Genomic DNA, 49,049 nt, shown 5'->3' on the forward strand with positions numbered 1-49,049 from the left:
GCGGCGGCGAATTCGGGATCGTTGCCCAGCCCTAGCCGCGTCACCACGGCGCGGGCGATGTCGAGCGAGTTCAGCACGGTGACCTCGGTCTCGACATATTCCGAATCGATGTTCGACGGATTCGAGTTCTGCGCGCGCGCCATGGGATCGCGGTCCGGATCAAGCTGGATCCGGGCCACCGACTGGTAGTGCGGCGTCATCAGCATGATGAAGGTTGCCGCCACGCCGAAAACGACCAGGGTGACCAGGCCCAGCGTCAGCCAGCGCCGGCGCAACACATCCATCAGCGCCTTGACGTTGTCCGCGAGGCGGATCTCGTCGCCATCGCCTTCGTTCGAGCCGCTCATGGGATTGATCACCTGATTGTTGCGCTGCAGCATATGCGTGGCCCGATGGACTTGCAATCAGAGTCGGAAGGAAAGGCGTGTCTCGACACGGAACTGTTTCGGATTGCCGTTCACGACGAAGTCGTTGCCGTTTCGCGCAGAATAGGAGGCCAGGATGTCCGCGGAGAGCCACCGTGAGATCAGGTACCGAGCCTGGCCGCTGACCCGATAGATGTAGAAGCCCTCCTTCGAGTCGATGTAATCCTGATAGGCGACGTCTCCCGCCGCGCTCAGGATCAGGTTGCGGAGGAGCTCATGGTCCACGCCCATCGACAGGCGATTGTCGAAATAGGCCGCGGTGACGCCGATCTGGGAGTCCTGGATGATCCGGCGGACGCGGATGTTGAACGTGGTCAGTTCCGAATAGAAATAGTCAACGCGCGCATCGGCGGAGAAGCCGCTCACGTCGCGAAACTGCGGCGAGTTGAACTTGCGCCAGGAATAGCCGAGCGCCACCGTGCCGCGCAGAAAGGCAGGCAGGTCCATGCTCACGCCGCCGACGACGCGATACCCATCCGAATCGCGGTTGGCGATGCCCGGGGCGAGCAGGGTATCATATGCGGTGTCGGCGTAGCTCGCCTGGACGTAGACCGAGGTCACCGGGGTCAGCGCCCGTTCCGCCTGGGCGACCACGCCGTTGATCGTCCGGTTGCGGTTGGATTGATCAATCACCGTGCCTTCGCCGAAATCGACGTCGTTGAAGTCGAACCGGTTGCGGTTGTAGGCGAGCGCGAAGCGATTGCGGGCCCTGCGGAACTCGGCGCGGGCCGAGAGCAGGCTGTAGTCGTAGCTCGACAGGGCCGACACGCTGGCGTCGACGTTGCCCGAGAACGGGCTTTCGAACACCCGACCCGCCTGTGCCTCGCCGGTGATGGAAAGGTCGCCGGTCGCATCGAGGCGGCCGAGCAGGCCGGTGCTCCAATTGTCCTCGTTGCGGACCGAATAGTCGAAGAACCGGCGGAAGCGGCCATTGGCGGTCGCGGTCAGCGAATGGCGCACCCAGTCCGACTGGACCCGGACGCCCGGCTCGACCACCGCATAGCCTGCCGAGGTCGGGTTTTCCTCCGACAGGAAGATGTTGTCGTCCGCACCCAAGCCGATGTCGAGCCGCGGGAAGACCAGGAAGCCGCCGGCTCGGATACCCAGCGCATCATAGTCGGGCCGCGCGCGCTCCCGGACGCTGACGTTGCGGTCCCGGCTGAACTCCGGCGGGGTGGTCGGCTGGATCAGGATGTCGCTGTCCTGCGCCGCGCAGACAGCCGGGGCGGTTGTTGCGAGCGCGGCGCCGGCGATCACCAGTGCCGCGCGTGTGTGGCGCATGCCTCGTGCCCCTGCCCGATGCTGCATCGGTTGCCGTCCTGCTGCCATAGAACGCCCGCTCCGATCCCCGATCCGATCCATGGTCACGCTAGCGCGGCGTGTAGTTCGACGATCCGCCGCCGATCCCGACCAGCGGGCCGGAGAAGCCGCCGCCGAACAGGTCGCCCTCGCCGCCGCCGCGGTTCACCGTCGCCCCCGTTCCGATACCGTAGGAAAGTCGCACGTTGCTGATCGCTGCGGCCAGGTTGCGGTGACTCGCCGAACCGCCGGCGCAGTTCAGCGCCAGCGAGACGATGCGGCCGATCTGCCGCTTGTCGCGGCTGCCCTGCAGCGTCGGCGCCTGGCTAATCGCGAACACGACCGCGCTTTCCAGGTCGATCGTGCTGGCGCCGCGCGGCAGCGTCGCGATCGAGCGGATGATGGTCTGGCACAGGTCGCGCGCCGCATAAGCGTCGCCGGTCAGGTGCACCGCGGGGCGCTGCGGGCCGGCGACCGCCGGTGCGGTGCCGAGCGTTGCGCCGATCGCGGCCAGCAGCCCCATGCTTGTCCCGAAACGATGCCCTGTCATGTCTCCGCTCCCTGTCTTTTCTTGTTCTCGATCAGAAATAGCGCTCGCCAAGCCGGATCGTGTCACCCGGATAGACGCGCAGGTCCGGCGTCAGCTTGTAGGCGACCTCCTGGTCCTCGCCGCGGCGGCGGATGAAGATGCGGCCCTGGTTGGCGCGCGGGGTGAAGCCCTGCGCGCTGGCGACCGCGTTCATCACCGTCAGCCCGTTGACATAGGGGTAGGTGCCGGGGGCCTTGACCTCGCCGAGGATGTAGTACGGGCGGTAGGCAGTCACCTCCATGCTCACCTTCGGATCGCGGAGGTAGCCGTCGCCGAGCTTCGCCTGGACCTCGTTCGAGACCTGGTCCACAGTCTTGCCGGTCGCGGCGAGATCGCCGATCAGCGGCAGAGACAATGCGCCGTTGGCTCCGACGGAGAATTCGCCCGACAGCCCGGGCTCGTTGAACACCAACACGCGGACCTTGTCGCCGACGCCGAGCCGGTACGCTTCCTCGATATTGGCCGCGGCGCCGACCCGGTCGCCCGGTGGCGACACCGCGCCGTCACTGGCGCAGGCGGCCGCGAGCAGGCCGAGGGCGCAGATCACCATCCACCGGAACTGCGCATGAACGCGGGCAAATCGGGTCATCGTGCGATCATTCCCCTTTTGGCACCGGCCACGCCCGGCAAGGGACCTGCCGGGTCTAGCGGGCCCTCTTCCTTCAAACCCCAGTGTCCCTGAAGCCCCGGTTCGATCCGACTCGGCTGCTGACGCACCGGCGCGACCGTCCAGCCGCCGATTTCCCCAACAAACCCGGTAAACGCAAGATGAATCTTGGAATTGGCCGTCCCGGGGCAGGATGGCGTATGCTCAGCCCTCCGGCTGGAAGCCGGGGGGCAGGCATTGCGCCTTGTTGCGACGCTCGAAGGTCGCGCAGTTCCAATAGACCAGCTCGCGCGCGCGCGACCGATCGGAGAAATAGTAGAAGTCGGGCGAACCGCCTTCCCAGCGGACCCGGCCGAACGCGCCGCCGTCTACCCGGCGCGCGGCGCCCTTGAAGCCCACCACCGTGCATGCGCCGGTGCGCGCGCGGCAAAGGTCCAGTGCGGTCAGCGCCAGGCTGCCGGCGAAGGTATCGGGCGCAATCGTTACCACGAACACGCCGGAGGCGGGGTTCACCGCCGCCAGTGAGGCCCCCCGCAGCTCGGTCGGCGTGCCGGCGGGGGGCGAGGCTGCGGCGGCGCTTGAGGCCGGAACGGTGGTGATCTCGTTCTCCGGGCCGGACAGCGCGCCCTCCGGCAGCGTCAGCCCGCGGTGCGCCAGCGAGAGCGGGCGCATCAGCGCGATTTCGGGTTCGGTGCCGGCGTGGGGCTGGCGGAACGCGCCCGGGCGGCCGCTGCCGCCGGGCCACCGGTAGAACAGGTGCGTGCGGATCTGCGCGGCCTTCACCACGCTCCGGTTCCAGTTCGGCACCACCCAGTCGGTGTGGTAATGCGTCGACCAGCCGACCGGTGCGAACACCGTGCCGCCCAGCAGCGCTGCCGCCATCGCCTGCGCCCGGCCCCAGGCGGCCGGCGCGGGCGTGCGGCGCGCCATCGATCCGTCGCAGGTGAAGGTGAACTGGCAGCCGGTCGCGCGCGCCGAACCCTGGAACACCACGCCGCACACGCTGGCCGGGAAGGAGGGGTGGCGCAGGCGGTTGATCACCACCTGGCCGACCGACTCCTGCCCCAGCGCGTCGTCGCCCGCCTCGTACCACAAGGCCGCGGCGAGGCAGTCGAGCGCGCGCGACCGGTCAAGCGCGGAGAGCGTCAGGCGCAACGGCGCCGCCGCCGGGTTCGGTTCGGTCGAGAAGGGGATCGCGGCGTTGATCTGCCGTGCGGTCTCGCGCGGCACGTCGAGGAAGGTGACCTCCGCCACCGGCGGCGCGGCGGCAAGGCTGGCCGATGCCCGGTCGGGAACGGGCCGGAGCGGCCCGCCGCCGCGACCCGGCTCCGGCGCCCGTCCGAGCAGCACCAGCGCCGCCACCGCCGCGGCGACCGCGAGGCCGAGCACCAGCACCAGCAATGCGGCGAGCGTGCGCGGCGAGGCCAGGTTGGCGCGCGCCGGTGGCATGTAGAAGACCGCCTCGCCCTCGGCCCCCGGCGGCGGCCGGTCATCCCAGATCGCCGCGGCCGGCACGTCGTCACGAGAGGGGAGAACGGCCCGATGCACCGCGCGCGCCTATCACGCCGGCGGTGCGGGGGCGAGATGCGGCGGGATCAGCCCTGTGCGAGGGCGGGACGGGTCCAGATCAGCGGATTGCCTGGCACCTGAAGCCGCAGCCAGCTGTAGCCGCTGCGCGCCCAGGGCCGCACCCGCCCGGTCAGGCTGTCGAGGACGACGTCGCCGGTGGCGGTGCGCGCGACCAGCACGGTGTGCAGCCCGACGCTGCGGCGATACACCACCGCCAGGAACAGGCCCGCCTCGTCGAGGCCCGCGGCGATCAGCTGTGCGCGCTTCTCCAGCGCGATGTCCTCGCAGTCGCCGGTCGCGCCGGGGCCGCTGCCGGTCGGGCGCCAGAGTTCGTCGACGCCGAAGTTGACGCTGTCGGGCCGCTGGCGGACCGCGCGGTTCACCCGCCGGTTGATTGCGCGGATCAGCGGCAGCGGGTCGGGCGTGGCGGCGGGCAGTGCTTCGGACGTGGCGGGCGCGAGGGTCCCGTCCGGCACGTCGCGGATCGCGGCGGTGCTGATGCGCGCGCCGCTGCCGGCGTCCGCCAGCGGCGCGGCCGGGCCGCCGCAGGCGTCGCGGTCGCGCCCGCACATCTCCAGGAAGCCGACCGGCGCATCCGCGGCATCGCCGAAGGTGAGGAAGGGCGGCTGCCATGACCGCGCGGCCGCGGGCGTGCCGCCGGCCGCGAACAGCCCGATCAGGATTGCCACCGAACGTATGACCATCGCGACGCTCCCGGTATGCTCCGGGAGGCGTGTCGCAGATCAGGCTTTCGGTTCGGTAAATGCCGGCTGGGCCTCGCCGGCGAGAAAGGCGTGGAGCCGATCGGTGAAGGCGCGCGGCGCGACCGGGGAGATGCGGTCCGATCCGGCCAGCGGCGCGCGGATCAGCCGGGTCATCTCCTGCTGCAGCGCGGCTTCCGTGTCCGCGATCTGGAGCCCGGCGGTGCCGCGGAACCGCGCCGCGGTGTGCAGCTGGTGATCGGTGGTATGCTCGCGCTGCGCCGCCTGTCGCGGCAGCAGCACCATCTGCTTGCCGATCTCCAGCGCCTGGAGGATCGATCCCATGCCGACATGCGCGACGAACAGCGTGCACGCGCCCAGCCGCCGCTGATAGTCGCCCGGCGGCACCATGCGCGCCCATTCGCCGTGTTGCGGCTCGTATGTGCCCTCGCCGATCTGCTGGAAGACGGGAATGTCCGGGTTCGCGCCCGCCCATTCGTCCACCGCGCGGGTCAGCCGGTCGAACGGCAGCATGGATCCGACGGATGCGAAGATCATACCACGCGCCCCCAGCATTCAACGCCTTCCGCCTCCGCGACATCCGGCCATTGCGAGAGCACCTTGGTCGCGACCTTGCGGGCGAGGCGGCCCGAGGTCGACAGGCGCTCGCCGTTCGCGATGCTGTCGACCCACAGGGTGCGGCAGCCCATCAGCCGGCCGAGCAGCAGGAAGGGCAGCGCCGGTGCCGAGCCGGTGGTGATCACCGCCTGCGGCCGGGCCCGGCGCAGGATGCGCCACGCGGTGATCATGGTCGGCACCAGCGGGCGGAGGTCGAAGCGGGAGGAATCGGACACGACATGGACCGTCGCGCCGTCCACCATATGCTCATACCCGGCGAGGGTGGAGACATAGGTCACGTCGAAGCCGTCGAAGGCGGGCCGCATCCGCATCAGCTGGATCCAGTGGCCGCCTCCGGAAGCGACGGCAAGCAGGCGCGGGCGATCCCGCGCAAGATCACGCACGTTGTGCATCGGTCCCCCAGCCTGTGGCCGGCGATCCCGCTGTGCAGGTCCGCCACGCCCGCTGAATGCAACAGCGCGCCGGAGATGTCCACGCGGCACAATGGGACAGTCCGGCCCCGGCGCGCACCAAAGGCCGCTTTGCAAGCCGGGCGACGCGGCTTAACGATCGATGCCGTTGAGCGGGCGGGGTTTCCAGGCCGGCGCGGCTTGGTTCAGGGGGTGATCGGGGGCCATGGCGACGCAGGGGCACAAGCCCAGGGGCATTCTGCCGGGGATCCAACTGCTGCGCGGCTGGGCCGCCATCTTGGTCGTGATCTTCCACGCTAACGGCATGATGGGGCACGCGCCTTATTTCGGCACGCATCCGTTCGTGCTGGGGGACGTGGGTGGCTTCGGCGTCGCGGTGTTCTTCGTGATCAGCGGCTTCATTATCGCGATCGTCGCGCTTGACCCCGCAGGCGCGCCCACCATGTCGCTGCGCGACTACGCCATCCGCCGGTTCATGCGGATCGTGCCGTTCATGTGGCTGTGCGTGATCGGCTACAATCTCCTCAGCTTCGCCGGCACCCGCGAGATGGAATGGGCGCCGTTCCTGCGCGCGATGGTGGTCTGGCCGGTGGGCGAGCTGAAGCCGAACGTGCTCTGGTCCCTGCGCCACGAGTTCCTGTTCTATCTCCTGTTCGCGTTGACGATGCTGCTGCCGGTGCGGCGCCCGTGGGTACTGGCCGCGTGGTTCGCGGCGCCGCTGGTGCTCTGGCTCGCGCTGCTCCCGTTCCCACTCGAAACGACGCCTTGGCATCCGTATCGGCTCGAGATCGTGCGGGTCGTCCTGTTCGGCAGCGAATCGGGCGCCAATCTGCAGATCGGGGCGGGCTTCCTGCTCGGCTTGGCCTGGCTGGCGGGAAAGCCGGCGCTGCGCGAGCGCGTACCCTATGGACTCGGCGTCGCCACTGCCGCGGTAACTGCGGGCGCACTGATCATCATCGCCGAGGGATCGCCGCCGGGCCTAGCGCGAACGGTGCTCTGGACCGGGCTGAGCGCGGGAATCGTCTACCTCGGCATCGTCGGGCGCGCGCCAGACGGGCCACTCCGACGGATGGGGATGCTGCTCGGCAACGCGTCCTTCGCCATCTATCTCGTCCACAATCCGGCGCTGCTGGTGCTGCTGGAGGCGAGCAAGCGGGTCCGTGGGCTCCTGCCGCTGCCGGCGTTTCTGGTCGTCTTCGTCGTCGCCGCCACCCTGGCCGGGGTTTTCGTTCACCTGCTGGTCGAGAAGCCGCTGATCAGCTGGCTCGCCCATGGCCGGCGGGTGGCGCCGTGGATGCGTCGTCGCCCAGCTGATCGGCAGTGAGCGGGCGGCGGCGGCGCATCAGCTGGTTCAACGGGCGCTCGACCAAGCGATAGCCGAGCAGCCCGGCGACCAGCCCCGCGACCATCGCGACGCCGATCATGGGGATGGTCAGCGCATCGGGCAGGCGCAGCGCGATCGAGGTGACCGCGCCGATCGCGAACATGTGGAACAGGTAGATCGAATAGCTGGCGTCGCCGATGTGGAGCCACGCCGGCGATACGCGCCGGTGTCGCTGGTCCACGATCGCCAGCAGCAGCGCCACGTGCGCCGCGCAGGCGACGACCAGCAGCACCTGTGTCGACACCAGCGGCCGGATCAGATGGTAGAAGCCGATAATGTAGAGCAGTATCGCGGTGGACAGCGCCAACAGCGCGGCAATGGCGCCATTGCCCAGCAGCAGGCGCCCGCGCAGGTTCAGGACGCCCAGCCACACGCCCGCCACGAACCCCAAGGTGTCGATCTGCGTGTAGAAGCGCGGCACGGCGCCCTCGAACGACACCGCCATGCCCAGCAGGATGCATGCGACGAAGAACAGCGTCAGCGTCACCGCCCTTGCCATCAACCCGAGCGCGAAGGTGAAGGCGAAGATCAGGTAGAAGAACATCTCGAAGTTGAGCGTCCACCCCAGGCGGAAGATCGGCACGATGCCGGCCTTGCCCGCGGGATCGTACATCGGGATGAACAGCAGCGAGTGGATGAGGTGCTTGAGATCGAACAGCGTGCGATGGAAGATCTGCGGCACAAGCAGGGTCAGCGCGGTCACCAGCAGCGTCACGAACCAGTAGATCGGCGCGACCCTGCGCACCCGGCGGCTCAGAAAGCGGCGCGGGTCGAAGCTGCCGGTGCCCGTGGTCTGCACCATGATGAAGCCGCTGATGATGAAGAACAGCGTCACACCATAGCGCGCGCCCAGCTGCCATGCCTCGCTGGTGGCGCCGCCCAGCCGGTGGTCGACCGAATGGCCGACGATCACGGTGGCGGCGGCGATTGCGCGACCGAGCTGCAAACCGTCCAGGCGGCCCGGCACGTCAACGGGGGCGGTTCCGTTCGCCACGATCGATCTTTCCTCTGCTGAGACCCCAGGCCGCGCGTGAACCGCGCGATCCATAAACGCAGACTGGCCGGGCCGGTGCAAGGCCCGGGACCGCCGATCCGCGCCCTTGCGGGCCGCGTGACGGCCGCTGTCCGGAAATGGTCCACTCCCCGTCCTCTTCGCGCCTGCAACACGACAGTCATCGCATTGGCAGGATTGAGAAGCTTGTATATCGTGGCGTTAACGGTTCGGATCGTGACGCACTGCGGGGGGCTCTCGTGACGGCCAGGTTGGCGGCGATGGAAGATTGGGATCGTGCGGCCCGCGCCCCGGCGCGTGCTGCGGCGCACCCGGCCTACCGCCCCGAGATTGACGGTCTGCGTGCGCTGGCGGTGGTGCCGGTCGTGCTGGGACATGCCGGAGTGCGCGGCTTCGGCGGCGGCTTCATCGGTGTCGACATCTTCTTCGTCATCTCTGGCTTTTTGATCACCGGCATCCTGGTTCGTGATCTACGCGCCGGCCGTTATTCGATTGCGGGATTCTACCGCCGGCGCATCCTGCGCATCTTCCCTGCGCTGTTCGCCTTGCTGGCGGCGGTGACCGTCGTCGCGGTCGTGGCGATGCTGCCGACCGAACTCGTCCGCTTCGCCCGCTCGCTCGGGGCCACGGCGCTGTTCTGGTCCAACATGCAATTCTATTCGGAGAGCGGCTATTTCGACGCTGCCTCCACTACCAAGCCGCTGCTGCACACCTGGTCGCTCGCGGTGGAGGAGCAGTTCTACATCTTCTGGCCGCTGCTGCTGGCAGCGGTGGGCGCGGCGCGGCTGCGCCGGCTCGGGCTTGTCGTCGCCTTGGTGAGCGCGGTGTCGCTCGCCGCGTCGGCGGTGCTGATCTTTTACGACATATCGGCCACGTTCTATTCGCTGCCGACCCGGACGTGGGAGCTTGGCCTGGGCGCGATCCTGGCGATCGCCGGCAGCCGCTACCGTCGGCGCTGGGCGGCGGAGATCGGTACGGCGATCGGGCTGGTGCTGATTCTCGCCTGCGTATGGCGCTACCATGAGTTCATGCTTTTCCCTGGTCCGGCCGCGCTGGTGCCGTGCCTGGGCGCCTGCCTGCTGGTGTTGCCGGGAACCGCGATGTCGACGGTCGGCCGGGTCTTCGCACTTGCGCCGGTTGCCTTCGTCGGGCGGATTTCTTACTCGCTCTACCTGTGGCACTGGCCGGTGATCGTGTTCACCGACACGGCGCTGCTCACCTCCAACGACGACCCGCTCATCAAGGCGGCCGAGGTCGCGGTCTCCTTCCTGCTCGCCGCCGTGTCGTGGCGCTTCGTCGAGCAGCCGTTCCGCACCGGCGCGGCGGCCTGGCCCACCCGGTCGGTGCTGCTCGGCGCCGCCGGCGCGGTCGCCATTGCGGTGAGCGTCTCGGGCGGCCTTCTCGCGCTGCACGGACTGCCGTGGCGCTATTCGCCGCAGGAACAGGCGATCGGCGCCTATCTCGATCTCGATGTCGAACGGGCCTACCGCCGCGGCACCTGCTTCGTCGTGTCGCAGAATGCCAGGATAGCGCCGGACTGCTATGTCACGCGCACCCGCAAGCCGGTGGTCCTGCTCCTCGGTGACAGCCACGCCGCCCACCTCTGGCCCGGCTTCGCCGCGAACCGGACCGACTTCGAGGTGCTGCAGCTGACGGTCGCCGGCTGCCGGCCGCTGGTCCACCCGTCGCCATCGACGATCTGCCGGCAGACGTTCAATCGCATCCTGCTGGACTGGGCGCCCCGGCACCGGCCGGCGGCCGTCCTGCTGTCCGCTAACTGGCGGGCCGACGATCTGGAATATCTCCGCCGAACGCTGACGCTGCCGCCGGTCCGCGCGCTGAACCCGATCGTCATCGGCCCGATCCCTCAGTACGATGTCGCGCTCCCACGCCTCCTCGCCCTTTCCGCCAACCGCCAGGATCCGGAGCTCGTCAGGCGTTCGCAGCGTGATGCGCCGTTCGCGATGGACGCACGCCTCCGGGCGCTAACGGTGAGAAGCCGGGTGTCCTATGTCTCCTTGGTGGATGCGTTGTGCCACGGGAGGACGTGTCGGACGCTTGCGGCGCCGCTGATCCCCATGCAGTTCGACTACGGACATCTGACGACGGAGGGATCGCGCACGGTGGTGCGGGGCATCCTGCCGCAGATCGAAGACATACTCGGGACAGACGGCAGCAAGGCCGGCGGTCCCGGGACGGAACGGGAGCGAAGTCCGGCGATCGAGCGATCGTGATTGCCTATGCGGGGTGACCCGAATAGGCACCCGCACGAGAGCTTCGAACGACGGCCTTTGGGGGTACGCAGCGGTTGGCTGCGCAACAGTGGGCGGGAAGGTGCATGGCGCGTTCGATCATTTTCCTCGTGTCCCATTCCTCCGCCGGCGGCGCGCAGGAGATCTGGGCGAACCTGGCGGAGGCGTTCCGGGTCCGCGGCGATGCCGTCCGGCTGATGGCGCTCTATCCGCTGCGCGAGACGGTGCGGGAGACCTCGGCCGACCTGCCCTGGCGCTATGTCGTCGACGCCCGCCCCGGCAATCCGCTCGCCATGGCGCGGATGCTGCGCCGACTGGTCGCGATCTTTCGCCGCGACCGGCCCGATCTGGTGGTGACGGCGATGCCCGCGGCCAACGTGCTCGCCGCCATCGCCGCGCGCCTCGCCGGGCTGAAGGGGCGGGTGGTCACCTCCCACCACTCGCCTGCTGAGACCCACAATCCCGTCCTCAACCGGATCGATGCCGTTGCCGGATCGCTTGCCAGCGTGCGCTCCATCGTCAGCGTCTCTGACAGCGTGGCGGGGACGCTGGAGAACAAGCCGGCGCGCTATCGCGCCAAGCGCCGCACCATCCCCAACGCGCTGCCACCCGCGATCGAGGACCGGCTCGCGATCCTGGCGGAGGAGCGCGCCGGCAAGTCGCGGGGCCGCACGGTGGTGGCGACCGGCCGGCTGGCCCATCAAAAGAATTACCCGCTGCTGATCCGCGCCGCGGCGCACATGCCCGACGTCACCATCGACATTGTCGGCAATGGGCCGGACGAGGAGGCGCTGCGCGCGCTGGCGGCGGACCTCGGCGTGGGGGATCGGGTCCGCTTCCTGGGCCATCGGCCACGCACCGAGGCGATCGGCATCCTCGCCGGCGGCGACGTGTTCGCCCAGGTCAGCCATTTCGAGGGGCACAGCCTGGGCCTGATCGAGGCGGCCAAGCTGGGCCTGCCGCTGGTCGTGTCCGACGTGCCGGTCCAGTTGGAGGGGATCACCCGGTCCGACGGCGAGCGGTGCGGGCTGGTCGTTCCGGTGGACGAGCCGGCCGAACTCGCCCGCACGATCCTGACGCTCGTCGACGATGCCGACACGCTGGCGCACTGGGGCGCACGCGCGCGGTCGCTGGCGGACGAGGCGACGTTCGGCGCGATGGTGGATGCCTATCGGGAGCTGGTGCCATGACCGCGCCGGTGGCGGCGCCCGCGCGCAAGACCGTCTATATCGTCCAGGTCCTCCGCGGCATCGCCGCCGCGGCAGTCGCCGTTTACCATACGCACCTGATCCTCGCGAAACCGGAATATGGCGGGGTCGCGGTGTTCGGATCGGTTGCGGGCTATGGCTGGCTGGGCGTCAACTTCTTCTTCGTGCTGAGCGGCTTCATCATCCTGCTCGCGCATTTCCGCGACATCGGCCAGCCCGCTCGTGCAGGCCCCTATGCCTGGCGCCGCTTCGTGCGCGTCTATCCGATCTACTGGATCTTCACGCTGGCCTATATGGCGGCCGCCACCGTCGGCCTGGGCTCGCCGAGCTTCGGCTGGGATTTCCCGAACCTGCTCTCGACATTCACCCTGATCGTTTTCGACCCCGAGCCCCAGCCGCCGCTGCAGGTGGCGTGGACCTTGTTCTTCGAGATCATCTTTTACATCGCCTTCCTGGCGCTGATCGTGAACCGGCGGTTCGGGCTGGTGGTGTTCGCTGCCTGGCCGGTGGCGATCCTGGTCAATGCACTGGTGCTCGGCCGGACGAACTTCGGCCCGTTCAACATGTGGAACATCTACTTTCTGTTCGGCATGGGCGCCTATCTCGCCTACCGGCATGCGGCCGGCCGCTGGATGATGCCCATGCTCGCGGTCGGCGGCGTCCTGCTGGTGGCGCTCTTCGCGCTCGGGCTGGTGCCGACGCGGATGGTCGAGGCGCAGCACGATCCCGTCCTGCTCCTGTATCTTGCCGGCGTGTTCGCGCTGCTGCTGGCCAGCGCCACATTGTTCGAACGGGACCGGGCGCTGCGCTTTCCAGCGCCGCTGCTGCTGCTCGGCGATGCCTCCTATTCGGTGTATCTCATCCATTCGCCGGTCCTCTCGGCCTTCGCCACCCTCAAGCAGAAGCTCGCCGCGGACCTGCTGCCCGCCTGGGCCACGTTCGCGGTGGCGCTGATCGCCTGCCTGACCGCGGGCGTGCTGGCCCACCTGCTGATCGAGAAGCCGGTGCTGAGGCTCGTTCACCTCCGCGTCGGCCGCCTCAACCCTCCCGCCAGCGCCGCTTCGCGGCGCGGCGCCTGACCATGCACTCCACCGTCGGGGGCCTGTCCCGCGCCGGCGGGGAGGCGCGCCCGGTTCATCGGTTCACCGGACTGCCCCCCGTGCGGGCGGACGCCGCACCGCGCGGCAACCTGCTGCACGGTATCGTGGTGGTTGCGGTGCTGCTGTTGTCGCTGTTCGGGCCCGTGATGAGCATGAAGGGCGACGGCGGGCACGCCAGCGGGGAGGGTAACTCCACCCGCCAGCTTCTTTACGTGGCCAGCATGCTGCTGGCGGTGGCGGGAGCGCGGCCGTGGCAACGACCGGCCCGGCTGCTGGTGCTGCCGGCGTCGATGGTGGTGGCGCTGGCCTGGTGCTGGGCATCGCTCGGATGGTCGATCGATCCGGGCAGCTCGCTGCGCCGCCTAGTGCTGACGACCATGCTGATCTGGACCATCTTCCTGTCGGTCGACGGGCTGGGCTATGCGCGAACGGTGGTGCTGATGCGGTCGGTGCTGCTGGCGGTGCTGATCGTTAACCTGCTGGCGGTGGTGCTGATGCCCGGCATCGGCATCCACCAGTCGCAGGACGTGCACGATCCCGGCCTGATCGGTGCCTGGCGCGGCGTGCTGGGGCACAAGAACTTCGCCGGTGCCGCCGCGGCGGTCACCATCCTGCTCCTCGTCTTCGCCGGATCCGGCATGCGGCGGTGGACGCGCTGGGGGGCGCTGGCACTGTCGATGATCTTCCTGATCGGCAGCCTGTCCAAGACCTCGCTGGGGATCACAATGGTCGCCATCGGAGTGGGCATGGCCGTGAAGCGCTACAACCCCAAGCTCCTGCCTTTCGCCCTGCCGACGCTGATCGCGATCGCGGGCGTCGCCCTGCTGGGCATCGATATGGGCTTCGCGCGAATGGCGGGACAGCTGTTGTGGGACCCCAACGCCTTCACCGGCCGTACGGAGATCTGGCTGCCGCTGCTCCTATACGTCCGTGACCATCCGCTGACCGGCGCCGGCTTTGGCGCCGTGTGGAACATCGGCGACGCCCGCGAGCCGATCTTCCATTATGCCAGGGGATGGGTGACGCTGCAGACCAGTGCGCACAACGGTTTCCTCGACCTGGTGGCGCAAGTGGGCATTCCGGGTTTGGTCCTGGGCCTCACGTCGCTGTTCCTGATCCCGTTAGCCCGTCTGTTCGCCACTCGTACCTTTGCACCCAGCCGTGCGGCATTGTTGGCCGCGATGCTGGTGTTCGCGTTCGGCCACAACTTCACAGAATCGAGCCTATTCGAGCGCGACATCATCGTCCACGTCTTCCTGATCTTCACGATCGCCCTGATCAGGGACGTGGTGCGCAGTCCGCCATTGCGCCTGGCGCGCGCCCGACGATGATCGCGTAGAAACAGCGGCGGGGAGGACGGCAAGCCCGTGCCGACCACGACGAAGACCCACGACAACAACAGGGAGACTGGACATGGCCGCGTCCTCGCTGCTGCTGGTGACACACGTGCCGATCCGATCGGCGGCGTCCGGTCCGCAGATCGACGACCAGACCGCCGCCGGCATCGCGCAATGGTGCCGGCATTTCGACAGCGTCACCTTCTACGGCACGGCGGCGGACGCGAGTGCGGCGGGAGGTTCGACGAATTGGGTCGACACGGGAACGGGCGCGCTGGCCGGGAAGGCGCGGCTGATCGCCCTGCCGCGCGCCTATGGCGTGACCAAGATGGCGCGCCATCACCGCGCCGTCCGGACCGAGCTGCGCCGGGCGATCGCTGCACACCGGCACCTATGCTTCACCATCGGCGGCATCATCGGCGACTGGCCCGCGGTCGGCGCGCTGGAGGCGATCCGGCAGAAGCGCGACTATGCGGCGTGGCTCGACCGCGTCGAACCGCTGATCATCAGGAACAAGCTGGCGAGCGCGCCGCTCAAGACCCGTATCGCGGGCACGCTGGCGCTGCCGGTGCTGGAGCGGGTGGCGCGGCACATCCTGCGCCGCAGCAGCGTCGCGCTGCTTCAGGGCGGCGATACCTTCGACTATTACGCGAACTCGGCGCCCAACCCGCACGTCACCTACGACACGCACACCCATGTCGAGGACCAGATCAGCGCCGAGGCGCTTGCGGGCAAGCAGGCGCGGTGCCGATCGGGCGCGCCGCTGCGCATCCTCTATGTCGGCCGCGCGGCGGCGATGAAGGGGCCGTTCGACTGGATCGAGGTGCTGGCGACCCTCGCGAAGCGGCAGGTGCCGTTCGAGGCGACCTGGATCGGCGACGGCCCGGACCTGCCGGAGATGCGGAGCCGGGCCAGCACGCTCGGCCTGGGCGATCGCGTCCGCTTTCCAGGGTTCGAGAACCGCCGCGATGCCCTGCTGGAGCAGATGCGCGCGAACGACCTGCTGCTGTTCTGCCACAAGACCCCCGAATCGGCGCGCTGCCTGATCGAGTCGCTGGTCTCTGGATGCCCGATCGTGGGCTATGGCTCGGCCTATCCGCGCGGGCTGGTGGCGGATCGGGGCGGCGGGGTGTTTGTGTCGCAGAATGATGTCACCGGTCTGGCAGACAGGCTGGCGGCTCTCCATGCCGATCGCGAAGCGCTAGCGCGGCTGATCGCCGAGGCGGCCGCGAGCGGCGGGCGGTATAATGAGGATGCGGTCTACGCGCACCGCGCCGCGCTGATGCGGCAGGGCTGACGCAGCGGAGGCAGGGACGGTTGCGGCGTGACCGGCTCGGTCTATCCCAGGGCTGCCCAGGGCACGCCAAGGCCGAGCGACAGGCGCAGCGCGATCCAGGCGCCGAACAGGCCGAGGAGCGCGAGGCTCATCAGGCCGTCCTGCCGGAGGAAGGTGGTGCCGAGCTGCCGCTGCGCCTGCATCAGCATCAGGTAGCGCGTGAACTCCGCGGCGGGCAGCGCCAGCAGCGCGCCCGGCAGGCCGAGCAGCGCAAAACCGGTGGGGAGCACCGTGGCCATGACGATGAAGCGCGTGGAGTTGGCTAGCCCGACGTTCTTGGGCTTGCCGCTGCCGAACACCGTCGCCTCGTTGAGCGAGGACATCACCGCGATCCAGCCGCCGACGAGCAGCAGGCACAGCATCCATCCCGCCGCGGCATAGCGCCGGCCGTAGAGCAGGATCACGGCATGGTCCGACCAGGCCATCACCGTCGCGATCCCGACCAGCACGAGCAGCAGGAAGTTGCGCCGCGCCTGGCCGAGCTCACGCCGGGCGGCGCTGCCGGCGGCCAGCCCTTCGCGGCTGCTGGCGACGAACGGGAAGACGACCTGGAAGGCGAGCCGCCCGGCCACGGTGTTCGGCAGGTCCGCCACCGCCTTCGCCAGCCCGTACACGCCCAGCACGGCGAGCGGCACGACCCGGCCGAGGAACAGCCGGTCGACATAGACCGCGGCGTAGAAGGCGAGCGAAGAGAGCATGATCCACTTGCTGAAATGGAAGATGCTGGGTGCGTGGATGCGATCGAGCAGCAGCCGGTGACGCGGGTGGGGCAGGAGATAGGTCAGCGACGAGCGCACCGCGATGGACAGCAGAATGCCCAGGATCGGCGCCCACACGTTCTGCAGGGTGAAGGCCAATGTGATGTTGATCACCAGCCCGATGGTTTCGGACACCAGCTCGAACAGGTTGCGGGTGCGCACGTCCAGCCGCTTGGCGACGCTGAACAGCGAGGTGGACATCAGCGAGTTGAGCAGCGGCACGACGCTCATCGCCAGCAGGATATTCGAATCGATCCCGTAGAAGCGGGCGAGCAGCGGCGTCGCCGCGGCACAGGCGAGCGACATCAGCAGTCCGCGCAGGATCTGCATCGTCCAGACGGTGTTGAGGAAGCGCTCCTCGTCGCCATGCTCGCTGTGGACGACGTTCTGCTCCATGCCGAGGTCGGTCAGCAGCTCGGTGCCGACGCGGATCGCTTGGGCGATGACGACCACGCCGAGGATCTCGGGCCCCAGCAGCCGCGACAGCACGATATTGCTGCCGAAGCGGATGCCGGCAGAGGCGGCATAGGTGCCCATCGTCCACAGGGACTTGCTGGCGATGGAGGATTTCATCGGAGAACCTGTGCGAGCCAAATCACTCGGCGGCGGGGGATGGCGTGGTCAGCTCGCGCGCGGCGAGGGCGCGGGCAGGCGGCGTGCGCTTGCGGAAGAAGCCGCTGACCAGGCCGAGCGCGCTGACGTTCCACGCCGCGAGCGAGTACAGGCCCAGCCGCAGCGAGCGGCGGCGGACCGAAAGGAACGCGACCGGCAGCACGATGAGGGCGAGCAGCAGCCAGCCCTGCAGCGTGACCAGCGCGGCGAGCAGCGCGAGCCACCACAGGACAACGATCGCGCCGGCGCGAACGTGCCCCATGCGCAGCACGATCGGCAGGTGCGGCTTGCCCAGTGCGCCGCGCAGGATCTCCCCGGTCGCCCCCGAATAGCCCGAGCGGATGCGGCGCAGCAGCAGTCGGTAACCGCCGGCCTGGTGGCCGAAATGGTCCACGGCGGCGTGGTCGATACGCGCCAGCTTCCACCCGCGCGCGCGCAGCCGGGCGGCGAGGTCGAACTCCTCGAAGGCGTGGAGATTGCGGTCGGCGAACCACCCCGCTTCGCGCACCGCGGCGGTGCGGTAAAGGCCGCCGCAGTCGAGCCGGTCGACGATCCCGGGCAGCCAGTTGCGATCGCGCGCCACGGTCTGGGCGCGGATCTGGAAGCCCTCGCCTTCGGTATTCACCTCGCGCACCAGGCCGCCGACCCCGGCGACGTCGGGATGCTGCTCCAGATGGCGGATGCCCGCTTCGAGGAAGCCGGGCTGGAGCACCATGTCCCCGTCGAGCAGATAGAAGAACTCCCCGCGGGCGGATTGGAAGGCGAGCTGCGCGCCGGCGCCGCAGCAGCGCTCATCCAGGTTGGCGAGCTGGACGATGCGCACGGGCAGGGTGCGCGCGATCTCCAGCGTGCGGTCGGTCGAGCCGCTGTCCGCCAGCACCACCTCTCCGCCGAAGGGAGCGACCGCCGCCAGCGCGCTGGTCAGCGCGTCGCGGATGTGCGCCTCCTCGTTGAGCGCCTTGACCCCGACCGTGATCTTCACGCGGGCGTTCCCCTCGACCGGTGGCGGAGCGGCGCTCATCGCGAGCGCCAGGTGAAGACCGAGGTTGCCGCGTAGTTCCACACAACGCCGACGGCGATGCCGGCGAGGCCGGCGGAGAACCAGCCGTAGTGGAAGTCCGAGAACAGATAGTCGGCGATGCCGACGTTCGCGATCGCCCCGACCGAGCAGACCAGGATGAAGGTGAACAGCCCCCTGGTCACCGCCAGGAAGCCCTTCAGCCGGCGGTCGCGATAGGTGAGCGTGTTGTTGACGAAGAAGTTGAAGATCATCGCCAGCAGGGTGGCGGTTGCCTGCGCCCACAGGAAGCGCGGCTGCCCCAGCGCGACCATTACGCTGAGCGCGCCCATGTGGACGAAGACGCCGAGCCCGCCGATGAACATGAAGGAGATGAACCGCGCGGGCACGATGTGGCCGACCAATTTGTCGACCAGCAGCAGCAGATACTCCCAGATGATCAGCGCATCGAGCTTGCTGGTGCCGGCCTGGCGCGAGCGGAACTCGTAGGGCACTTCCCGCACGCGCAGCGGCTGCTCGGCCGAGGCGGCGATGTCGAGCAGGATCTTGTAGCCCTGGCCCGAGAGGTCGCGCACCGCGCTGTAGAAGGCGGGGCGGGTGATGGCGAAGAAGCCGCTCATCGGATCGGTAATGTCGGCCGAGGTGATCAGCTTGGCGAGGCGGGTGGCGGTGGAGCTGACGCGGGCGCGCTTCGCGTCCCAGTCGCCGATCCCGCCGCCGGCGGTGTAGCGCGAGCCGACGACGAGGTCCGCCTGGTCGGTGCGCAGCAGGTCCAGCATGTCCGGCAGGACGCGCTCGTCATGCTGCAGGTCGGCGTCGATCACCGCGATGTAGGGGGCGGTGGTGCTGAGCATGCCCTCCGTGACCGCGGTGGCGAGGCCGCGGCGGCCGATGCGGTGGATCATGCGGACATGATCGCGCTCGGCGGCGAGCGCGGTGAGCGCGTCGCGGGTGCCGTCGGTCGAATCGTCGTCGACGAACACGATTTCGAAGCGATGGCCGGCGAGCGCGACCTCGATCGCGTCGGTCAACGCGCGGACGTTCTCCCGCTCGTTGAAGGTGGGGACGATCACCGACAGCTCGGGCGCGCCGCCTGCAAGGCGCGGCGCGGCGTGCGCCGGCGCCGGTCTCGAAACATCCGTCATGATTGTCCCCCTTGCGTCCCCTCGCGCGTGGCGGGGGCGCCCCTTCGCCCCGCCTTCGCGACCTCGCCTACGACCCGGTAGCGCCGAACCGCGACGCCGGGCCAGTCATGCCGGCCGAGCAGCTGCCCGTGTCGGTCGAGCTGTGCGCGCAGGTAGCGCTGTGGATCGGTTTCCCACGACCGGTATTCGATCAGCCAGACCTCCCGGCCCGACGCGGGCAGATCGCGGGCCAGCGCCTGCCAGACCTGCGGCGGCCGCGGCCGATCCGTCAGGTACGACGCCTGCATCGGCACCGGCAGCCCCGGCGTGCCATAGAAGGCGAGCATCTTCGATACTAGGTCATTGTCGGCGACCAGGATCGGGTGGCCCGGCGGGTGCTTCAGGAAGCGCGCCAGCGCCCGCATGTCGGCGCGCGCATAGGCCGGGTTGGCGTAGATGTTGACGGTGGCGACCAGCATGCACGCGAGCAGCGCCGCGCCCGCCGCCATGCCGACCCGGACATGACCGTCCCGCGCGGGCGCCGCGTCCCGCGCGCCGCGGAGGAGTGCCGGCAACCGCGCCCAGGGCAGGTCCGCCAGCGCCAACCCCAGCAGGATCATCAGCGCGGGGAAGGAGGTGACCACGTAGCGGACGTTGAACGAGATGTTGGTCACCAGCGTCGACAGCACCGCCAGCATAATCGGGCCGACCAGCCAGATCGCCAGCCACAAAGCCGCCTCCCGGTTCGACCGCCGCAGCCGGCGCAGCGCGCGCAGGCCGAGGATGGCGGTGGGCACCGCGACCAGCAGGATCGCCGGCGCCTGCGCCAGCGCCACCCGCGCCGCATTGCTGCCCGCCATCGCCAGGTCCGCGGTGGTCGGCCCGAAGCTGAAGCCGACCACGAAGGTATAGACGGTATAGGGCACCCAGAGCAGGAACCCCGGCTTCTCGTTGCCCGCAGCGCCGCCCACCTTCTCGGCGGTGAGCAGCATCCAGTAGGAGAAGACCAGCGCCGCGGCGATCTGGCTCGCCGCCCAGGCCAGCGAGGCGCGCCGGATGCCGCGGTCCTTGACCAGCAGGAACAGCCCGAACGAGGCGGACAGCAGCGCCATGTAATGGTGCATGCCCAGACCCAGCAGCGTGATCGCGGCCAGCGCCGCCAGCTCGCCCAGCCGCAGCGGCCGCGCGACGATCGGCCACGCCACGCAGACATAGGCGCAGGTGGCGAGCATCAGCAGCGCGTACATCCGGCCTTCCTGCGAATACCAGATGCCGAACGGCGAGATCGCGGTGAGCAGCGCGGCGAACAGCGCCGCCTGCCGCGACCCGAACATGCGCAGCGCGGCGAGGTGGACCAGCGGGATCGTGGCGATGCCGGCGAGCACCGAGGGCATGCGCGCGGCCACCGCGCCGGTGCCGCCCAGGCTGGTGGACAGCCAGAGCGCGACCGAATGGAGCGGCGCGATCTGGTCCACCGCGGCGAGCGCGTCCAGCCCGCCCTGCCCGAACGCCCGCGCGTTGCGCAGCGACGAGACCTCGTCCAGCCAAAGCGACTGATGGTCGAGGAAGAAGAGGCGCAGCACCGCGCCCAGCAGCGTGACCAGCAGCAGTGCCGTCCCCGGCCCGTTCGGCGCGGCGCGATCGTGATCGATCAATCGATTCGCCTCCACACCCGGCCCCGGTTCCTGGAAATGGTTACCGCCCTTACACCGGCAACAGCACCGATGCCACCCAAGTGTTGCGGTGCAGCATCGGCAGGAGCGTCCCTATATCGAACGGGGCAGCGGCCGGCGCTGCACCACGGCATTCTCGATCCGGCGGCCGAAACCGATCGACGGCTTCTCTACGAAGCGGTGGACGACAACGGCGATGCCGATGGTGACGGCGATGTACAGCGGCGTGAAGACCATCGCCGCGACACGCGTGTCGGGAAACATGCTCCAGAATGGATCGAGCATTGCGACCACTGCCATGTGGAACAGGTACATCGAGTAGCTGATCAGGCCGAGGAACGGCAGCGGCCCGCCCCGAAACCATTGCCGGTGAATGCATCCGAGGAACAGGATCACGCCAACCACATAGCCTAGATTGGCGGCCTTCCAGCCCACCACTTCGTTGGCCGCATAAAGATAGGCCAGCGTGTTCGCCGCGAGCACGCCGCCGATCAGCAACACCAGCGACCACGCATAGACGCTCGCCGAAACGGAGGTGGCGTCGCGCATGCGGAGGCGCGCAATCGTGCCGAAGTGCATGGCGGCGAGATAGGTCGGGATGCCGACCGGAAGATCGCTTTCGACGTTGAACCACCGGTAGGTGCCCGCGGCAACGGCCATGGCGAGGAAAACCAACATCGCCACGAAGTTCGCGCGAACGCTGTGCAGCAGATGCCCCCAGAACATTGCATAGCAGATGCCGTAGAAGACCAGCTCGATCGTCAGCGTCCAATAGACGCTCAGGACCGAGGGAACGCCGAAGACCTTATGGAGCATGGTCAGATTGGGGAGGATCACCTCCAGCGGCACGACCCCGCGTCCGACGAGCGGAAAAAGGATCGCGGCGGCGAGGATCGAAATCCAATAGGCGGGATACAGACGGAAGAAGCGGCTGATCGGAAAGCTCAGCATCGGGCGCTCGCCACGGAAGCTGAACGGCACCACAAAGCCGCTGATGCAGAAGAAGGCCACGATGCCGACCCGGCCGAAGCTCCAATCGTCGAGGAAGAAGGTCTGGATCGTCTGCTTCCATTCCACCGGTACGTTCTGCCGTTGAACGATCTCGCCCCAATGGCCGAACATCACCGTGAGCGCAGCGATGCCGCGCAGGCCGTCGACCTCGCTCAGTCTTTGCTTGCTCACCTAATTCCCCCCGATGCACTGTTGGCGGCGCCATATGACGGCCGCAAGGTGAGAGAGGCCGCGGCCATGCGATCGCCAACGCGCCTGGCGGTAACTCTCATTTCCGAAGCCTTTAGGTTCTTCGACAGTGCGACCGCAAACAGCAGAACCACGGTGATCAAGGACTTCTCGTGCAACAACGATGACTCCGTGAAGTTCTGCCCGGCAACGAGAACGAGCCAAGACGAGATCAGGGCGATTTGGCCTGGGGTGGCGCCTGCGCGCAGGAGAAGTCTGGCGATCGGCAGTACCAAAAAGGTAAGGATGGCGAGCAGCAGTCCGGGCAAGCCGATTGTTACCCAAAGGTCGAGGTAACCATTGTGACCGATCCGAACCTTGTCACGCACCCAAGCCACATCCGCAATTTGTAGCGCCGGGCTGTCGGCGACTCCCCAAAAGGATCCGAATCCGGCGCCGAGTAGCCAATGCTGCTCAAGGTAGCGAAGCAGCGTAGCCCAGATTGGCCCACGTCCCGTGAAGGCGTTGGGATCGTAGAGAGCCGCGCGGAACGGCTCAATGAATGCGCTCCAGCCCAGAACGACTGCAACGACGGCGAGGAGCAGCAGTGGGATCAGAATCGGTCGGTAACGCAGGCGGTAGCGGGTAAGGACGAGCCCAACCGCTAACGCGATCACTTCGACCCCAAACGCAGTTTTCGACGCGGTACCCACAAGGAAAATGCTCGCCATCAGAATCACGCCAAGGCGGCTCTTCCACGGGAGTTGCCTCGCATCAAACACGAAGAGCGAAATGGTTGCGGCGGCAAACGCGCCGGCGACGTTCTTGTCGATAAAGATACCGCGCCATGTGTTTGCGGCGCCCGCATCCACCTCTCCCCCGGCTTCCTGCACGCCAATCGACGGCACTATTAATATGGTGAGCAACGACGCTGCAATCGCTAATGCGAAGGACCATCGTAATAGGCTAAGCGTTCTTGCGTAACCAAGCTGACGCACTATCAGGAATATTATGTAAGCAGATAACGTTACTTGAACAATTCGCCGCAAAGATGTTGCTGGCGATATCGACCAGGACACGCTTACCCAACACCAGAGGAGAGTGGCGGCGACACTGATCGGTAAGATCATTAGCCGCCTAATATTGTTCCAGGGACGTGCTGCCGCCAATACTATAAAGCAGCTAAACAACAAACTTACTTGATACGCTTGGCTTCCCTGGCCGCCCTCCATATGGAAGGGCTCCTGCGTGAAGATGATCTTCTCGCCAATACGCAGCCCGATGAAGAGCGCGGACGCGACAAAGAACTGGCGCTGTTCCCTTCCTGAGGGGGTTGCGACCTTTCCTTTGGAAAAGGCAAGCTGTGACCTGCGCAGGGAGCCTGTCGGGATTGAAGCTGCGTGCTGCGTCGCGCTCTCAGGATGGATCATGCGTTCAGCCAAGTGACATTCCCCGGGGACGGTCATGGTAATGGACTCGATGCCGGGTAGCATTCCTCATCCACGAACGCGCGCTTTTTGCCTGCCACACATCCCGCCGGCTCGCCATAGGTCCAGCCCGATCCCATCCAGCCGATGTAGACGCGGCCGAACACGTTCGGGTCGGCGCCCAGCACCACTACCCGGTCCAGCCGGCCGAGCGGCAGGCCGGCGATCCGCGTCCAGCTGCGCGCGTCGTCGGTCGAGCGCCATATGCCGTAGCGGCCGCGCACATAGCCGGAGAGGAAGATCGTCGCCACCTTCGTGCCCGCCGCGGGCTTGCCGAAGGCGAGGTCGTCCACGCGGTCCACCCCGTCCACCACCGTCCAGGTCGCGCCGCCGTCCGTGCTGCGTCGCAGCCGCGAATCGTGCGCGCCGGTCACCGCGGAAGTGAAGAACAGGTCGCCCGCGCGGCCGGGCATCGCGCGCAGCTTGGCCGCCATGTCGCTCTTGGGCGCGACCTCGCCGGCGAACACCTTCGTCCAGCCGGCGCCGCCGTCTTGGGTCCGCCACACGCCGGCGAGCTGCGGATTGTGCGGGTTGCCGCTGTGCACGAGGTAGAAGGTGCCCGGACGCACCGGATCGGCGACCAGCACCTTGCGCTGCAGGTGCTTGGCCGGGTGCGTGCCGGTGAAGGGCAGGCGCTCGCCGGGGAAGACGACCCGCTGCCACGTCCGCCCGCGATCGCGCGTGAAGAAGGGCGCGCGGTTCGACGAGGGCACCCAGACGATCGAATCGGGATCCCCCGACGACACCGCGATCATGCCGAACGCCATGCGCCACGGATCGTCGGCCTGCGTGCCGGGCGGGTGCGGCAGCGTGGCGAAGCGCTGCCACGTCCGGCCGGCATCCTCGCTGAAGCCGGCGAGCACCGCCTGCCCGTCCTCCGCGCAGCAGGGGCGCGTGTCGGAGGCGTTGGTGGCGACGAAGGCCGGGTCGGCGGGGGTGAGCGCCAGCTGCTGCGCCGCGATCAGCACGCGCTCGCGCGGGCCATAGCCGATCGAGAAACGGTCGAGATCGGCGCGGACGTGGATGCCGAAGTCCCAGGCGGCGAAGAGCGGCGCGTGGCCGGGAGCCTGCACCACGTCGTTGGTGACCAGCTCTTCGATGCCGCGGGTCTGGCTGATCCACCGGATCCGCTCCGCGTCGGGCGGCACATCTGCGTGGAAGACGCCGGTGCCCGCCGCGATCCACAGCCGGTTGGGCACCACCGGATCGAACTGCACCTGCGAGGTGGCGAAGAAGGAATGGTCGGCGACGCGCAGCCACGGCGGATCGCCCGGGCCGACCTGCGCGCGGCCGCGCAGCGTCGACCAGGTCTCGCCGTCCCGGCTGTGCGCGGCGCGGCCGTTGTGCCCGAAGACAATCACGCCCTGACTGCGCGGGTTCACCGCCACCGCCGAATATTGCGCCTTGGCCAGCGCCCCGGTGGCGACCAGATCGGTCCAGTGGCCCGCGTGGAAGCGCCACACCGTCTGGCCCTCCAGGTCGGCGCCGTAGAAGGTGCCCGCCGCGGTGAAGACGCCGGCCTTGAGCGTGCGCGGCCCCCCCGGCGCGAGCGGCGCGAAACGGGCGCCGCCATCGGCCGAGGCGAACATGCCCGCGCCCTGCACCAGCGCCCACGCCCGGTCGCGCGCCTTGCCGGGCACGTACCACACCAGCGCCGGCTCGGCCGGCTTGCCCTCGCGGGTCCGCTCCGTCCGCATCGGCGGCAGCCCTGCCGCCTTCGCCCAGCTGCGGCCGCCGTCGGCTGAGCGCAGCACGCCATCGATGCTGGTGCCGACCAGCACCCGGTCCGGATCCGCCGGCGCGACCGCCATCTGCGGGTCATATTTGATGTCGTTCGAGATGTAGGAGAAGCGGACGGGAAAGGGACCCGATGCGGGCTCCTGCCAGCTGCGCCCGCGATCCGACGAGCGTAGCACGGTGCCGCGCACCGCCATGTAGAGCCGCCGCCCGTCCGAAGGGGCGACGACGATCCCCGAGACGCCGCCGTCCATCCCCGCGGGGCCGTGGAAGCGCGCGGGCATCGCCGCCTGGGTCACCAGCTGCGCCCAGCGGTCCTGATCGGGCTGCCAGATATAGGCGCCATAGACGTCGGCGCGGGCGACGAAGGTCTTGCCGGCGCGGTCGGACGACAGGCCGACGATGAAGCCGCCGCCACCGATCGCGACCGGCCGCCAGCGGTAGCGTTCGTCCGCGACCGGGCCGGCGGCACCCGAGGCAGGGCGCGGCACGGTCGTTTCCGGCAGCGGTGCAGCCTGCGCGAGCCACAGCACCGCCGCTCCGCCGACCACGACCGCGAGGAGGCACAACGCAGCGAGCAGGACGACGCCATGGCGCGGGCCGGAATGCCGGACGCCCGCGCCACTGCGCGCAGGCAGCGGTCGGCAGGTCATCGCGATGCTGGCCACGATCTCACCTCCGAATCGGCGCCCCACCCGAACCTTGGCGGCATTTGTGCAGTGCATCAAGCAGGGTCAGCACGCCACAACGAGGCAATTGGCTCGTTGCAATGTTGGAAATGTACCAACATGGTCTCTGACGCGGGCATGTCGCCCCTGAGGACACCAGATGGAAGACCGGTTCGACGATCAGACGCTAGGCAGCAGCGCGCCGGCGACGAGGGCGCGATCGGTGACGCCCAGCGACGTGGTGGAGCTGCCGTTCCTGCCCCGCGCAATCTATGTCGGCGGCAACGGCGACGTGGCGTTGCGCGGCGAGGACGGCGCCGACGCGGTGTGGCGCAACGTGCCCGCGGGCACGATCCTGCCCTTCCGCGCGACCATGGTGCGCGCCAGCGGCACCACCGCCACAGCGCTGCTGGCGCTCGACTGATGCTGGCGATCGGCATGTCCCTGTGGCCGTGCGCCTCGCCGGCCCCGTCCGCAGGGCCGGTGCGTGTGGTGCCCGTGAGTGCCAACGAGGCGTTCCTGGTCGCGCCACACGCAAGCCTGGGCGCGGTGGCGCTGCACCTGATCCATGGCAATGGCGGCGATCCCGCGACACCGGCGGACAGCGTGGGCGCACCGTTCGGCGGCTGGCGCATCCGCGGCTTCCGGGTGCTGCCCACCGTCGCGAGCGACCCGCGCGGCGTTGACGCCGAAATCGTCTCCGACGGCATCGGCGCGCAGCAGATCGCCATTCGACGCGGCACCGGCGGCGGCTGGGCGGGGCATTACCACGGCTTCGGCCCTGCTGCCGTGATCGCGCAGGACGGGCCCGACCTGCTTCAGCCGGGCATGCTGGCGGCGGCGCAGCTCTCCGCGGCGGGCCGCGCGACCTGGCATGACGGCGCACATTTCGACTTTGCCGAGACGATCGCGCTCACCCCGGACGGGGCGATCGCCACCATCGCGGACGTGGCGATGCCGTCCGATCCGAACATCGCCTATCTCGACATGACCATCGTTGGACAGGCCTTCATTCGCGCCTCGCTGGATGGTGGCACTAGCTGGATCGACCTGCTCGATCTCGATCCCGCTTTCGGCACCGTTCAGGCGAACGTCGCGACGGTGCTGCTGCGCAACCCGGTCACCGGCACGACAGTGACGGTTACCGATGATGCGCTGGACGGCACGCCGGGGCGGAGCAAGATGATCATGCGCCGGCCGGGCGACTTCAAAATCTACGCCGACTTCAATCCGTTGCCCGCGGAAACGCCGCTCGGCAGCGTCGCCGTCCATCGCACCATCACTCTGGGCCGGACCGTGCCGGACCCGATGGTGACGCTGACCGGTGTGGCCGTGAGTGGGATGGAAGGTGATTCGGCGTCCGTCGACTTCGTGTTCACCGTCGCGCGATCGTCGGCGAGCGGAGCCACCAGTGTCGCCTGGAGCTTCGCGCCGGGCGATACCAGTCCAGGTGATTTTGCGGACGATGCCTATCCGGCAGGTGGCGCGGTCACGCTGGCCGACGGTGAGGCGAGCGGGACCTTCGCGCTGCGCGTGCGTGGCGACGGGGTGGCCGAAGTGGACGAGACCTTCACCGTAAGCATCCGCGCCCCGCTGGGCTATGCACCAGGCGCAGCGATGAGTGCGACGGGAACGGTGCTCAACGACGATGGCGCTCCCGTGGCGCTGTGGGACGGCGCGGTGCAGGGCAATGCCGGCTATGTCGCGACCGGCTGGAACCCGCAGATGCGCAGCTGGGACGACGCCACGAAGCAGTTGGTGTTCAGCCGCGGCGCCAACCCCGCCGGCGGCAATCATCGCACATTGTTCGCGCTCACGGGCCTTGTCGTCGGGCAGGCCTATACGCTCGTGATATCGGGGCAGATCGCTGGCGCCTCGCCATCGGCGGGTGTCATGCTCGGCGTATCGACCGACTTGTCGAACGGCGCCAGCCAGACGAGCTCGGTTACGCTGAACGCCGCAATCGCGGCAGGAACGCAGCCGGTGGCGTTCACCGCGGGTGCGGCAACAATGGTGCTGGTGGTGAACCAGGGTCCCGCAGCGGGGTCGGACAATGTCTTCCGCTTATCTTCGATCGGGCGCCCGGTACCGGTCTGACTCGCCTCGGCTCCGCCTTTTCGCAGCAAGCGTGCTTAATCGGGAATTAGCCGACCTCCTACACCGATCATTTTGCGGCGCAGCATTAGCGCGATGGCGACGATGGTAGGAGGCAACCACCGTGTACCTTTCGGCGCTCGACGAAATTCTGAACGCATCCGCACGAGCCACGAACTTCGTGAACAATGAGGGAATAGGGCTGTATCGGCTCGGTACCTATTGGAACGATCAGTTCAACAGCAAGTCCGGCGATACGCTCGCCGGTGGATTAGGCGATGACACCTACTCGCTCTGGCAGGCCAATGTCGGGGTGATCGAAAAGGCCGGTGAGGGCGTCGATACCGTCATCGCGCAATATTACGGAAAGATCACGCTGGCCGAGAACATCGAGAACCTGGTCCTGGCCGGCAAGGGCATGACCGCGGCGACCGGCAATACGCTGAACAACATCATCTGGGCCGGTGGGATCGGGGCGATGCTGGACGGGGGCGCGGGCAACGACGTGCTTTTCGGTGGCGTCGGCGCGGATGTGTTCCTGGCGGGGGCGGGCAACGGATCGGACGCAATCGTCAGCTTCAAAAGCGGCGCCGACGCGATCAAGCTGACCGGCTATGGCATCAACTCCTTCGAGGAGCTGATGGCGCTGGGCAAGCAGCAGGGCGCCGACACGCGCTTCACCTTTGCCAACGACGAGCAGCTGGTGCTGCGCGACGTGCAGCTGACGGACCTCCACAGCTATGACTTCGGCTACGCGATGGAGAAGGCGCCGCTGCTGCCCAACCAGACGCTGATGGCCGGCGCCGGCCGCTGCCAGAACTGGAACGGCTGGTACATCATCAACAACACCTATAATACATGGGACCTGAAGTACGGCTCCGACTTCACCGTCGATTCAACCTTCGACCGCACCGATGCGACCGGAGGCGTCACCTTCACCTGGACGATGCCGTATACCACGCAGATCGGCGCACCGATCCGCGGCTATCCCGAGGTCGCCTTCGGCGTGCCGCCGATGGGTGCCTATGCCCACAACCCGGGCGACACGGCAGCGGTCTTCCCAGTCAAGGTCGGGGACCTCGTCTCGCTGACCGCCGATTATGACGTCGATTTCTCCGGCAACGTCGCCGGCTTCAACGTCGCCTATGACATCTGGTTCACCAACGTCCCCAACGGCGATCGTTCCAGCGTCACCAACGAGCTGATGATCTGGGTGCACAAGGGCGAGGTGGGCGTCTGGGCGCCGGTGGTGGGAACCTATGAGATCGAGGGCGTCACCTTCACGATCTACCACCAGGGCACCTACACCGCGATGGTCGCCGACCGCGACCTGCCCTCGGCGACGCTGGATCTCACGGAAATCTTCGACCACCTCCAGTCGATCGGGATCATGAGCGACAGCGAGTATCTCGCCTCGATCGAGCTTGGCGCGGAGGTGGTGTCCGGTGTCGGCTCGCTGACGATCAACAACCTCGACTTCACCGTGAAGACAGCGGCGGAGGACGGCGGGCTGATCGTCAAGGAAGTGAGCGGTGCAGGCCAGACCGTCACCCACCTGCCGCCCGAGCCCGTGCTGCCCGAGCTGCCGGACCTGTTCGACCTGTTCCAGGACGGGATCACCCTGGCGACGACCGAAGTGGGCGTCGTTTATGGCCGAATCGAAACCGAGGTCGAGTCGGACGTGGTGCACCAGCGGGTCTATTCGCACCGTGGTCTGCTCCTCTCGACCAACGAGATCGTGCTCGACGAGGACCGGCTGGTCACCGAACGCTTTTCCAAAAAGGGGACGCTGATCGGCATCGACGTGTCGTGGACCGAGGAGGATGGCTCCGTCACCACCCGGCATCTCGATTCGGCCGGCAAGCTGCTGGGCGCGGAGAACCGGCTGGTGACCGACACGGGCGAGATCCAGATTCGTCGCTACGATGCGCACCTGGCGTTCGTGGGTGCAGAAGTGACTCAGCAGGACGCGGCCGGTGCGGTGACCGCCCGGCACTACAACCAGGCATGGGCGCTCTCCGCTGTGGAGGTGACCGCGGCAGCTCCCAACTCGACGATCGTGAAGCGGTATGACACGAACCTGGCGTTCGCCGGCCAGGATGAAACCGTGGACAACGGCGACGGTTCGGTTTCGGTTTATCACTATGATGCCGATCTGAACCTGATGGGGCGCGACCTGGTCTCCGCCTGGGCGAACGGCATCGTCAAGACGGTGATCTTCAACGAGCACGGCCGCCGTGACGCGCTGGCGCTGGACGGCACGGACGGGCGCGACGTGCTGCGCGCCAAGTCGTATGACACCATTCTCCAGGGGGGCTTCGGCTCCGACACTATCCATGCCGGTGAGGGCCCGAGCGCGATCCTCTTCGACACCGCGATCGGGCAGGGCGACATCGACCGGATCGTCGGCTTCCAGTCGCAGGAGGACCGGCTGATCCTCGACCAGTCGATTTTCGCCGAACTCGCCGCGGGCGGGCTGGACCCGGACTCCTTCCATCTTGGCCGCGTCGCCCGCGATGCGAACGATCACATCCTGTACGATGCGGCGACCGGTCGGCTGTCCTACGATGCCGATGGCGTGGGCGGTGAGGCTGCGGTGCGCTTCGCCCAACTCGATCCGGGAACGCTGCTGACCGCGGCGGACATCGAAGTGCTGCCGGCAGGCCTCCTGGCGGGCGCGGAAGGCGCGGACCTCATGTCGATGATCTGGCCGGGCTGACGGCGCGCGGCGGCTACGGTCATTCCGCCGCTACCGGCTCGCCATCGTCCGCCTCGTCGGCGACCAGCGCGAGCACCGGCCCGGCCGCCGCCTCGGGCAGCGCCTCGACGTCGCGCAGCTTGCGATCGACCGCGCGGCGCCGGACCCCGGCATCCTCCACCACCTTCTGCGCCTCGTTCAGCTTCTTGCCGACCTTGTCGAGCACGCCGCCGAACTTGCCGAACTCGGTCTTCACCGCGCCCAGCACCTGCCACACCTCGCTGGAGCGCTGCTGGATTGCGAGGGTGCGGAAGCCCGAGCGGAGCGCGACCAGGGTCGCCATCAGCGTGGTCGGCCCCGCCACCGTCACCCGCGCCTCGCGCTGGAGCGCATCGACCAGGCCGGGGCGGCGCACCACCTCGGCGAACAGGCCTTCGGTGGGCAGGAACATGATGCCGAAGTCGGTGGAATAGGGCGGCTCGACATATTTGGTGCCGATGTCCTGCCCGCATTTGCGGATCGCGCGTTCCAGTGCCTTGGCTGCATCCTCCACCGCGGCGGCGTCGCCCTGCTCGGCGGCGAGCACCAGCCGCTCGTAATCCTCGGTGGGCAGTTTGGCGTCGATCGGCAGCCAGACCGGGTCATCGCCGCCGCCGGGCATCTTGATCGCGAACTCGACGCGGCAGCCCGAGCCCGGCTTCACCTCGACGTTCTGGGCGTACTGCTCGGGCGTCATCACCTGTTCGAGCAGCATGCCCAGCGAGGTCTCGCCCCAAGTGCCGCGCGACTTGACGTTGGAGAGCACGCGCTTGAGGTCGCCGACGCCGGTGGCGATCTGCTGCATCTCGCCAACAGACTTGTGGACGCGCTCCAGGTTCTCGTTGACCAGCGAGAAGCTGGCGCCGAGCCGCTCGTTAAGCGTGCCCTGGAGCTTCTCGTCGACGGTGACGCGCATCTCTTCCAGCTTCTGGCCGTTCTCGGTGCGGATCGAGTCGAGACGCTTCTCCACCGTCTCGCGCAGCCCTTCGCCGCGGCGCTCGTGCTCGACGCCCATCTGCTTCACGGTGTCGGCGACGGTCTTGAGCCCCTCGCCCTGGCGGGTGGCGGCGGCGGTGAGCGCGTCGTCGAGTCGCTGGCCGAGCTTGGTGAGCGTATCGCCCACCTCCTGGCGCAGGCGCTTCGCATCTTCGGCGGTGGTGTCGCGATGCTGCGCGAGATTGCTGGCGAAGCCGTCGAGCCGCTCGGCCTGCCCCTTGGCCTGCTCGCCCATCCGCTCGGCGACATTGCCGGTGAGCTGGTTGAAGCGGGCGAGCAGGTCCGCGCGCAAGGCCGCCGCCTCGTTCTGGTTCTCGATCCGCGCATTGCTGATCGACTTGGCGAGTTCCTCGCGGCCGGCGCGCGCCTGCGCCGCGGTCTCCTCGCGCAGGCCGGCGAGCCCGCCCGCCAGCCCCGCCTGCACCTCGCCCAGTCGGGTCGCCAGCGCCTCGATCTGGCCACGTAGCGCGCCGTCGTCACCACGGCCTATGCGCAGCAGCACGAGCACGCACAGCACGGCCACCAGCAGCAGGCCAGCCAGCAGGATCATCTCGAACACAGTCATCGTTCACCTCTCGGGCGTCTCTCGGGCGTCATGTTCACGAGCCCTGCGTCATATCCGGTCCTGCTCTCGCATGTTCCCGGTGCGTTCGCCAAGCGCGCTCGTCGCCAATCGAGCGAATTCCGTTTGCAAGGGACCGGATCGGGCGTAGCCTCCCGGCATGAGCATCGTGCTCGCCATCCTCGCCGCCGCCCAGCCGGTCGGCGCCCCCGCGGGCGAAGCCACCGCCACCCCGCCGACGATCGTCGCCTTCGGCGATGAGGGCACGCGGATGACCGTCCCGGTCAGCATCGCCGCCGCCGGGCCGTTCCGCTTCGTGGTGGATACCGGCGCCGAGCGCACCGTGGTGTCGCGCGAACTGGCCTCCACCCTCGGGCTCGCCGCCGGGCGGACGATCCGGGTCACCGCGATGGCCGATACGGCGGAGGTCGGCACCGTGCTGATCCCCTCCATCCGTGTGGGGCGGATCGGCGGTGCGCGGATCGAGGCACCGGCCTTTCAGGAACAGCATCTTGGCGCGCCCGGAATGCTGGGCATCGACACGCTCCAGGGTCATGCGCTGACGATCGATTTCGACAAGGCCGAGATGTCGGTGGTGCCCAGCGACCGGCGCCGGCGGCGTGCGCCGGCCGGATCACCGGACGAGATCGTGGTGCGCGCGAGGAGCCTGTACGGGCAGCTCGTCGTCACCGACGCCTATTATGCCGGCACGCGCGTCAAGGTGATCCTCGACACGGGTTCGGCGGTGACCCTGGGCAATCCCGCACTGCGGGCTCGCGTAGCGCGCAACCGCAAGCCGATGAAGCCGATTTCGCTGCTCAGCGTCACGGGCACCTATCTGAATGCCGACTACACCCAGGTCCGTCGCATGAAGCTGGGCGACATCGAGCTTGCCGACGTGCCGGTCGCCTTTGCGGACGCCTTGCCCTTCCGCCGCTTCGGCCTGACCGATCAGCCGGCGCTGCTGCTGGGCATGGATACGCTGAAGCTGTTCCGGCGGGTGAAGATCGATTTCGCCAAGCGCGAGATCCGCTTCCTGCTGCCCCGCACCGCGCTGCGCGACATGCGCAATCCCTGGTCGATCGCACGCTGAGTTGCGCCGTGCGACTATTGCTGCAAGTCTCTCCACCACATTGGGGGAGGGACGACGATGCGCCTGGCAGGGATGATCGGTCTGGCGCTGGGGCTCGCGCCCATGCTGGCAACGGCACAGGCGCGGCCGGACGAGAAGGCGTTCTTCGCGCTCTACAAGGAACTGATCGAGACCAACACGGTGGTGGGCGAGGGCAGTTGCACCCGTGCCGCGGCTCAGATCGGTGCGCGTCTGAAGGCTGCCGGATTCCCTGACAGCGATATCACTTTGTTCTCGGTACCCGAGCATGCGGAGGATGGCGGGATCGTCGCGGTGCTGCCGGGCAGCGACCCCGCCGCAAAGCCGATCCTGCTGCTCGGTCACCTCGACGTGGTCGCCGCCAAGCGCGAAGACTGGAAGCGCGATCCGTTCAAGCTGGTTGAGGAGAACGGCTTCTACTTCGCGCGCGGTGCGGTGGACGACAAAGCGATGTCGGCGATCTGGGCCGATGCGATGGTCCGCTTCCGCCAGCAGGGCTATCGCCCCAAGCGCACGATCAAGCTGGCGCTGACCTGCGGCGAGGAGACCACTTTTGCCTTCAACGGCGCCGAATGGCTGGCCAGGAACAAGCCCGACCTGATCGCCGCCGAGTTCGTCCTCAACGAGGGCGGTGGCGGCCGCTACACCCCCGATGGCAAGCGCCAGGTGCTGGCGGTGCAGGTGGGCGAGAAGGCGGCGCAGAACTTCACCTTCACCGCCACCAATCCCGGCGGGCACAGCTCCGCCCCAACCCCCGAGAATGCGATCTACGAACTGGCTGATGCGGTGAAGGCGGTGCAGGGCCATGAGTTCCCGGTCCGCTTCACCGACACGACGCGCGCCTTTTTCGCGGCCACCGCCGCCGCGCCGGCCACGCCGGCGCCGCTCGCCCAGGCGATCAAGGCGCTGCTCGCCGACCCGAAGTATGCGGCGGCTGATGCGCTGGTCAGCAGCGACAAGACGTTGCATTCGACGTTGCGCACCACCTGCGTCGCCACCCTGCTGTCCGCCGGCCATGCCGAGAACGCGCTGCCCCAGCGCGCCACCGCCAACATCAACTGCCGCATCTTCCCCGGCGAGAGCGTGGAGGGCACGCTGGCGACGCTGAAGACGCTCGCCGGCCCTAAGGTGACGGTGACCGCCAACCAGCCGGTCCGCCCGATCGCGGTGCCGCCGAAGCTGGAGGCGGCGATCCTTGGCCCCATGACAGCGGTAGCAGCGAAGCACTTCCCCGGCACGCCGCTGGTGCCGCTGATGTCCACCGGCGCGACCGACGCGGTGTTCTTCGGCACGCTGAACATGCCGGTCTATGGCGTGCCGGGCGTGCTGGTGGAGCCCGACCTCAACGGCATCCACGGCTTGGACGAGCGCATCCGGGTGAAGGCGCTGTATGAGGGGCGCGATTATCTGTTCGATCTGGTGAAGGCCTATGCGGGGTAAGCGCGCGCTTCACGTGAGCGACCAACTCCGTTCGGCCTGAGCGAAGTCGAAGGCTATGCGCGAACGCCAGCGCATGTGCTTCGACTTCGCTCAGCACGAACGGAGGCTGCACGATCGGGCTAGCGCTTGACCCGGCAGACTCCCCCGGCGCATGGCCGCGTCATGGTTCCCTTTTCGTTCGGTGGACATCAGCTGGTCGCGCTGCCGCAGGGGGCGGTGTTCTGGCCTGCGCGCGGCGCGCTGCTCGTCGCCGACCTCCACCTCGAAAAGGCGAGCTGGTACGCCCGGCTGGGCCAGATGCTGCCGCCCTATGACAGCCTCGCCACGCTCGCTGACCTGTCCGCGCTGGTCGCCGCCACCGGTGCGCGCGAAATCTGGTGCCTGGGCGACAGCTTCCACGATGTCGACGGCTGCGACCGGCTGCCCCCGCAGGCGCAGGAGACCTTGCGCGACCTGATCGCACGGACCGCCTGGACCTGGATCACCGGCAACCACGATCCGCGCATCGACCGCTGCGGCGGCACGGTGCTGGACGAGGCGGTGGTGGAGGGGCTGGTGCTCCGCCACGAGGCCGATCCGGCCGAGCCGCGCCCGGAGCTGTCGGGCCACTTCCACCCCAAGCTGCGCGTGCGGGTGCGCGGCAAGCTGGTCGCGCGCCGGTGCTTCATCGCCAGCGAGACCAAGCTGATCCTCCCCGCCTTCGGCGCGCTCACCGGCGGGCTGGACGTTGACCACCCCGAGATCGCCCGCGCGGTCGGCCGGCCGGCGCAGGCGCTGGTGCCGGTGGAGGACCGCCTGCTCCGCTTCCCGATCGCGGCATAGCGCTGCAACGGGGAGCGTCCTGCGCTTGACCCTTTCCGGAGCTGCGTTAGGCTTCGGCGACGACGGGGGGAGTGCGGGTGCTGGAATGGCTAGTCGCGCCGGGGGCGATCGCCTTCTCCGCGGCGCTGGTCCTGATGGCGTTGGTCGGTGTGGTCGAGGCGCTCGGTCTGGGCGCTGGCGCGGTCGACCTTGATCTGGATGCGGACGGCGGCCTGCTCGACTGGCTGGGCGTCGGGCAGGTGCCCGTGCTGGTGCTGCTGGTCGCCTTCCTCGCCGCGTTCGGCGGGCTGGGGTTGGCGGGGCAACAGGCGGCGCTGACGCTGACCGGCGCTTTTCTCTCCCCATGGATCGCGGTGCCTGCCGCGCTGGTCACCGCTTTGCCGGCGACCGCCCTGCTCGCCCGTGGCCTCGCCCATATCCTGCCGCGCGATGAGACCACCGCCTTTGATGTCGAGGATCTGGTCGGCCGCGCCGGCACGATCACCGTCGGCCGTGCGCGCGAGGGGTCGCCGGCGCGCACCCGCGTCCTCGACCCGCACGGCCAGGCGCATCACGTGCTGGTCGAGCCCAACGACCCTGCCGAGATCTTCGAAGAAGGCGATACCGTGCGCCTCGTCCGCCGCGAGGGGGATCGCTTCCGCGCGATCCTCCACGTCTCACCCCGCTTGACCGACTGGATGAACCCATGACCGATCTCGTTCCCGCCGGCCTCGGCAGCGTCGTCCTCTATGCCGGCGTGCCGCTCCTTGCGCTGATCATCATCGGCATCATCACCGCGCGACTGTACAAGCGCGCGTCCAAGGAGATCGCCTTCGTGCGCACCGGCTTCGGCGGCGAGAAGGTGGTGATGAATGGCGGCGCGCTGGTGCTGCCGGTGCTGCACGAGACCATGCCAGTGAACATGAACACCGTGCGGCTCGCGGTGGAGCGCCGCAACGGCGACGCCCTCATCACGCTCGATCGCCTGCGCATCGACGTGCGCGCCGAGTTCTATGTCCGCGTCCGCCCCGATCGCGAGGCGCTGGCGACTGCCGCGCAGACGCTGGGCCAGCGGACGATGCACCCGGAGGCGCTAAAGGAACTGGTCGAGGGCAAGTTCGTCGATGCGCTCCGCTCGGTCGCCGCTGGGATGACGATGAACCAGCTGCACGAGCAGCGCAGCGAGTTCGTCCAGAAGGTGCAGCAGGTCTCCAGCGCGGACCTGGCGATGAACGGGCTGGAGCTGGAAAGCGTGTCGCTGACCGGGCTCGACCAGACCAGCATCGAGCATTTCAACGCCAACAATGCCTTCGACGCGGAAGGCCTGACCAAGCTGACCGAGCAGATCGAGCTCCGCAAGAAGACCCGCAACGACATCGAGCAGGACACCCGCGTCCAGATCGAGGCCAAGAACCTCGAAGCCTCGCGCACCTCCTTCACCATCGCGCGCGATGCCGAGTTCGCGCGATTGGAGCAGGAGCGCGAGTTGGAGGTCCGTCGCGCCGAACAGGCGAGCGAGATCGCGCGCCAGCAGACCGATCGCCAGCGTGAGGCCGATCAGGCGCGGATCGCCGCCAAGCAGCAGACCGACGCCGCGCAGATCGAGGCCGACCGCGCCATCCAGGAAGCGCGGATCGCGCAGGAGCAGGCGCTCGCCATCGCTCGGCAGGAGCAGCAGATCGCGGTGCAGAACAAGAGCCGCGAGGAAAGCCAAGCCAAGGCGGAGGCGGACAGTGCGCGTGCCGCGGCGGTTGCGGCGGAGGAGAAGGTCTCCACCGCCCGCGAGACCGAGGTGGCCGAGCGCCAGAAGCGCATCGAGTTGATCGATGCCGCGCGCGAGGCGGAGCGCGCCGCGATCGCCATCAAGGTTCAGGCCGAGGCCGAAGCGCAAGCGGCCGCCGATCGTGCCGCGGCGATGCGGGCGGCGGCGGAAGGCGAGGCGGAGGCGGAGAAGCTGCGCGCCGAGGCGAGCCGCGTTCGCTTCGAGGTGGAGGCGGCCGGCCAGCGCGCGGTGAACGAGGCGGCCAACCTGCTGTCCAGCGATCAGGTCTCGCTCCAGACCAAGCTGGCGCTGCTCAAGGTGCTCCCAGAGCTGGTACGCGAGGCGGCCAGGCCGATGGAGGCGATCGACAGCATTCGCATCGTCCAGGTCGATGGGCTGAACGCCGGCGGGAGCGTGTCGGTGGGAAGCGGGGACGCTGCACCCGCGGGGGACGGCAACCTCGCCAACTCCGCCGTCGCGGCGGCGCTGCGCTATCGCGCCCAAGCGCCGGTGATCGACGGACTGATGAAGGAACTGGGCTTGAACGGAGCATCCCTGGACGGACTGGTCAAGGGCGCCGCGTCCGATCCAGCGGCATAGCCGCGCCGCTTGCGACCCCAACCCGCCGCCTGTATCGCTCCCGCTTCACCGCAGGACTTTGCCCGAATGTTCACCCGCCCGTTGCGCACCGTTCTCGCGCTCGCCCTCGTCGCTGGCCTCGCCGCATGCGGTGGCGGGCGGAAGGCCGACAAGACCGATCTCGCCGCCTCGCGGGTAACCACCATCGGCGTGAACAGCTATCTGTGGCGCGCGACGCTGGACGCCTTGTCGTTCATGCCGCTGGCGCAGACCGATTCCAACGGCGGTGTCGTGGTGACCGACTGGTACGTCAATCCGCAAACCCCGGCCGAGCGCGTCAAGGTGACCGTCTCGATCCTCGACCAGGACCTGCGCGCCGATGCGGTGCGCGTCGCCATGCAGCGCCAGGTGAACCAGGGCGGCAATTGGGTCGCGGCGCCGGTGCAGGCCTCGTCAGTGCAGAAGCTGGAGGACATCATCCTCACCAAGGCCCGCGACCTGCGCCGCGCCCAGGTCGTGGACTGACGATCGATGGACCGATTCGACGCCGGCTCGGCCGATGCGCGCTGGCAGCGGGTGTGGGAGGAGCGCGGCACCTTCACCGCGGATGATGCCTCGCCGAAGCCCAAGACGTACGTGCTGGAGATGTTCCCCTATCCGTCGGGGCGCATCCACATGGGGCACGTGCGCAATTACACGATGGGGGACGTGCTCGCCCGCTTTCGGCGGATGACCGGGCATGAGGTGCTCCACCCGATGGGCTGGGACGCCTTCGGCATGCCTGCCGAGAATGCCGCGATGGAGAAGGGGGTGCACCCCCGCGGCTGGACGCTCGACAATATCGCGACGATGAAGGCGCAGCTGAAGCGCCTCGGCTTCGCGCTCGACTGGTCGCGCGAGCTGGCGACGTGCGAGCCCGACTATTACGGGCACGAGCAGGCGCTGTTCCTCGACATGCTCGCCGCCGGGCTGGTCTATCGCAAGGAATCCTCGGTCAACTGGGATCCGGTCGACATGACCGTGCTCGCCAACGAGCAGGTGATCGACGGCCGCGGGTGGCGCTCGGGGGCCTTGGTCGAGAAGCGCAAGCTCAACCAGTGGTTCCTGCGCATCACCCAGTTCGCCGACGAGCTGCTGGAGGGTCTCGGCACGCTGGAGCATTGGCCCGACAAGGTGCGGCTGATGCAGGAGAACTGGATCGGCCGGAGCCAGGGCCTGCGGTTTACCTTCAAGCTCGTGACTCCCCTCCCTGAGAGGGAGGGGCTGGGGGTGGGTGGAGGCCAGGCGGTACCGCAGCCCGAACCCCAGCCCGACCGTATTACGAGCGCGCCACCCATCCCCGACCCCTACCTTGGAGAGAGGGGAGCAGGTGAAGTCGAAGTCTTCACCACCCGCCCCGACACGATCTTCGGCGCGGCCTTCGTCGCGGTCGCGGCGGACCATCCGATCGCGCAGGCGCTCGCCGCGGAGAACCCCGAGGCGGCCGCCTTCGTCGTGCGCTGCAAGCAGGGCGGCACCACTGCGGCGGAACTTGAGACGCAGGAGAAGCTCGGCTTCGACACGGGGCTCCGCGCGGTCCATCCGCTCGGCGCGGGCGAGCTCCCCGTCTACATCGCCAATTTCGTGCTGATGGAATATGGCACCGGCGCGGTGTTCGGCGTGCCCGCGCACGACCAGCGGGACTTTGAGTTCGCGACCAAATACGCACTGCCGATCCGCCGTGTCGTCTCCGACGGCGACAAGGATGCGCCCGAGTTCACCGATGCCGAGGCCTATACCGGCCCCGGCACCCTGGTGAACTCGCACTTCCTCGACGGCATGGACGTGGAGGACGCCAAGCGCGAGGTGATCCGCCGGGCGCAGGACGGCGGCTGGGGCGAGGGCACCACCGTGTTCCGGCTGCGCGACTGGGGCGTCAGCCGCCAGCGTTACTGGGGCACGCCGATCCCGGTGATCCACTGCGCCGAATGCGGCGTGGTGCCGGTCCCCAAGGATCAGCTCCCCGTCGTGCTGCCCGAGGACGTCAGCTTCGAGATCCCCGGCAATCCGCTCGACCGGCACCCGACCTGGAAGCACGTCGCCTGCCCGCAATGCGGCGCAGAGGCGGTGCGCGAGACCGACACGCTCGACACCTTTGCCGATTCGAGCTGGTATTTCATCCGCTTCGCCAGCCAGCCGAAGGACCGGCCGTTCGACCGCGCGGTGGCCGAGCAATGGCTGCCGGTCGGCCAGTATATCGGCGGGGTTGAGCATGCGATCCTCCACCTGCTCTACGCCCGCTTCTGGACGCGCGCGCTGCGACACATCGGCAAGCTCGACGTGGCGGAGCCCTTTGCCGGCCTGTTCACCCAGGGCATGGTGACCCACGAGACCTACAAGTCGTGGGACAACCGCTGGCTCTCGCCCGCGGAGATCGCGGACGGCGTGGAGACCGCTTCCGGCAAGCCGATCCAGATCGGCCGCGTCGAGAAGATGTCCAAGTCAAAGAAGAACACCGTCGATCCCGAGCCGATCGTCGATCGCTACGGCGCCGATGCGGTGCGCTGGTTCATGCTCTCCGATTCGCCGCCCGAGCGCGACCTGGAGTGGAGCGAGAACGGCATCGAGGGCGCCTATCGCTTCGTCAATCGGCTGTGGCGGCTCGTCACCAGCGAAGCGGGCGAAGGCCCGCGCGACGCCGCGCTCGACAAGGCGGTGCACCGCACCACCGCGGCGATCGCCAAGGACATCGAGGCTTTGTCGTTCAACAAGGCGGTGGCGCGGCTCTACGAGCTGACCAGCGCCATCGACAAGGCGTTCGGCCCCTCGCGCGCCGATGCGGTCGCCACGCTGGTGCGGCTGGTCGCGCCAATGGTGCCGCACCTTGCCGAGGAGGCCTGGGCGGCGCTGGGCAACACCGGCCTCGTCGCCGACGCGGCCTGGCCCGAGGTCGATCCCGCCCTGCTGGTCGATGACGAGGTGACCGTTGCGATCCAGGTCAACGGCAAGCTCCGAGACACGCTGACCCTGCCCAAGGGTATGCCCAAGGACCAGGTCGAGGCGGCGGCACTCGCCAGCGAGAAGGTGGTGCGGCTGCTGGAGGGCCGCGCGCCCAAGAAGGTGATCGTGGTGCCCGATCGTCTCGTGAACCTGGTCGCGTGAGGAACCGCACCAACCGTCACCCCGGCCTTGTGCCGGGGTCCACCGTGCGGCAAGGCGAAAGCCTCAGCGACGGCGCGCGTCGCCCGGCCCAGCGGTGGATGCCGGAACAAGTCCGGCATGACGGCGGGGGAAAGATCGCCCGGCCCTGGCTTGCAATCGCGCCTCTTGCCCTCGCGCTCTCCGCCTGCGGCCTCCACCCGCTGTATTCGGGCGGCAGCAGCGGCGCGACCGCCTCGGCGCTTGCCGCGGTCGAGGTCGCGCCGATCGAGGGCAAGGCGGGCTGGCTGGTGAGCAACGCGATTCGCGACCGCATCCAGATGGCGGGACAGGCGAGCCCGCGCTACCGCCTCCAGATCACGCTCGACGACCAGATCACCGGCCTCGCCATTCGCCGCGACGGCGCGGTGACGCGCGAGCGGCGGACGCTGCGCGCGCGCTTCCAATTGGTCGATCTCGCCAGCAACGCCACCCTGCTCGACGATACCGCCGGATCGGACGCGGGGATCGACGTGGTCTCCAGCGAATATGCCACGATCGCGGCGGAAAGCACCGCGCTGGAGAACCTGTCGCGGATCGTCGCCGACCAGATCGTCGCGCGCGTCGCGCTCTACGCGCGGGAGCGGCCCGCGCCCGCCTCGTGAAGGCGAACGAGGCGCAGGTCCGCGCGGCGCTGGAGAAGCCGGGCAAGACGCGCCTGTTCCTGTTCCACGGCCCCGACGAGGCGGGCGCACTCGCGCATGCCGAGCGGCTGGCCAAGGCGCTGGGGCCCGAGGCGGAGCGGATCGACCTCGATGGCGCGACGCTCAAGTCCGATCCCGCCCGGCTTGCAGACGAGGCGGCGGCGCTGTCGCTGTTCGGGGGCGCGCGCTGGATCCGCGCCACCGGCATCGGCGAGGAGAGCGTCGCCGCCGTCGAGGCGCTGCTTTCCGCCGAGCGGACCGGCAATCCGGTGGTGCTGGTCGCCCCGAACGTGCGCACCACCGGCAATCTGGTGAAGCTTGCGCTCGCCGCGCCCGACGTGCTGGCGCTCGCCTGTTATGCGCCGACCGGCCAGCAGGCCGAGCAGATCGCCGCCGGGCTGCTGCGCGAGGCGGGGCTTCAGCCTGGCGGGCAGGTGTCGCGCCGCATCGCCGCGGCGGCGGGGGGCGACCGGGCGATCATGGCGCGCGAGATCGACAAGCTGGCGCTGTTTCTTGATGCCGCCCCGGATCGTCCCCGTCCCGCGGACGATGCCGCGCTTGACGCGATCGGCGCGGACCTGGGCGAGGCGGAGGCGGGGCGCGCGATCGCCGCGATCGTCGCCGGCCGCCCGGCCGACCTTGCCCTGGAGTTGGCACGGCTGGAGGAAGCGGGCGTGTCGCCGATCGCCTGGCTGCGCCAGCTCGCGCGCCGGCTCGCCTCGCTCGCCGAGATGCGTGCGGACGTGGATGCCGGGCAGGGCGTCGATGCGGTGATGAAGAAGCACCGTGTCTTCTTCAAGGAAGAGGCGGCGACGCGTTCGGCGCTCGGCCGCTGGCCCGCGGCCAGGCTCGCGGTGGCGCTGGAGGCGGTGCGCCGTGCCGAGCGGGCGACGATGGCGCCGGGCAATGCCGGCGACGTGCTCGCCGCGCACGCCGCGCTGGATCTCGCTGCCCGCAAATGAGCGAACCCCGGCCGGCATGATGCCGACCGGGGCCCTCTCCACGTGACGAATGGTTTACCGGTAGAACGCCGGGATCACGCGGACGACACGGCCGCGGCGGTAATCCACCAGCACCACGTCGTTATAGTGCCGGATCCAGCGCCGACCCACACCGGCCACCGGCAGGCGGAAGCGCCACGGATCGCGGATCCAATAGGCCGAGCCATAATAAGCCGGAGCGATCCGCGCACCCACGCCGAAGCGGGTGTAGCGGAACGGCGCGCGCCAGTTGCCGCGCGCGTAGAGGCGCGGGTTGTAGCGGCGGTAGCTAGACCAGTCGTTGTCCCGCCAGCGATGGCGGCGGTCGTTGAAATCCTCGCGATATTCGCGGCGCGCTTCGCGCAGGTCCTCGCGCGCGTCGCGGACGTCGCCGCGGTCACCGCGGCGGACGGCGCGGTTCAGGTCGCGTCGCTCGTCGCGGATGTCCTGCCGGTCGCGGCGCAGCTCGCGCGACTGGGCGGAAGCAACCGTCGGAACGGCAAGGCTGGGGATGGCAACGGCGGCCATCAGCATGGTGGTCATGAGCTTACGCATGGCATTCACTCCCTTCGCGTGGCGAGGCGGAAGAAGGCTCCGCGATTCGCCGTGAGTTGGTAAATGCCGACCTGCCGCTGAATGTTTCGGGAACGAACCAGTCAGCAAAGAGAAAGTTGTATCATTCCGTATCAAGTCTCTGATAGAACAGGTGAAGTCCTTATCAGGGGCTGGTACGGCCCCCACCTGGAGCGCCGCCGGCGGCGCCGACCGCGCCGATGTTGCCGAACAGGTCGTCGAAGAAACCGCGCTCGCGGCCCAGCGTCGGCGTGGTCTTGCCCATCGGATCGATGGAGGCGACCTGATCCTTGCCCGACTTGCGGATCGCGGTGACGTTGCCACCCGCGTCGAAGCTGATCTGCAGCGTCAGCTGCTCGCGCACCTTGGGCTTGTTGAACGCGTAGTTGCGGCTGTCGCGCGCGACATAATACCAGTCGCCCTGGTTGAACTGGCTGGCGAAGCTGGGATGCCCAAGCGTCGCGAGCACCGACTGGCGGTTGTCGACGCCAGGCCGGATCGAGTTCACCAGTTCGGCATCGACGATATAGCCCTGGTGCGAGCGCAGCGGCGCGCAGGCCCCCGCGGCGAGGAGAGCGAGCATCGCGGGGGCAAGCAGAAGGCGCATCGTTACTCCACGGGAGGCCGCCATTGCGCGCGCGGCCATTCGGCTCAATATGCCGCGCCGCCGCCGGGCACAAGGCGGGCGGCTTGTGGAGCATGCATGGCCTGGTTGGATCGCTGGTTCGGGAGGAAGGAGGAGCCGGCGCGCGCGCTCTACGATGCGGTGGTCCGCCAGGGTCGCGCCGAGCATTGGTACCTCGCTGGCGGCGTGCCCGACACGATCGACGGCCGCTTCGACATGATCGCCACGGTGCTGGCGGTGGCGCTGCTGCGGATCGAGGCGGCAGGCGAGGCGACGGGCGCGCCGGAGCTGGGCGTGCAGCTGACCGAGCGTTTCGTCGACGACATGGATGCGCAGCTGCGCGAGATCGGCATCGGCGACATCGTCGTCGGCAAGCATGTCGGCAAGATGATGGCGATGTTGGGCGGGCGGCTGGGCGCGATGCGCGACGCCGGCGGCGCGGCGGCGTTCGAGGCGGGGCTGGTGCGCAACCTCTATCGCGGCGCCGATCCCGGCGCGGCGGCGCTGGCGCATGTGCGCGAGGAGCTGGAGGCGTGGCGCGCGACGCTGGACGCGACCCCGCTCGACCGGCTGGGTCGGGGAGAGATCGATGGCGCCTGAATTTTCCCGGCCCGAGCGGCTCGACACGATTGGCGCGGGCGCGCGCAGCGTGACGGTGGAGGCCGATGCCGATGAGCGGCGGCGCCTGGCCGGGCGATTCGGGCTGGTCTCGGTCGAGCGGCTGGCGGCGTGGTTCGAGGTGCGGCGCGAGGCGGCTGGGATCGCGGTCGAGGGTCGGGTGGAGGCGACGGTGGTGCAAGCCTGCTCGGTCACCGGCGATCCGCTTCCCGCCACCGTCGACGAGCCGGTGCGGCTGCTGTTCGTCGAGCCGTCCGCCGGGGGCGAGGAGATCGAGCTGTCCGACGATGCGATCGACACGGTCGAGATCGAAAGCGGCGCCTTAGACCTGGGCGAGGCCGCGGCGGAGACGATGGCGCTGGCGCTCGATCCGTTCCCGCGCAGCCCGGCGGCGGAAGCGGCGCTCAAGGAGGCGGGCGTACTGAGCGAAGGCGAGTCGGGGCCTTTCGCTGCGCTCAAGGCACTGAAGAAGGATTGAGGTTCGAAGCGACCTTCAACGACTCTCACTAACCTCCGTTCGCCCTGAGCGAAGTCGAAGGGTACGCGCTGCGCTCGCTAAGGTGCTTCGACTTCGCTCAGCACAGACGGGGAACAGACGGAGGATTTACTCTCCCGGCCCCAGCGCCGGATCAATGTCCCGCGGCCGGATGAACCGCTCCAGCCGGCCGGTGCCCGGCGCGACGTCTGCCCAATCCTGCACCGCAAAGGCGATCTCGGCGACGCTGGCGGTGGGGTATTTCTCCTCCACCTGATCGCGCAAACCGTCCGCTGCATCAGCGACGAGCAGCAGCACCAGTTCCTCCAGCCCCGGATTGTGCCCGACCAGCAACAGCCGTGCGGTGTCCGCGGGCGTCTCGCGGATGATGTCGAGCAAGGTCGCGGGAGAGGCGAGGTAGGCGCGCCGGTCCCAGGCGGGTTCCAGCCGGGTGCCGAAGCCACCCTCGAACTCCCCGATCGTCTCGATCACCCGCTGCGCCGGCGAGGCGACGACATGGTCGAAGGCGAGGCTTAGCCCGCGCAGGTGCCGCCCCATCGCCACGGCGGCGCGCTTGCCCTTGGGATTGAGCGGCCGGTCGAAATCGCGCGCGACCGGGTCGTCCCAGCCCGACTTGGCATGGCGCAGCAGCGTCAGCGTCTTCAACCGGCGTCTCCGTTGGCTGGAACGCGCGCCTCATGCCCGATCGCGCCCGCGCTGCAAAGCCGCGCGACTCGCGTCACCGCCTCGTCGAGCGGCACCCGCGTCACCGCCACGCCCGGCGGAAAGGCAGAGAGCAGCCGCGAGGGCATCGCCGCCGAGAGCAGCACGAACGCGCCGCGATCGTCGGCGCGCCGGATCAGCCGCCCGAACGCCTGCGCCAGTCGCGCCCGCACGATCCGGTCGTCATAGGCGCTGCCCCCGCCGGCGAGCTTGCGCGCGGCGTGGAGCACGGTCGGCTTGGGCCAGGGCACGCCCTCCATCACCACCAGCCGGAGCGAGCGACCGGGCACGTCCACCCCGTCGCGCAAGGCATCGGTGCCGAGCAGGCTTGCGTGCGGATCGTCGCGGAAGATGTCCACCAGAGTGCCGGTGTCGATCGGATCGACATGCTGCGCGTGGAGCGGCAGACCGGCGCGGGCGAGCCGGTCGGCGATGCGCGCATGCACCCCGCGCAGCCGGCGGATGGCGGTGAACAGCCCTAGGGTGCCGCCCCCCGCCGCCTCGATCAGCCGCGCATAGGCGCCGGCGAGCGAGGGGATGTCGCCGCGCTTGATGTCGGTGACCACCAGCACCTCGGCATGCGCGGCATAGTCGAACGGCGAGGGCGCCTCGAAGCGGACCGCGGCGCGCGACAGGTGCGGCGCGCCGACCCGCGCCTCCGCGGTGTCCCAGTCGCCGCCCGCGGTCAGCGTCGCCGAGGTGACCAAAGCGCCATGCGCGGGGCGCAGCACGATCTCGGCGAAGGGCTTGGTCGGATCGAGCCAGTGGCGCAGCAGGCCCACGTCGATCTCGCGCCCCTCCGCCCGGTTGACCACCAGCCAGTCGACGAACTGCGGCACCGCGACGCCGCCGACCCGCGCCAGCAGCGCCAGCCACGCCGACACCGTCTCCACCCGCCAGCCCAATGAGGCGATCGCGCCCTCGATCCGCGCGCGGGCGGGCGCGTCCATCCAGTCGGGCGCCTCGGCGAGCACCGCCTCCAGCCGGCGGCCGAGCACCACCAGCGGCCGGTGCAGCGCTTCCAATGCGTCCGCCGCGCTGGCGGCGGCCTCGATCAGCTCGGCGCTGGGCTCGGCAAGCTCGGTCTCCAGCCCATAGCCGGCATCGTCCTCGCGCTCCGCACGCGCGTAGGTAAGGCCGCGCACCGCCGCGAGCAGATGCTCGACCGGCCCGAACGGCTGCCCCTCCGCCAGCCGCCCCAGCCAGCCGTCCGCCGCCAGCGCGCCCGCCGCGGTCACTGCCTGCGCGATCGCGGCGCCGCCCTGCTCGTCATAGCTGGCGACATCGGAGAGGCGCGCCGCTAGCCCACGCCGCCGCCCGCGCGAGGTGCCTTCCGGCCCGACGATCCAGCGCCGGAGCTCGATCGTCTCCTGCCCGGTCAGCGCGGTGGAGAACATCATGTCCGCCGCATCGAACAGGTGGTGACCCTCGTCGAAGACGTAGCGGGTCGGCCGCGTCGCCAGTTCGCGCCCGCGCGCGGCGTTGACCATCACCAAGGCATGGTTGGCGATGACGATGTCCGCCTCCGCCGAGGCACGCGCGGCGCGCTCGATGAAGCACTTCCGATAGTGCGGGCAGCCGGCATAGACGCATTCGCCGCGGCGATCGGTCAGCGCGGTCGAGCCATTGCGACGGAACAGGGTGGTCAGCCAGCCGGGCAGGTCGCCGCCGACCATGTCGCCATCGGCGCTATACGCCGCCCAGCGCGCGACCAATTGCGCCAGCACCGCCGCACGGCCGGCGAATCCGCCTTGGAGCGCATCCTCCAGGTTGAGCAGGCACAGGTAGTTCTCGCGCCCCTTGCGGGTGACCACTTTCGCCCGCCGCTCCGCATCGTCGGGATAGACCCGGCGCGTCTCGTGGGAAAGCTGCCGCTGGAGCGCCTTGGTATAGGTGGATACCCACACCGGCCCACCCGCCGCCTGCGACCACAGCGAGGCTGGCGCGAGATAGCCCAGGGTCTTGCCGATCCCCGTCCCCGCCTCGGCGAGCACCAGATTGGGCGCGTCGCGGATCGCGCGCGGGGTGAAGGCCTGCGCCGCCGCCTCGGCATAGGCGCGCTGCCCCGGCCGCGCCTCCGCGCCGGCGCCGGTCAGCTCGGCGAGTCGCGCACTCGCCTGCTGCGGATGCAGCTGCACCGTGCGGGGCAGCGGGCGCGGCGCCGCCTCCTCCCATTCGGGCAGCCTGGAGAACAGCCAGCGCTCCGCTTTCTCCGGCTTGCGGATCCGCTCGGTCAGTAGCGGCGCCCAGGGCCAGCGCAGCCGGAACAGCGACTGCGCCGCATTCCATGCGCCCTCGCGCTCGGCCCAGTCGCCCGCGGGCACGCTCAGCAGCCGCGCCGCCGCGTCGAGCAGCAGCCGGGCGATGTCGGCATCGTCCTCCGGCTCGACCAGCCCGGTTGCCGCGGCGAGTCCCTTGGGCGTCGGCACCATGAAGCGCGCCGGGTGAAGGAAGGCGTAGAGCTCCAGCAGGTCGAGCCCCGACAGATCGGCATAGCCCAGGCGTTGCCCGATCAGCGGCGCGTTGAGCAGGATCATCGGCGTGTCCGCCGCCTGCCGGATCGCCTCGCCGCGCGACACGGGGCGCACCTCCACGCCGGACAGGTCGCCGCGCGCGATCCAGATGCCCGAATGGCTGGCGTGGAGCGCGGGATAGGGGAGCGCGGAATGGGGCGGCACGCGGGCGAAGATAGAACGCCACGCGAACAACGACCAGCGCTAAGCATCTCTTGCAACTGCGTCGCAACATCGCTCAGATCAAACTATCCGTGTCGACAGGGTGGATTCACACGCGCGCCTGTGCTTTAGCCGGCGAGACTCTCCCGCATATGCGAAGGATGCGCCCCTCATGAACATCCACGAATATCAGGCCAAGGAGCTGCTGGCGAAGTTCGGCGTGCCCGTTCCCGCCGGCCATGCCGCAATGACCGTCGAGGAGGCGGTCGAGGCGTCGAAGCAGCTGCCCGGTCCGCTCTATGTCGTGAAGGCGCAGATCCACGCCGGCGGCCGCGGCAAGGGCAAGTTCAAGG

At 68.9% G+C, this 49,049-nt stretch carries 42 protein-coding genes (1 of these 42 only partly in view); 21 read left to right on the forward strand and 21 right to left on the reverse strand.

What is annotated here, in order from left to right:
• From ACFDTH_RS00290 to ACFDTH_RS00325, 8 genes are all read right to left on the reverse strand, one after another.
• On the reverse strand, positions 1-380 hold the start of the coding sequence (locus ACFDTH_RS00290) for a GumC family protein (RefSeq protein WP_375285492.1). The gene continues 1,768 nt to the left of window position 1, outside the view; 380 of the gene's 2,148 nt are visible here — the first part of the coding sequence; it begins with the start codon at positions 378-380; its stop codon lies off the left edge, out of view.
• Positions 381-404: 24 nt separating this feature from the next.
• A complete protein-coding gene (locus tag ACFDTH_RS00295; RefSeq protein ID WP_375285493.1) occupies positions 405-1,706 on the reverse strand; it encodes an outer membrane beta-barrel protein in 1,302 nt (433 codons plus the stop codon).
• 88 nt (positions 1,707-1,794) lie between these two features.
• Complete coding sequence (locus ACFDTH_RS00300) at positions 1,795-2,274, reverse strand: hypothetical protein (protein WP_375285494.1); 480 nt, start codon at positions 2,272-2,274, stop codon at positions 1,795-1,797.
• 31 nt (positions 2,275-2,305) lie between these two features.
• Complete coding sequence (locus tag ACFDTH_RS00305) at positions 2,306-2,902, reverse strand: polysaccharide biosynthesis/export family protein (RefSeq protein ID WP_375285495.1); 597 nt, start codon at positions 2,900-2,902, stop codon at positions 2,306-2,308.
• A gap of 222 nt (positions 2,903-3,124) precedes the next feature.
• Positions 3,125-4,468, reverse strand: a complete 1,344-nt coding sequence (locus ACFDTH_RS00310; protein ID WP_375285496.1) for a cell wall hydrolase — start codon at positions 4,466-4,468, stop codon at positions 3,125-3,127.
• Between the two features lie 47 nt (positions 4,469-4,515).
• Positions 4,516-5,193: a transglutaminase-like cysteine peptidase gene (locus ACFDTH_RS00315; RefSeq protein WP_375285497.1), complete on the reverse strand. Its 678-nt coding sequence runs from the start codon at positions 5,191-5,193 to the stop codon at positions 4,516-4,518.
• Positions 5,194-5,232: 39 nt separating this feature from the next.
• Entirely contained in the window at positions 5,233-5,748 is a 516-nt protein-coding gene (locus ACFDTH_RS00320; RefSeq protein WP_375285498.1) for a glycosyltransferase, read from the reverse strand.
• Positions 5,745-6,140, reverse strand: a complete 396-nt coding sequence (locus ACFDTH_RS00325) for a UDP-N-acetylglucosamine--LPS N-acetylglucosamine transferase (protein WP_375285499.1) — start codon at positions 6,138-6,140, stop codon at positions 5,745-5,747. Before ACFDTH_RS00325 ends, ACFDTH_RS00320 begins: the two co-directional genes overlap by 4 nt.
• A 304-nt stretch (positions 6,141-6,444) precedes the next feature.
• Here ACFDTH_RS00325 and ACFDTH_RS00330 point away from each other — a divergent pair, with 304 nt between their 5' ends.
• Positions 6,445-7,563, forward strand: coding sequence for an acyltransferase family protein (locus ACFDTH_RS00330; protein ID WP_375285500.1), 1,119 nt, complete (start codon positions 6,445-6,447; stop codon positions 7,561-7,563).
• Here ACFDTH_RS00330 and ACFDTH_RS00335 read toward each other — a convergent pair.
• On the reverse strand, positions 7,496-8,617 hold the full coding sequence (locus tag ACFDTH_RS00335; protein WP_375285501.1) for an acyltransferase family protein: 1,122 nt from the start codon (positions 8,615-8,617) through the stop codon (positions 7,496-7,498). The two genes, ACFDTH_RS00330 and ACFDTH_RS00335, sit on opposite strands and share 68 nt — an antisense overlap.
• A gap of 278 nt (positions 8,618-8,895) precedes the next feature.
• Between ACFDTH_RS00335 and ACFDTH_RS00340 the strand changes: the two genes are divergently transcribed.
• The 5 genes from ACFDTH_RS00340 (at position 8,896) to ACFDTH_RS00360 (ending at position 15,829) form a co-directional block, all read left to right on the forward strand.
• Positions 8,896-10,869, forward strand: coding sequence for an acyltransferase family protein (locus tag ACFDTH_RS00340; RefSeq protein ID WP_375285502.1), 1,974 nt, complete (start codon positions 8,896-8,898; stop codon positions 10,867-10,869).
• A gap of 104 nt (positions 10,870-10,973) precedes the next feature.
• Positions 10,974-12,077, forward strand: a complete 1,104-nt coding sequence (locus tag ACFDTH_RS00345; protein WP_375285503.1) for a glycosyltransferase — start codon at positions 10,974-10,976, stop codon at positions 12,075-12,077.
• The gene (locus ACFDTH_RS00350) at positions 12,074-13,174 is read left to right on the forward strand and encodes an acyltransferase family protein (RefSeq protein ID WP_375285504.1); all 1,101 of its coding nucleotides are present in this window, start codon (positions 12,074-12,076) and stop codon (positions 13,172-13,174) included. Before ACFDTH_RS00345 ends, ACFDTH_RS00350 begins: the two co-directional genes overlap by 4 nt.
• Before the next feature lie 2 nt (positions 13,175-13,176).
• Positions 13,177-14,526, forward strand: coding sequence for an O-antigen ligase family protein (locus tag ACFDTH_RS00355; RefSeq protein WP_375285505.1), 1,350 nt, complete (start codon positions 13,177-13,179; stop codon positions 14,524-14,526).
• Between the two features lie 82 nt (positions 14,527-14,608).
• Positions 14,609-15,829, forward strand: coding sequence for a glycosyltransferase (locus ACFDTH_RS00360; protein WP_375285506.1), 1,221 nt, complete (start codon positions 14,609-14,611; stop codon positions 15,827-15,829).
• 41 nt (positions 15,830-15,870) lie between these two features.
• Here ACFDTH_RS00360 and ACFDTH_RS00365 read toward each other — a convergent pair whose 3' ends face one another.
• The 7 genes from ACFDTH_RS00365 to ACFDTH_RS00395 form a co-directional block, all read right to left on the reverse strand.
• Positions 15,871-17,199 carry an oligosaccharide flippase family protein gene (locus ACFDTH_RS00365; protein WP_375285507.1) on the reverse strand — a complete coding sequence of 443 codons (1,329 nt, stop codon included), beginning with the start codon at positions 17,197-17,199 and terminating at the stop codon, positions 15,871-15,873.
• A 22-nt stretch (positions 17,200-17,221) separates the two neighbouring features.
• Complete coding sequence (locus ACFDTH_RS00370) at positions 17,222-18,220, reverse strand: glycosyltransferase (protein WP_375285508.1); 999 nt, start codon at positions 18,218-18,220, stop codon at positions 17,222-17,224.
• Positions 18,221-18,255: 35 nt separating this feature from the next.
• The gene (locus ACFDTH_RS00375) at positions 18,256-19,401 is read right to left on the reverse strand and encodes a glycosyltransferase family 2 protein (RefSeq protein ID WP_375285509.1); all 1,146 of its coding nucleotides are present in this window, start codon (positions 19,399-19,401) and stop codon (positions 18,256-18,258) included.
• Complete coding sequence (locus tag ACFDTH_RS00380) at positions 19,398-21,035, reverse strand: glycosyltransferase family 39 protein (protein WP_375285510.1); 1,638 nt, start codon at positions 21,033-21,035, stop codon at positions 19,398-19,400. The genes ACFDTH_RS00375 and ACFDTH_RS00380 overlap by 4 nt, the downstream gene beginning before the upstream one ends.
• 111 nt (positions 21,036-21,146) lie before the next feature.
• Positions 21,147-22,235, reverse strand: a complete 1,089-nt coding sequence (locus ACFDTH_RS00385) for an acyltransferase family protein (RefSeq protein ID WP_375285511.1) — start codon at positions 22,233-22,235, stop codon at positions 21,147-21,149.
• Entirely contained in the window at positions 22,232-23,674 is a 1,443-nt protein-coding gene (locus ACFDTH_RS00390; protein ID WP_375285512.1) for an O-antigen ligase family protein, read from the reverse strand. Before ACFDTH_RS00390 ends, ACFDTH_RS00385 begins: the two co-directional genes overlap by 4 nt.
• A 20-nt stretch (positions 23,675-23,694) precedes the next feature.
• On the reverse strand, positions 23,695-26,124 hold the full coding sequence (locus ACFDTH_RS00395) for a WD40/YVTN/BNR-like repeat-containing protein (RefSeq protein WP_375285513.1): 2,430 nt from the start codon (positions 26,122-26,124) through the stop codon (positions 23,695-23,697).
• A 160-nt stretch (positions 26,125-26,284) separates the two neighbouring features.
• On the opposite strand from ACFDTH_RS00395, the gene ACFDTH_RS00400 reads away from it, so the two are divergent.
• From ACFDTH_RS00400 to ACFDTH_RS00410, 3 genes are all read left to right on the forward strand, one after another.
• The gene (locus ACFDTH_RS00400; protein ID WP_375285514.1) at positions 26,285-26,548 is read left to right on the forward strand and encodes a hypothetical protein; all 264 of its coding nucleotides are present in this window, start codon (positions 26,285-26,287) and stop codon (positions 26,546-26,548) included.
• Between the two features lie 14 nt (positions 26,549-26,562).
• A complete protein-coding gene (locus tag ACFDTH_RS00405; protein WP_375285515.1) occupies positions 26,563-28,221 on the forward strand; it encodes a hypothetical protein in 1,659 nt (552 codons plus the stop codon).
• A 121-nt stretch (positions 28,222-28,342) separates the two neighbouring features.
• Positions 28,343-30,937: a hypothetical protein gene (locus tag ACFDTH_RS00410; protein WP_375285516.1), complete on the forward strand. Its 2,595-nt coding sequence runs from the start codon at positions 28,343-28,345 to the stop codon at positions 30,935-30,937.
• A 19-nt stretch (positions 30,938-30,956) separates the two neighbouring features.
• Here the strand turns inward: ACFDTH_RS00410 and ACFDTH_RS00415 are convergent, their stop codons facing one another.
• Complete coding sequence (locus tag ACFDTH_RS00415; protein ID WP_375285517.1) at positions 30,957-32,516, reverse strand: DNA recombination protein RmuC; 1,560 nt, start codon at positions 32,514-32,516, stop codon at positions 30,957-30,959.
• 157 nt (positions 32,517-32,673) lie between these two features.
• Between ACFDTH_RS00415 and ACFDTH_RS00420 the strand changes: the two genes are divergently transcribed.
• The 9 genes from ACFDTH_RS00420 (at position 32,674) to holA (ending at position 42,989) form a co-directional block, all read left to right on the forward strand.
• On the forward strand, positions 32,674-33,606 hold the full coding sequence (locus ACFDTH_RS00420; protein ID WP_375285518.1) for a retroviral-like aspartic protease family protein: 933 nt from the start codon (positions 32,674-32,676) through the stop codon (positions 33,604-33,606).
• A 57-nt stretch (positions 33,607-33,663) separates the two neighbouring features.
• The gene (locus ACFDTH_RS00425; protein WP_375285519.1) at positions 33,664-35,064 is read left to right on the forward strand and encodes a M20/M25/M40 family metallo-hydrolase; all 1,401 of its coding nucleotides are present in this window, start codon (positions 33,664-33,666) and stop codon (positions 35,062-35,064) included.
• Positions 35,065-35,226: 162 nt separating this feature from the next.
• The gene (pdeM, locus tag ACFDTH_RS00430) at positions 35,227-35,886 is read left to right on the forward strand and encodes a ligase-associated DNA damage response endonuclease PdeM (protein ID WP_375285520.1); all 660 of its coding nucleotides are present in this window, start codon (positions 35,227-35,229) and stop codon (positions 35,884-35,886) included.
• Between the two features lie 77 nt (positions 35,887-35,963).
• Complete coding sequence (locus ACFDTH_RS00435; RefSeq protein ID WP_375285521.1) at positions 35,964-36,575, forward strand: YqiJ family protein; 612 nt, start codon at positions 35,964-35,966, stop codon at positions 36,573-36,575.
• Entirely contained in the window at positions 36,572-38,227 is a 1,656-nt protein-coding gene (locus ACFDTH_RS00440) for a flotillin family protein (protein ID WP_375285522.1), read from the forward strand. The genes ACFDTH_RS00435 and ACFDTH_RS00440 overlap by 4 nt, the downstream gene beginning before the upstream one ends.
• Before the next feature lie 66 nt (positions 38,228-38,293).
• Positions 38,294-38,731: a DUF3576 domain-containing protein gene (locus tag ACFDTH_RS00445; protein ID WP_375285523.1), complete on the forward strand. Its 438-nt coding sequence runs from the start codon at positions 38,294-38,296 to the stop codon at positions 38,729-38,731.
• A 6-nt stretch (positions 38,732-38,737) separates the two neighbouring features.
• The gene (gene leuS / locus ACFDTH_RS00450) at positions 38,738-41,347 is read left to right on the forward strand and encodes a leucine--tRNA ligase (protein ID WP_375285524.1); all 2,610 of its coding nucleotides are present in this window, start codon (positions 38,738-38,740) and stop codon (positions 41,345-41,347) included.
• Positions 41,348-41,445: 98 nt separating this feature from the next.
• On the forward strand, positions 41,446-41,988 hold the full coding sequence (lptE, locus tag ACFDTH_RS00455; RefSeq protein WP_375285525.1) for an LPS assembly lipoprotein LptE: 543 nt from the start codon (positions 41,446-41,448) through the stop codon (positions 41,986-41,988).
• Positions 41,985-42,989 carry a DNA polymerase III subunit delta gene (gene holA / locus ACFDTH_RS00460; RefSeq protein ID WP_375285526.1) on the forward strand — a complete coding sequence of 335 codons (1,005 nt, stop codon included), beginning with the start codon at positions 41,985-41,987 and terminating at the stop codon, positions 42,987-42,989. The genes lptE and holA overlap by 4 nt, the downstream gene beginning before the upstream one ends.
• A gap of 54 nt (positions 42,990-43,043) precedes the next feature.
• Here holA and ACFDTH_RS00465 read toward each other — a convergent pair whose 3' ends face one another.
• Together ACFDTH_RS00465 and ACFDTH_RS00470 are read right to left on the reverse strand one after the other, a co-directional pair.
• Positions 43,044-43,562, reverse strand: coding sequence for an RcnB family protein (locus ACFDTH_RS00465; protein ID WP_375285527.1), 519 nt, complete (start codon positions 43,560-43,562; stop codon positions 43,044-43,046).
• 163 nt (positions 43,563-43,725) lie between these two features.
• Entirely contained in the window at positions 43,726-44,187 is a 462-nt protein-coding gene (locus ACFDTH_RS00470; RefSeq protein ID WP_375285528.1) for an outer membrane protein assembly factor BamE, read from the reverse strand.
• Positions 44,188-44,283: 96 nt separating this feature from the next.
• On the opposite strand from ACFDTH_RS00470, the gene ACFDTH_RS00475 reads away from it, so the two are divergent.
• Both ACFDTH_RS00475 and ACFDTH_RS00480 read left to right on the forward strand, forming a co-directional pair.
• Entirely contained in the window at positions 44,284-44,805 is a 522-nt protein-coding gene (locus ACFDTH_RS00475; protein ID WP_375285529.1) for a ubiquinol-cytochrome C chaperone family protein, read from the forward strand.
• Entirely contained in the window at positions 44,795-45,301 is a 507-nt protein-coding gene (locus ACFDTH_RS00480) for a DUF177 domain-containing protein (RefSeq protein WP_375285530.1), read from the forward strand. Before ACFDTH_RS00475 ends, ACFDTH_RS00480 begins: the two co-directional genes overlap by 11 nt.
• 126 nt (positions 45,302-45,427) lie before the next feature.
• Here ACFDTH_RS00480 and ACFDTH_RS00485 read toward each other — a convergent pair whose 3' ends face one another.
• Positions 45,428-45,964: a histidine phosphatase family protein gene (locus tag ACFDTH_RS00485; RefSeq protein WP_375285531.1), complete on the reverse strand. Its 537-nt coding sequence runs from the start codon at positions 45,962-45,964 to the stop codon at positions 45,428-45,430.
• Positions 45,961-48,699 carry an ATP-dependent DNA helicase gene (locus tag ACFDTH_RS00490; RefSeq protein ID WP_375285532.1) on the reverse strand — a complete coding sequence of 913 codons (2,739 nt, stop codon included), beginning with the start codon at positions 48,697-48,699 and terminating at the stop codon, positions 45,961-45,963. The genes ACFDTH_RS00485 and ACFDTH_RS00490 overlap by 4 nt, the downstream gene beginning before the upstream one ends.
• 169 nt (positions 48,700-48,868) lie before the next feature.
• On the opposite strand from ACFDTH_RS00490, the gene ACFDTH_RS00495 reads away from it, so the two are divergent.
• Positions 48,869-49,049, forward strand: a 181-nt coding sequence (locus tag ACFDTH_RS00495; RefSeq protein WP_375285533.1) for an ATP-grasp domain-containing protein, incomplete at its 3' end; no start/stop codon positions are given.

Source organism: Sphingomonas sp., from assembly GCF_042096255.1.
In the GTDB taxonomy this organism is placed as follows: domain Bacteria; phylum Pseudomonadota; class Alphaproteobacteria; order Sphingomonadales; family Sphingomonadaceae; genus Sphingomonas.

Excerpts from the sequence above, each read along its gene's own strand:
- ACFDTH_RS00295 (WP_375285493.1), bottom strand. The coding sequence starts at position 1,706 with ATGCGCCACACACGCGCGGCACTGGTGATCGCCGGCGCCGCGCTCGCA.
- ACFDTH_RS00300 (WP_375285494.1), bottom strand. The coding sequence starts at position 2,274 with ATGACAGGGCATCGTTTCGGGACAAGCATGGGGCTGCTGGCCGCGATC.
- ACFDTH_RS00305 (WP_375285495.1), bottom strand. The coding sequence starts at position 2,902 with ATGACCCGATTTGCCCGCGTTCATGCGCAGTTCCGGTGGATGGTGATC.
- ACFDTH_RS00315 (WP_375285497.1), bottom strand. The coding sequence starts at position 5,193 with ATGGTCATACGTTCGGTGGCAATCCTGATCGGGCTGTTCGCGGCCGGC.
- ACFDTH_RS00320 (WP_375285498.1), bottom strand. The coding sequence starts at position 5,748 with ATGATCTTCGCATCCGTCGGATCCATGCTGCCGTTCGACCGGCTGACC.
- ACFDTH_RS00325 (WP_375285499.1), bottom strand. The coding sequence starts at position 6,140 with ATGCGGATGCGGCCCGCCTTCGACGGCTTCGACGTGACCTATGTCTCC.
- ACFDTH_RS00330 (WP_375285500.1), top strand. The coding sequence starts at position 6,445 with ATGGCGACGCAGGGGCACAAGCCCAGGGGCATTCTGCCGGGGATCCAA.
- ACFDTH_RS00340 (WP_375285502.1), top strand. The coding sequence starts at position 8,896 with ATGGAAGATTGGGATCGTGCGGCCCGCGCCCCGGCGCGTGCTGCGGCG.
- ACFDTH_RS00345 (WP_375285503.1), top strand. The coding sequence starts at position 10,974 with ATGGCGCGTTCGATCATTTTCCTCGTGTCCCATTCCTCCGCCGGCGGC.
- ACFDTH_RS00350 (WP_375285504.1), top strand. The coding sequence starts at position 12,074 with ATGACCGCGCCGGTGGCGGCGCCCGCGCGCAAGACCGTCTATATCGTC.
- ACFDTH_RS00355 (WP_375285505.1), top strand. The coding sequence starts at position 13,177 with ATGCACTCCACCGTCGGGGGCCTGTCCCGCGCCGGCGGGGAGGCGCGC.
- ACFDTH_RS00360 (WP_375285506.1), top strand. The coding sequence starts at position 14,609 with ATGGCCGCGTCCTCGCTGCTGCTGGTGACACACGTGCCGATCCGATCG.
- ACFDTH_RS00365 (WP_375285507.1), bottom strand. The coding sequence starts at position 17,199 with ATGAAATCCTCCATCGCCAGCAAGTCCCTGTGGACGATGGGCACCTAT.
- ACFDTH_RS00375 (WP_375285509.1), bottom strand. The coding sequence starts at position 19,401 with ATGACGGATGTTTCGAGACCGGCGCCGGCGCACGCCGCGCCGCGCCTT.
- ACFDTH_RS00400 (WP_375285514.1), top strand. The coding sequence starts at position 26,285 with ATGGAAGACCGGTTCGACGATCAGACGCTAGGCAGCAGCGCGCCGGCG.
- ACFDTH_RS00405 (WP_375285515.1), top strand. The coding sequence starts at position 26,563 with ATGTCCCTGTGGCCGTGCGCCTCGCCGGCCCCGTCCGCAGGGCCGGTG.
- ACFDTH_RS00415 (WP_375285517.1), bottom strand. The coding sequence starts at position 32,516 with ATGACTGTGTTCGAGATGATCCTGCTGGCTGGCCTGCTGCTGGTGGCC.
- ACFDTH_RS00420 (WP_375285518.1), top strand. The coding sequence starts at position 32,674 with ATGAGCATCGTGCTCGCCATCCTCGCCGCCGCCCAGCCGGTCGGCGCC.
- ACFDTH_RS00425 (WP_375285519.1), top strand. The coding sequence starts at position 33,664 with ATGCGCCTGGCAGGGATGATCGGTCTGGCGCTGGGGCTCGCGCCCATG.
- pdeM (WP_375285520.1), top strand. The coding sequence starts at position 35,227 with ATGGTTCCCTTTTCGTTCGGTGGACATCAGCTGGTCGCGCTGCCGCAG.
- ACFDTH_RS00440 (WP_375285522.1), top strand. The coding sequence starts at position 36,572 with ATGACCGATCTCGTTCCCGCCGGCCTCGGCAGCGTCGTCCTCTATGCC.
- ACFDTH_RS00445 (WP_375285523.1), top strand. The coding sequence starts at position 38,294 with ATGTTCACCCGCCCGTTGCGCACCGTTCTCGCGCTCGCCCTCGTCGCT.
- leuS (WP_375285524.1), top strand. The coding sequence starts at position 38,738 with ATGGACCGATTCGACGCCGGCTCGGCCGATGCGCGCTGGCAGCGGGTG.
- lptE (WP_375285525.1), top strand. The coding sequence starts at position 41,446 with ATGCCGGAACAAGTCCGGCATGACGGCGGGGGAAAGATCGCCCGGCCC.
- ACFDTH_RS00465 (WP_375285527.1), bottom strand. The coding sequence starts at position 43,562 with ATGCGTAAGCTCATGACCACCATGCTGATGGCCGCCGTTGCCATCCCC.
- ACFDTH_RS00470 (WP_375285528.1), bottom strand. The coding sequence starts at position 44,187 with ATGCGCCTTCTGCTTGCCCCCGCGATGCTCGCTCTCCTCGCCGCGGGG.
- ACFDTH_RS00475 (WP_375285529.1), top strand. The coding sequence starts at position 44,284 with ATGGCCTGGTTGGATCGCTGGTTCGGGAGGAAGGAGGAGCCGGCGCGC.
- ACFDTH_RS00480 (WP_375285530.1), top strand. The coding sequence starts at position 44,795 with ATGGCGCCTGAATTTTCCCGGCCCGAGCGGCTCGACACGATTGGCGCG.